The sequence below is a fragment of the Halomonas sp. 328 genome, assembly GCF_015645095.1.
Lineage (GTDB): Bacteria > Pseudomonadota > Gammaproteobacteria > Pseudomonadales > Halomonadaceae > Bisbaumannia.
This window is the reverse complement of the sequence record NZ_JADOTW010000030.1, coordinates 1-46185: the sequence shown is the minus strand read 5'-3', so window position 1 is coordinate 46185 and position 46185 is coordinate 1. Positions and strand designations below refer to the sequence as shown.

The 46185-nt window shown below is 61.5% G+C and carries 38 protein-coding genes; 28 read left to right on the top strand and 10 right to left on the bottom strand.

Features of this window, described 5'->3' with window-relative positions; genetic code table 11:
* Positions 1–23 precede the first annotated feature (23 nt).
* The 9 genes from IHD13_RS14840 to IHD13_RS14800 all read right to left on the bottom strand — a co-directional run bounded on the left by IHD13_RS14840 (position 24) and on the right by IHD13_RS14800 (position 9699).
* A complete protein-coding gene (locus IHD13_RS14840) occupies positions 24–1295 on the bottom strand; it encodes an O-antigen ligase family protein (RefSeq protein ID WP_195861805.1) in 1272 nt (423 codons plus the stop codon).
* A gap of 7 nt (positions 1296–1302) precedes the next feature.
* Entirely contained in the window at positions 1303–1851 is a 549-nt protein-coding gene (locus IHD13_RS18580) for an acyltransferase (protein WP_326838366.1), read from the bottom strand.
* A 111-nt stretch (positions 1852–1962) separates the two neighbouring features.
* A complete protein-coding gene (locus IHD13_RS14830) occupies positions 1963–2382 on the bottom strand; it encodes a hypothetical protein (RefSeq protein WP_195861804.1) in 420 nt (139 codons plus the stop codon).
* Positions 2383–2387: 5 nt separating this feature from the next.
* Positions 2388–3614 (bottom strand): O-antigen ligase family protein, encoded by a 1227-nt coding sequence (locus IHD13_RS14825; protein WP_230086346.1) that lies wholly within the window; start codon positions 3612–3614, stop codon positions 2388–2390.
* Between the two features lie 44 nt (positions 3615–3658).
* The gene (locus tag IHD13_RS14820; RefSeq protein ID WP_230086345.1) at positions 3659–5614 is read right to left on the bottom strand and encodes a polysaccharide biosynthesis protein; all 1956 of its coding nucleotides are present in this window, start codon (positions 5612–5614) and stop codon (positions 3659–3661) included.
* Between the two features lie 143 nt (positions 5615–5757).
* Positions 5758–7890, bottom strand: a complete 2133-nt coding sequence (locus IHD13_RS14815; protein WP_195861802.1) for a YjbH domain-containing protein — start codon at positions 7888–7890, stop codon at positions 5758–5760.
* Positions 7890–8618, bottom strand: a complete 729-nt coding sequence (locus IHD13_RS14810; protein WP_195861801.1) for a hypothetical protein — start codon at positions 8616–8618, stop codon at positions 7890–7892. Before IHD13_RS14810 ends, IHD13_RS14815 begins: the two co-directional genes overlap by 1 nt.
* Before the next feature lie 29 nt (positions 8619–8647).
* Entirely contained in the window at positions 8648–9214 is a 567-nt protein-coding gene (locus IHD13_RS14805; protein ID WP_195861800.1) for a YjbF family lipoprotein, read from the bottom strand.
* Between the two features lie 107 nt (positions 9215–9321).
* The gene (locus IHD13_RS14800) at positions 9322–9699 is read right to left on the bottom strand and encodes a hypothetical protein (RefSeq protein ID WP_195861799.1); all 378 of its coding nucleotides are present in this window, start codon (positions 9697–9699) and stop codon (positions 9322–9324) included.
* A gap of 592 nt (positions 9700–10291) precedes the next feature.
* Between IHD13_RS14800 and IHD13_RS14795 the strand changes: the two genes are divergently transcribed.
* From IHD13_RS14795 to IHD13_RS18245, 28 genes are all read left to right on the top strand, one after another.
* The gene (locus IHD13_RS14795; RefSeq protein WP_195861798.1) at positions 10292–10657 is read left to right on the top strand and encodes a DVU3141 family protein; all 366 of its coding nucleotides are present in this window, start codon (positions 10292–10294) and stop codon (positions 10655–10657) included.
* A gap of 19 nt (positions 10658–10676) precedes the next feature.
* Positions 10677–12392 carry a polysaccharide biosynthesis/export family protein gene (locus IHD13_RS14790; protein ID WP_195861797.1) on the top strand — a complete coding sequence of 572 codons (1716 nt, stop codon included), beginning with the start codon at positions 10677–10679 and terminating at the stop codon, positions 12390–12392.
* 72 nt (positions 12393–12464) lie between these two features.
* Positions 12465–13202 carry an ABC transporter permease gene (locus IHD13_RS14785; RefSeq protein WP_230086344.1) on the top strand — a complete coding sequence of 246 codons (738 nt, stop codon included), beginning with the start codon at positions 12465–12467 and terminating at the stop codon, positions 13200–13202.
* A 2-nt stretch (positions 13203–13204) separates the two neighbouring features.
* Complete coding sequence (locus tag IHD13_RS14780) at positions 13205–14092, top strand: ABC transporter ATP-binding protein (protein ID WP_195861795.1); 888 nt, start codon at positions 13205–13207, stop codon at positions 14090–14092.
* A 56-nt stretch (positions 14093–14148) separates the two neighbouring features.
* Positions 14149–15234, top strand: coding sequence for a chain-length determining protein (locus tag IHD13_RS14775; RefSeq protein ID WP_195861794.1), 1086 nt, complete (start codon positions 14149–14151; stop codon positions 15232–15234).
* Positions 15235–15237: 3 nt separating this feature from the next.
* Complete coding sequence (rfbB, locus tag IHD13_RS14770; protein ID WP_195861793.1) at positions 15238–16335, top strand: dTDP-glucose 4,6-dehydratase; 1098 nt, start codon at positions 15238–15240, stop codon at positions 16333–16335.
* Between the two features lie 59 nt (positions 16336–16394).
* Positions 16395–17291: a dTDP-4-dehydrorhamnose reductase gene (rfbD, locus tag IHD13_RS14765; RefSeq protein WP_195861792.1), complete on the top strand. Its 897-nt coding sequence runs from the start codon at positions 16395–16397 to the stop codon at positions 17289–17291.
* The gene (gene rfbA, locus IHD13_RS14760; RefSeq protein WP_230086343.1) at positions 17288–18211 is read left to right on the top strand and encodes a glucose-1-phosphate thymidylyltransferase RfbA; all 924 of its coding nucleotides are present in this window, start codon (positions 17288–17290) and stop codon (positions 18209–18211) included. Before rfbD ends, rfbA begins: the two co-directional genes overlap by 4 nt.
* Before the next feature lie 216 nt (positions 18212–18427).
* Positions 18428–18994 carry a dTDP-4-dehydrorhamnose 3,5-epimerase gene (rfbC, locus tag IHD13_RS14755; protein WP_195861791.1) on the top strand — a complete coding sequence of 189 codons (567 nt, stop codon included), beginning with the start codon at positions 18428–18430 and terminating at the stop codon, positions 18992–18994.
* A 17-nt stretch (positions 18995–19011) separates the two neighbouring features.
* Complete coding sequence (locus IHD13_RS14750) at positions 19012–20076, top strand: sugar-transfer associated ATP-grasp domain-containing protein (RefSeq protein ID WP_195861790.1); 1065 nt, start codon at positions 19012–19014, stop codon at positions 20074–20076.
* Entirely contained in the window at positions 20073–21257 is a 1185-nt protein-coding gene (locus tag IHD13_RS14745; RefSeq protein WP_195861789.1) for a hypothetical protein, read from the top strand. The genes IHD13_RS14750 and IHD13_RS14745 overlap by 4 nt, the downstream gene beginning before the upstream one ends.
* Before the next feature lie 11 nt (positions 21258–21268).
* Entirely contained in the window at positions 21269–22456 is a 1188-nt protein-coding gene (locus IHD13_RS14740) for a sugar-transfer associated ATP-grasp domain-containing protein (protein ID WP_195861788.1), read from the top strand.
* 49 nt (positions 22457–22505) lie between these two features.
* Positions 22506–24431 carry an ATP-grasp domain-containing protein gene (locus tag IHD13_RS14735; RefSeq protein ID WP_195861787.1) on the top strand — a complete coding sequence of 642 codons (1926 nt, stop codon included), beginning with the start codon at positions 22506–22508 and terminating at the stop codon, positions 24429–24431.
* Between the two features lie 20 nt (positions 24432–24451).
* Positions 24452–25606, top strand: a complete 1155-nt coding sequence (locus tag IHD13_RS14730; RefSeq protein ID WP_195861786.1) for a hypothetical protein — start codon at positions 24452–24454, stop codon at positions 25604–25606.
* Positions 25607–25679: 73 nt separating this feature from the next.
* Entirely contained in the window at positions 25680–27080 is a 1401-nt protein-coding gene (locus IHD13_RS14725) for a hypothetical protein (protein ID WP_195861785.1), read from the top strand.
* Positions 27081–27102: 22 nt separating this feature from the next.
* Entirely contained in the window at positions 27103–28128 is a 1026-nt protein-coding gene (locus IHD13_RS14720) for a hypothetical protein (protein WP_195861784.1), read from the top strand.
* A gap of 453 nt (positions 28129–28581) precedes the next feature.
* Positions 28582–29469 (top strand): ATP-grasp fold amidoligase family protein, encoded by an 888-nt coding sequence (locus IHD13_RS14715; RefSeq protein WP_195861783.1) that lies wholly within the window; start codon positions 28582–28584, stop codon positions 29467–29469.
* Between the two features lie 56 nt (positions 29470–29525).
* The gene (locus tag IHD13_RS14710; protein ID WP_195861782.1) at positions 29526–32294 is read left to right on the top strand and encodes an enolase C-terminal domain-like protein; all 2769 of its coding nucleotides are present in this window, start codon (positions 29526–29528) and stop codon (positions 32292–32294) included.
* A gap of 5 nt (positions 32295–32299) precedes the next feature.
* Positions 32300–32929 carry a tetratricopeptide repeat protein gene (locus tag IHD13_RS14705; protein ID WP_195861781.1) on the top strand — a complete coding sequence of 210 codons (630 nt, stop codon included), beginning with the start codon at positions 32300–32302 and terminating at the stop codon, positions 32927–32929.
* Entirely contained in the window at positions 32926–34317 is a 1392-nt protein-coding gene (locus IHD13_RS14700; RefSeq protein ID WP_195861780.1) for a glycosyltransferase family 2 protein, read from the top strand. Before IHD13_RS14705 ends, IHD13_RS14700 begins: the two co-directional genes overlap by 4 nt.
* Complete coding sequence (locus tag IHD13_RS14695) at positions 34314–35747, top strand: glycosyltransferase family 4 protein (RefSeq protein WP_195861779.1); 1434 nt, start codon at positions 34314–34316, stop codon at positions 35745–35747. Before IHD13_RS14700 ends, IHD13_RS14695 begins: the two co-directional genes overlap by 4 nt.
* Complete coding sequence (locus IHD13_RS14690) at positions 35744–37114, top strand: class I SAM-dependent methyltransferase (protein WP_195861778.1); 1371 nt, start codon at positions 35744–35746, stop codon at positions 37112–37114. Before IHD13_RS14695 ends, IHD13_RS14690 begins: the two co-directional genes overlap by 4 nt.
* A 53-nt stretch (positions 37115–37167) precedes the next feature.
* A complete protein-coding gene (locus IHD13_RS14685) occupies positions 37168–39210 on the top strand; it encodes a glycosyltransferase family 2 protein (protein WP_195861777.1) in 2043 nt (680 codons plus the stop codon).
* A 53-nt stretch (positions 39211–39263) separates the two neighbouring features.
* Positions 39264–40304, top strand: coding sequence for a glycosyltransferase family protein (locus IHD13_RS14680; RefSeq protein ID WP_195861776.1), 1041 nt, complete (start codon positions 39264–39266; stop codon positions 40302–40304).
* 103 nt (positions 40305–40407) lie between these two features.
* A complete protein-coding gene (locus IHD13_RS14675) occupies positions 40408–42378 on the top strand; it encodes a capsular polysaccharide biosynthesis protein (protein WP_326838365.1) in 1971 nt (656 codons plus the stop codon).
* 108 nt (positions 42379–42486) lie between these two features.
* Entirely contained in the window at positions 42487–43692 is a 1206-nt protein-coding gene (locus tag IHD13_RS14670; RefSeq protein WP_195861774.1) for a glycosyltransferase family 4 protein, read from the top strand.
* Between the two features lie 5 nt (positions 43693–43697).
* Positions 43698–44702, top strand: coding sequence for a UDP-glucose 4-epimerase GalE (galE, locus tag IHD13_RS14665; RefSeq protein ID WP_326838367.1), 1005 nt, complete (start codon positions 43698–43700; stop codon positions 44700–44702).
* Positions 44699–45979 carry a sugar transferase gene (locus tag IHD13_RS18245; RefSeq protein WP_230086341.1) on the top strand — a complete coding sequence of 427 codons (1281 nt, stop codon included), beginning with the start codon at positions 44699–44701 and terminating at the stop codon, positions 45977–45979. The genes galE and IHD13_RS18245 overlap by 4 nt, the downstream gene beginning before the upstream one ends.
* 19 nt (positions 45980–45998) lie before the next feature.
* Here the strand turns inward: IHD13_RS18245 and IHD13_RS14655 are convergent, their stop codons facing one another.
* Positions 45999–46100: a DUF1722 domain-containing protein gene (locus IHD13_RS14655; RefSeq protein ID WP_230086347.1), complete on the bottom strand. Its 102-nt coding sequence runs from the start codon at positions 46098–46100 to the stop codon at positions 45999–46001.
* Positions 46101–46185 lie beyond the last annotated feature (85 nt).

Genomic DNA, 46185 nt, shown 5'->3' with positions numbered 1-46185 from the left:
TCTACCTCCTGTCCATGTGGAGGTCATATCCTGGGCCAGTTCAGGGGGCAAATTCCACACCCAACGACGAAGAGCCTCTTTTCCTGGCTGAGGCCGAGCAGGGTCGCCTGCAGCAGGCCGTAGCTGGCGGCGATCATCTCCTGCTGAAGCAGCGATTCGGTGAGGCCGCAGAGGGCGACCGTGAGGGTGACGATCGCTCCGCTGGCCGCGTAGCGGTGGCCGGGATTTCTCAGCGTCTGCCTGAGGTAATAGAGGCCGGGGGCCACCAGCATGGCGATGAGGGCCAGGGCGCCGAGCAGGCCTCCGGTGGCCAGCAGCTCGAAATACTGGCTATGAGCATGGCCACGATTCACCCCGGCGACCCAATCGTTGACCTCGCCTCGTTCCGCCAGTTGTCGGTTGATGGCTTCCCGTTCGGGGTAGGTGCTGCCGATCAGGGGGCGCTGCTCGAGCGCCTCCCAGGCACCTTGCCAAAGCTGCAGTCGATAGCCCGCGGAGTTATCCAGGTCGCCGTCGAGCATGCGGCTGAACTGGTCGCCGATGGAGGCCATGCGCTGTTCGACGCCGTCGAAGGCTTGGCTGCCCAGGCTGACTGCGGCGGCCATCAGCGCCAGGCCCAGGGCGAGGGGGCGCCAGCCCAGTTGCTTGAGGCGGCAGGCGCCGAGCAGCAGCAGGACCGGCGGGATGGCCAGCATGGCGCCGCGGGTCCCCGAGAGCAGCACGGCCAGCAGGGCGCTGAGCGCGGCGAGGCCCAGCCAGTAGGGCCAGCGGGCCCCCTGCATCAGGGTCAGGGCCATGCCGAACAGCAGGACGCAGAGGTAACCGAAGTTGATGCTAAAGAGGAAGCCATCGGCACGGCCTTCCCCCAGCCACTGGGTCTGCCACAGGGCGACCAGGCCGGCGCCCAGGGCGGCGATGATCACGCCGGTCTCCAGGGCCACGCCGACCAGCCGATGGTCCGAATGCCGGAGCGTATGGCGAAGCATCAGGTAGATCGGAATGGCGGCCGCCATATGCAGGCCGGGGCTCAGGTAGCGGGACGAATAGTCGCTGAGGACGAATACCGGGAGCTGGCTGAGCAGATAGGCCGAGAGCATCAGCAGGACCCAGCGGTCCCCTCGGGTCAGCGTCAGGCTGGCCCGGTGGGTACACAGGTAACCGATGGCGTAGAGCATCAGTGGGGCGATCACCGCGGTATTGCGGACCGGGGAGGCCACCATCAGGATCAGGGCCAGCATCAGGGCGCCAGCAAACAGTCCGACCGCGCGGGTCGGGTGGAAGAGTCTCGATGTCATGGGCGGCTCAGCGGGTCCAGTGAATCTCTTGGCGAATGATGCGGGCCGGGTTACCGGCGGCGATCGTGGCCGGAGGCACATCCTGTGTCACGACGCTGCCCAGGCCCACTACGGCCCCATCGCCGAGACTGACTCCCTTGAGGATAGTCGCACCATCGGCGAACCAGACATGGTCGCCGACACGGATGGAGCCGGGTGGGTTGATCAGGCGCCCCTGGTGATGAATGTCATGGCCATCACCGGTCATGACCCTGACGTTTCGCGAGAGCATGCCGTCGCTGCCGATCTCGAGCCGCGTGCGGGTCCCGCGCGCGCTCAGGTAGCAGCCTTCGCCGATCACGGTATCGGCCCCGATGTGCAGCTCGTTCTCTTCCCCGCGTAGCTCCAGCAGGACGCCCCTGAGGTTGGCCGAATCCGCTATCTTGAGCCGATTGCCTCGACCGCGAACGACGATATGGCAATGGCGAAGCTTGGCCCCGGGCGCCACCTCGATCTGGTTGCCCGGGGAAATGCGCAGCCGATTACGCAGCCGCAACTTGATGGTTTGCAGTATCACGATCCCTGCCCCGTATAGGATGTTCTAATTTATGTTTGGGGTTGGGTAAATGCTATCACGACTTAGCGGAAGCCATGGGCAAAACTATGGCAGGAACGGGCGATTTCTTGCCTATTGGCGGCGGCGTTGCCAGTGTCCCAGCAGGCCGATCAGGGTGGCGACCAGCAGGACCAGGGCTAGCCCACCCACGACGGCGATCAGGTCATCGAAGGTGCCGGGAGGCGTGCGGGGGCTCGCCTGCATGCCGTGATGCGCCAGGCGCAGGGCGCCGTAGGTGGCCCAGGCCACCAGGCAGAGGGGGGCGGCACCACGGAGGGGAGAGAGGTGAGCCAGCAGGCGCGCAAAGCGGCCGGGCGCCTGGGGCTTGCCGCGCTTGGCGGCTTGCGACTTGCCGCGAGCGCTGGCTTGGCGAGACCGGCCGGCCCGAGCGGGTCGGCGTGGCCGAATCAGGCGGATCGTCTTGACCAGTAGCCAGGCGACGCTGAACAGCATGCTGAGGGCGATGGCGCCCATGACCAGGAAATAGAGCATAAGCGCTAGGTCGTGGTGTCCTTGGCGGTGGTGGCTGTTGTCTGGCGAAACATGGCCCAGAGCACGGCCAGCCAGAAGGCGTAGATCATGACCCCGCTGTTGTGTTCGAGGAAGGCCTGGGTGGCGCCGAAGCCGAGATAGGCGATGGGCAGCAGGCTCCCCGCTGCCGCCAGGGCCCGGCACGCGGGGCTGGGGGCATTGAGGCGGCGCGCGAAGGCCACCAGCGGCACCAGGTAGAGACAGAGCAGGGCGGTAATGCCGATGATTCCACGCTTGGCGGCCGCATCGATCCACTCGTTGTGGGCATGGTGGAACTCGGCCACGCGAGGGGCGATCTCGCCCCGCACGGCCATCTCCGCCATGGCTTCACGGTAGCCATGCTCTCCCCAGCCGAACAGCGGGCGCTGCTGGAAGAGCTCGCCGGCGGCGCCCCACATCTGGAAGCGCAGGCCGACCGAGGTATCGCGATTCTCGCCGCTCAGGTAGTTGGCGACGTTATCGGTGGCCGTATGCACGCGTTGCTGCACGCCCAGCTCCGGAAGGGTGTAGCTGATCGCCCCGGCAATCAGCACCGCCATCACCAGGCCCAGCTGCATACGGCGAGGCAGGCGGCGCCCCTCGGCCCAGTAGAGCACCAGCAGCATCAGCGGGGCCACCAGCCAGCCGCCTCGGCTGCCCGAGAGCAGGGAGGCCAGCAGGCCGCCCGCGGCGCCCAAGCCCAGCCACACCAGCCAGGCCCGGCGGCGGGGTTGTGCCCAGGCCCAGCCCAGGCCGGCCAGGCAGAGCATGCCCAGCAGCAGGCTGATGTTGCCGTACTGGATGATCTGGGTGAAGCCGCCGGCTCGGCTGGTGCCTTCGATCAGCTTCTGCCAGATGGCCAGGCCGCCGGTTGCCATGCCGCCGATCGCCAGGCCGTGCCATAGCCAGCTCAGGCGCGGTGGGTAGGCGATCAGCAGCAGCAGGGCGGGGATGGCCAGCAGGAAGCGCGAGGGCTTGTCGAGCCCCCGCGAGCCCTGGCCATCGAGCCAGGCGGAGAGCGCGGTTACCGCGAAGTAGAGGCCCAGGACCAGCAGGATGGCCTGGTCCTCGCGGGTCAGCTCGAGGGGGCGGGGGCGAATCAGCAGGATGGGACTGGCCAGCACCAGCATCAGGGCCCCCAGCGAATAGCCGCTGGGCAGGCTCAGGGCGAGGGCGCCGAGCAGGAAGATGGCGAGACTGGTGTAATGGGTCATGATGCCGCCCCGTGCTTGGGGCGGCGCCGCAGGTGTCGTCATGCTCAATGGGGCCTGAGTCGGTGAATCTTGGGCTCGTCGGTGGTGGCGACGGCGGGCAGCAGCAGGTCGCAGATGGCGCTGCTGTGCTTGAAGCCGCGAATGCCGCTGCGCAGGGTCTCGCAGGCGCGGTGGCTGTCCATCTCGTTTTCCGCCTGCTCCAGCTCGTCGAGCAGGGCATGCAGCCGCTCGCGGGGCAGCACTTCCTCCTCGGCGCGCATGATCTTGGGATGGGCGGTGCCGATGACCGCGTCGCCGATCAACAGCTCCTCATAGAGCTTTTCGCCGGGGCGCAGGCCGCTGAAGGCGATGGCGATATCGCCGTCGGGGTTGGCTTCGTCCTGCACTTCCAGGCCGCTGAGCTGGATCATGCGCCGGGCCAGGTCGACGATCTTCACCGGGTCGCCCATGTCGAGGACGAAGACATCGCCCCCCTGGGCCATGGAGCCGGCCTGGATCACCAGCAGGGCCGCTTCGGGAATGGTCATGAAGAAGCGGGTGATCTCCGGGTGGGTCACGGTGATCGGGCCGCCCTCGGCGATTTGCTGGCGGAACAGCGGCACTACCGAGCCGGACGAGCCCAGCACATTGCCGAAGCGCACCATGGAGAAGACCGTTGCGCTGGCGTCCTGGGCCAGGTCCTGGAGAATCAGCTCGGCCATGCGCTTGCTGGCGCCCATGACGTTGGTGGGCCGCACCGCCTTGTCGGTGGAGACCAGGATGCAGCGCTCCACGCCCAGGCGGGCGGCGCTTTCGGCCACCACTCGAGTGCCCTGAACGTTGTTGCGAATGCCCTCCAGCACATTGTTCTCGACGATCGGTACATGCTTGTAGGCGGCGGCATGGTAGAGGGTCTGGACGCCGTAGCGGGAAATGACCGCCGACACCCGGCGCGGATCGCAGGCGTTGCCGAGCAGGGGGTAGATGGGAAAGGATTCGCCAAGCTCCCGCTTGAGGGCTTCCAGTTCCTGATCCAGGGCGTAGAGGCTGTATTCATTGATCTCGTAGAGCACCAGGGCGCGGGGGCTGCCGCGCATGATCTGCCGGCACAGCTCGCTGCCGATGGAGCCCCCGGCGCCTGTCACCATCACCACCTTGTCGTTCAGGCTGGCGTTGATCAGCTCCTCGCTGGGCGGCACCGGGTCCCGACCCAGCAGGTCCTCGAGCTCCACCTCGCGCAGTTGATCCACCGAGGCCTCGCCGGAGACGATCTCCGGCATGGAGGGGACGGTCAGCACATGCACGGGGGCATCGGCCAGCTTGTCCAGGGCCCGCTTGCGTTGCTGCTTGGTGGCCGAGGGGAGGGCGAGGAGTACTCGCTTGATGCCCAGTTGACCGGCGACCTCGTGGAAGGTCTCCGGCGCGTACACCTTGACCCCCTTGATGGTGCTGCCCCAGAGGGCGGCGTCATCATCGAGAAAGGCGGCCACATAGAATTCGCGGCTGTTGGAGAGCGCCAGGGCCAGCTGGGCGCCGGCGCCGCCGGCGCCGTAGATGGCCACCGCTTCTTTCTCGGTGTAGTGCTTGATCAGCCACTGGTAATAGCTGCGCACCAGGAAGCGGGTACCGCCCACGTAGACGATGGCCACCAGGGCGAAGTTGATGGGAATCGAGCGGGGGAAGCCCTGGAGGCGCGCGAAGTAGGCCAGGGCCCACATCAGTACGGCGAGCAGGAGCACGCCCTTGACCACGGCCCATAGTGCCTGGGGCCCGATAAAGCGCACCACGGCGCGGTAGAGCCCCAGCCGGGCGAAGATATAGACCCCCACGGGCGGTATTACCAGGAACAGCCACCAGAAGGGCTCCAGGTAGCGCTCCGGCCACCAGTCGGCGAAGCGCAGTGCGTAGGCAGACCAGAGGGCCACGGGAAGGGCGATCAGGTCGGAAATCACCATGATCAGCCGCTTCTTCGCCCGGCTCATCTCGGCCACGCGTTGATGCAGCCGGGAGGAGTCTTTCATTGGGTTCCCATCCTTTAGCGTATCGATCCGGCAAAGGCCTATAGTCTACTGTGACAGGCGGCGGCTCACTACTCGAAGCCGTGGGAAATATTCGGAAAAACCAAGGGGCCGGCCCTGGCGAGTCGGCCCCTTTTTCGTGTCCGCTATTCCCAATCCCTGCGTCGGTCGATCTCGGGACGCTCCGGTTGGCGCTCCTGGGTCAGGTCGTAGAGCGGGTAGCGGCGATGGAGGCGGGCGCCACCGTCGCGGGTCAGCGGCTGCCAGGCAATCCGGGCGCGGTCGCGGCTCGAGCGCACGAAGAAGGCGTCCAGCGGCATCGACAGGTAGAGCCCCTTGTCGAAGCTGCCCTCGCCGAAGTCGCTGCCGGCGTCGGTGAGGGTGGCCCAGCCGCCGATGCGCACGCCTGAGGCGAACTCCCGTGACAGGTCGAGGGTGGCGCCGATATCGCCCGCCAGGTAGCGGCCGACGCTGACCTTGGCCAGGACATCCTCGATGCCGGTCTCCCAGTAGGCGTTCAGGTGACCGGTGGCGATACTGTAGTCGCGCAGCCCGAAGCGCTGGTCGAAGGCGCGTTGGCGCACCCAGTTGAGGTCGGCCCCGAGCGCCCAGCGGCTGCCGAAGGGGCGATAGAGCACTTCACCGCCCACGCCGGCATACATGGTCTCGAGCAGGCCGCCGTAGCCCATGGCATACCAGTCGTCGCCCAGGGTGGTGGTGCGGGTGTACTGGAGGTTGCTCAGCCCCAGGCTGGTCTCGGCCAGGTAATCGCCGATAAAGGTGCGCACCCTCGGCAGGTCCGACTCGGCGATGTACTCGTACTTGTCGAGGTTGTCGGCCAGGGTCCAGCTCAGGCTGGCCGAGAGCCAGCCGTTCGGGTCGGTGCGGTACTCGGCGTTGGCGGCGAGCATCAACTGATAGAGATAGCCATCCGGTCCGCCGAAGTTCTGGTTGAGGGCGGGGCCGATGCCGTAGGAGAAGCGGCGGCGCGGAGCCTCGTGCTGGACATGCAGCGGCTCGGCGTATTCGTCGGCGAGGCTGGGTTGATGGCGGCCATAGGTCTCGAGCCGAGCGTAGAAGTCACCCTCGGCGTCCCGCGCCGCGGCGGCTTCCAGAAAGGCCTGGCGAGGCACGCGATCCACGCGCATGGGCATGCCGCGCTCGCTCCAGCGGTATTCGAAGGTGTCGATGTCGCTGGCGGTATGATTATGCAGGATGCGGCTGGCGCGGACGCCGCTCTGGCCGAGGGAGCGGTAGCGTGTCGGTTCGCCTTCGACGATCAGGGTCGACTCCTGGGTCTGGATGCGCTCGACGCGCAGGCCGGCGTTGCTCTCCAGTTCGTGGCTGACCTCGCCCCAGTCCATGGTATGCCACGCGGTGGCCTCCTCCAGGGGCACCGGGGGCGGGTCGCGCTTGATCTGGCTGAGCCCCGCCAGGTTGGTGCTCAGCGAGACGCCAAGCATGGCGGTATTGCCGCGTTGCCAGCCGGCCCGCAGCTCGACGTTATCGGTCAGGCGGAGCCGGGCGCCCAGGTTGACGCGGGAGTCCTGCTCCAGGTCGGACTCGGCGCGATCGGCGGAGTAGTCGTTGCCTTCCACTTCCACCTGCAGTAGCAGGCGATCCCAGGGGGTCTGGTATTCGACACCACCGAACCACGCCACCGGCCCGCGGAACATCTGCGACAGCGATAGCTCGCCGCCATCGGAGCTACCGGCGAAGCGGGGGCGGTCGTAGAAGCGATCATCGAGCCGGCCCAGCGGGTTGGACATGTCGCCGGCGCGACCCAGATAGCCCCAGCCCAGGCCCAGGTGAAAGTCCAGGTCGTACCAGCGCTTGCTGGCGACCAGGTACTCGGCGCCGAACAGGGTCGTGCCGCCGGCATCGAGCAGGCCCACGGCCAGCTCGGGCAGGTAGCGGCTCTCTTGCCAGAGGCGCAGCTTGATATCGAAGCCCTTGTCCAGGTAGGCCCGGTCGCCGGCGATCTCCTCGCCGAACAGGCGATCTTCGATCTCCACGTAGCGAAAGCCCCCTTCCAGCCACTCGGTGGGCTGGAAGAAGATGCCATAGCGGCGGTAGGGCGCGGTGCGGCTCCAGCTGGCGCTGAAATGCCCGAGGGGCGCCATGCGGGCGGTGGGGGTCTGCATCAGGCCAATGCCGCCGAAGTCGCTGTGGCCCTGGCCAAGGCTGCCGGCATGGACCGGCACGGCGATGCCAACCAGGCCGGCCATGAGCAGGCCGCGACGGAGCGTATGGCGAGCGGGGGAGGAGAGCGCTTGCATCAATAGAATCCCTTCAACTCACAGGCGTCGCCGGGCAGGCGAGTGGCAAGGTAGTCGGCCAGCTCGGCAAGGAGGGCCTCGGTCGCCTGTCGGTCCTCGACATGGCGCGGGTTCAATAGCACCAGCCGAGCTCCTGGAGCCAGCGGCAGGCGCTGGTGGTTCCAGGCGGCGATGCCCAGGCGAGTCACCTGGCCGGTCGGCGCAGTGACATGCATCACGTCCACCCCTCGGCGGGTGTCACGAGGCAGCTGCGCCAGCAGGCCGTCGCTGGTCAGGCCTGGCTGCCAGTCCAGGCGCGACACCCCCTGCTGAGACCACACTTCGATCCAGTCGGGAGGCGGGCAAGTGCCCATATGTACCAGCGAGGTCAGTCGTGGGTTGCGGCGCAAGTCAGCCGCCAGGTGGGGGAGATCAAGCCGCTCGGGACTGCGGGCCAGCCCGCTTCCCGCAAGGCGGCGCAGGCTATCGTGCCAGGCCGATGCGCCGGGGAAGGCGCCGCGCAGGGCATCCAGGCGTGCCAGCAGCGCGGCCTCCTGCCGCTGGTAGGCGCTGGCATCGGACTGGCGAAGCGCGAAGCTGTAGCCCCAGTCCAGGGGGGATGTGCGCTGCTCCTGCCAATCGACCCAGGCCTCGGCCAGGGTATCGCCCGGGGTCGGCGCCACGGCAGCCACCGCCGTGGTGGCGCCAAGCAAAAGGCCGGCGAAGGCCAGGGAAATGACGTGCTTCATAGGGGGCTCTTGTCGGTTACCACGGCCGGTTACCACCAGGGGCGGGCGACTCGCCAGGCGATCCGCGGGGCATCGGGCCAGGGCTGGCCATCGACCTCCCAGAGGGCATGATCCACGGGGTCACGCCACAGGCGAGTGCGAGAGGTGCGGCCATCCGCCCAGGTCAGGGTTTCGTGGCAGCGTTGCAATTGGCGCTCGCCGAGCGGCAGGTGACGTGTCTCCAGGCGGCCACAATGCAATCGGGCCTGGGCTTCACCGCGCTGCATCTGCCCTTGGGCATCGATCCAGTGGCGTATCACCCGGTAGTCACGCGCATCCTGGCCATGCCAAGGCAGTGACGCCGCCGCCAGGCCGGTGTAGTGGGTGGCCAACAGGGTCTGCTCCAGGCCATCGACGGCGAAGAGGCCATCGCCGCTCAGCTCCAGGGTCAGGCCGTCGGCCGAGGGCCAGTAGCTCTGCTGGCCCACCCGAAAGCCCATCACCATCAGGCCGCGAATGTCTCCGGCCTGAACCAGCAAGGAGGCATGGGGCAGTGCTTCGGCGCGCTCGGCATCTGCGCCGTCGCTGCCCCATAGGGCTTGAAGCGAGGCCGACATGGGGGTGGTGCCATCGCTGGCGCAACCAGCCACTAACAGGGGGGATGCACACAACAGGGCCGCCCGAAGGCGGCCCCGAAGCGTTGCGGTGATTATGCGCCGCATGCTTAGTTGGTGCCGGTGGTGCCGGTGGTGCCAGTTGCTCCGCCGCCGCTGCCACCCGCAGCGGCAACGCCGACGCCCACGGCGGCAGCCGCGGCGACACCGACGCCGGCCACGGCAGCGGTGGAGAGGCCGGTAGCCGCGGCAACACCGGCCAGCGGGCTAGCGGCGGCCGCGCCTGCACCTGCAGCAGCGCCCGCACCAGCGCCAGCGCCCGCACCAGCGGCGCCTGCACCGGCTCCAGCACTAGCACCCGCACCGGCGGCACCGGCACCCACGCCGGGGGCCTGGCTGGAGGCAGCGGCAGGAATGGCCTGAGCCATGGCCAGCGGGGTGGTCATCATGCCGGCCACGGCCAGCAGGGCAATGCCTTTCTTGATCATCGAGAGTCTCCCTTATGCTCGTTTCACTTGCGTCCTACACACCGTTGTTGCAAGCGGCGCAGTGTGCAATTCCAGCCAATGCTAACCGCCCACCCCTCGAGATGGTAGTGCTTCTTGACAAGGTATGGCTACATCAGTGGGCATGAAATTTACATGTCTCCCATCTTGTCGCTCAGCGGTGACAGGTCAGGGCGGGACGGATTAAAGAAACCGGGAGATGCGAAAAAAGTGATCTAAATCAATGAAATATTTTTGGTTTCTATCATGGGGCCTGGCAGGTGTGATGGCTGCTTCTGGAAAATAAGGTGTCGTCGATGGGTGTCATTTGCTGATAACAAGACGCATCTAGGATAGGGCCAATCTTTGAGGTAGGATGCGTGACTGTTTTTACGAAGCCTGGAATGCGTTGACAAGGATGTCATGCCTCCAGGCCGGACAATGGGCTTTCAGCGAGTGATAACGCCCTACAGCTTCATCTTTTCAAAGGCCTCAGGGATGTGCCGGAAATGTCACCCTGGGGCGGTAGCGTGCCCGGGCGGGTTTGGTGAGCTTCCCCTCCGCCCCTGCACCATAACTCCTCAAGGACCCTCCCGTGAGACAGCGACTCCCTTTCCAGCCACGCGGCGCCCTCTTGTTGGTGTTGGTCATGGCGTTGGCCGGTTGTGCTACGTCCTCTCCCAGCAACTCCCAGTCCTACACCGGCTGGCAGGCGCAGCAACAACGCCTGCTCGATGAGCGCATTTCCAGTTACCTCGAGGGTGCCAGCGCGGGCATGGTCTATCACCCCGAGGCGAGCCCCTGGGGCAGTGGCGTCTTGCTGACTGTCGATGGCCGTTATCAGGCCGCCAGCGGTCGCCCTTGTCGCAAGCTGCATATCGAATCGTCCCAGGGACAGCAAAGCGTCCTGACGTGTCGGGCCAGCGATACCCGCTGGGCCGAAGTGCGCTCTCTTCGCTAACCAATCAGGTAACGACACCATGAAGAAAGTTTTGCAGTGGGTGGCGCCCTGTTCCCTGGTGCTGGCGTTGGTGGCTGGTGCCGAGGCACAAACCCTTGGTGGCGCTGGCTACCTCTCGCCCGAGCAGGCCGAGCCCAGTCGCGAGCAGGCGCGTGGTCAGGGAGAGGCAGATGAGGCGGCACGGAATCGTTCCGTGGTGCGCCAGCCTGGCGTCTATGGTCCGCTGGAGTTGTCGGGTGACGCGCAAGAGGCGATACCTCCTTTTGGCGCCGATCTCTTTACCGGTGGTTTTCGCGGTCTGAGGGGCGATGGCCTGAACCCCAACTATCGGGTCATGCCGGGCGATCAGGTGGTGCTGCGCCTGTGGGGGGCTATCGAGCTGGATCGGGTGATCCCCGTGGATGCCCAGGGCAACCTTTTTATTCCGTCCATCGGCCCGGTGGCCGTGGAAGGTGTCAGCCATGGTGAGCTGGACAACCGAGTCAAGCGCGCCGTGCATTCGGTCTACCCCGATAACGTTGAGGTCTATACCAACCTCCAGGGCGTTCAGCCGATCGGTGTCTTCGTGACCGGTTTCGTCCAGAGTCCCGGGCGTTATGCCGGCGTGCCCAGTGATGCCTTGCTTTACTTCCTGGATCAGGCCGATGGCATCGATGATCAACTCGGCAGCTATCGCAGCGTTCGTGTGCTGCGCGGTGACCAGGAGATCCTGCGAGCCGACCTTTACGATTTCCTTCTGACCGGTGAGTTGCCAAGGATTCAGTTCCAGGATGGCGACACCATCGTGGTGGATCGTCGCGGCGATACCATCACCGTGGGGGGGGATGTGCGCCGTGCTTACCACTTCGAGCTGAAGGGGGAGACGCTGGCCGGCCAGACGGTGCTGGACCTGGCACCGCTGCAAGCGGGAGTCTCTCATGCCCTGATTCGCGGGAGCCGTGACCTGGGGCCCACCGCCGATTATGTGGAACTGAATGATTTTTCCACGACGCCGTTGCGGGATGGCGATGAGGTGCTGTTCAGCGCCGATGAGCGCAGCACCAATATCGTCGTGCAGCTCGAAGGCTCACACCTGGGGCCGTCGCGTTTCGTGCTACCCAAGGACGTGACCCTGCATGAGCTGCTCGACAATATTCCGGTGGAAGACTATCTGGCCGATACCCAGAGTGTCTCCCTTCGTCGCGAAAGCGTGGCACAGCGGCAGCAGGAGTCGCTGGAGGAGAGCCTGCGCCGGCTCGAGACCACTTATTTGAGCGCTTCTTCATCGACTCCGGAAGAGGCCGAAATACGTGTCCGCGAGGCTGAGCTGGTCAGTCAGTTCGTAGAGCGGGCCCGTGAAATCGAACCGAATGGACGCCTGGTCGTCTCGCGTGACGATGAGATCGCCAATATTCGCCTGCAGGATGGTGATGTGATCACCATCCCCGAGCGCTCCGATGCGGTACTGATCAGCGGCGAGGTGCTGGTGCCCCAATCGGTGGTGTTCTCCCCGGGGGAGCGAGTGCGTGACTATATCGAGCGTGCCGGTGGCTTCACTACCTATGCCGACGAGCGGATGATCCTTGTCGCTCGCGCTAACGGCGAGGTGCGCCATGCCAGTGATGTGGAGCTGCGGCCTGGCGATGAAGTGCTGGTACTGCCCAAGGCGCCTACCAAGAATCTGCAGCTGGCCTCCACCATCAGCCAGATCCTCTTCCATATCGCTGTGACGACCCGAGTCGCACTGGATATCTAACCGATGCAGGTTACAAGCCGCTCCCAGGGAGGGCGCACCTCCTGGCAGGTTACCCGAAGTGTCTGGTTCGCCATGTTCATGCGAGAGCTGGTTGCGCGCACCATGGCCGATCGGTTCGCCTGGTTCTGGATGATCTTCGAGCCGATTGCCTTCGTGGCGGTTTTCATCGCCGTGCGTAGCCTGATCCGTGGTGATCGGCTGGTGATCGGCGCGGACTTTATCCCCTGGCTGATCGTGGGGCTGATGGGGTTCTTCCTGTTTCGTGAAGGGATGACCCGTCCTGTCGGGGCCATCGACGCCAACCGTGGCCTGTTCGCCTATCGCCAGGTGTTGCCCATCGACCCGGTGCTGGTGCGTATCGCCCTCGAGGGCCTGTTACGTAGCGTGGTTTTTCTGATCTTCATCGTCGGGGCGTTGCTGCTCGGCTTCGATCTCTATGCCGACCTGCCGCTGACGGCGATGGGTGCCTGGATGTCGCTATGGGCCCTGGGGGCCGGAGTCGGGCTAACCCTATCCGCGGCAACGGCACTGGTCTCCGAGATTGGCCGGCTGGTGAGGATGATGACCATCCCCCTGATGCTGCTGTCGGGAGTCATTGCCCCGATCACCCTGAAGCCTCATCACCTTCAGCAGATCATGCTCTATAACCCCATCGTGCATGGCATTGAGCAGTTACGGCTTGGTTTCTTCGAGAATTACAAGACGGTGCAGGGCATCGATCCCCTTTACATCTGGTTGTGCGCCCTGTCGCTGATTTCCTTTGGGCTGATACTGCATATGCGCTTCGTCGAAAAGTTGAAGGCGAGATAGGCATGATTGAGATCCAGGGCCTATACAAGCGCTACCACAGCCATTTTCATAATGACTGGGTGCTCAAGGACATCAACCTGACCATTCCCAGTGGTGTCAGTGTGGGGTTGGTGGGGGCCAACGGCGCGGGCAAGTCGACCTTGCTGCGGCTGATCGGTGGCATGGACAACCCAGAGCGAGGCCGTGTGCTGCGCCACTGCCGGGTCTCCTGGCCCATCGGCCTGGGGAGCGGCTTTCAGGGCAACATGACGGGGCGCCAGAACGTCCAGTTCGTGGCCAGGATCCACGGCAACAGTCGCGAGGTCGCTCGCATTATCGACTTTGTCGAGGCGTTTGCGGAAATCGGTAGTGCCTTCGATCGTCCCGTCAACACTTACTCATCGGGGATGCGTTCGCGGCTCTCTTTCGGGTTGTCGCTGGCTTTCGATTTCGATGTCTACCTCTCCGATGAGGCCACCTCGGTGGGGGATCGTGCTTTCAAGGCCAAGGCGAAACAGGCCTTCAAGGAACGCGTCGGCAAGGCCAGCCTTATCATGGTGTCCCATGGCGAGGGCATCCTGCGCGAGATGTGCGAGGCCGGGATCTTTCTCCATGAGGGGCAGGCCCGCTGGTTCGATGACGTGAACGACGCCATTGAGGCTTATCACGATGCTTCTGGTATGCCGACACCTCAGCCAATCAAAGAAGCCAGGCTAGAGACTCGGAAGGCGCGCAAGCAAGTGATTGCGGCAAAGGAAGCTTATGCGATAGCAAAGTCAGAGGGGGCATCCAGTGAGCATCTGGCGGCTCTGAAGGAAGAGATCAAGAGGCGTAGGCAGGTACTGCGTCGAGCGAGGGCGGTGTTGACGGCCCTGAAGAATGAAAGTGGCACGGACAATGATGATGACTGATGTATTCCTGCGGTTTCTGGGGGTATGTCGTTCTCATAGCAAAGGCCTGACAGTTGATGAAAGATTTTCTTAAGCGCAACCCATATTGGGGGCTCTGTATCCTGATGATAGTCGTGGTGGCGGGTTATTGGTCGTGGTGGTCTACGGACCGCTATGTTTCCCGCGCGACTGTCGTATTGGAAAGCCCACAGATTGCTGCCCCGGAGATGTCATTCGCCTCGATCTTTGGTGGGGCGGGGGGAGCGTCCAGCGATCTACTGCTGCTTCGCGAGCACCTGCTGTCGGTGGACATGCTGCGTCGTGTTCAAGATCACCTGGATCTGCGAACTCACTATTCGAGCCAAGGTGACTTCTTCTCTCGGCTGCGCGACGCCAGTGCGCCTATCGAAGATTTGCACCGCTATTACCAGCGGCGTGTCAAGATCGATATGGACGAGTATGCCCAGGTGCTGAAAATTGAGGTACAGGCTTATGACCCCGAGTTCGCCCATCGCTTGGCAACCCTGCTGCTGCAAGAGGGCGAGTCGCATATGAACCAGATGGGGCAGCGTCTGGCGGAAGAGCAGGTGCGTTTTCTCGAGCGTCAACTGGAGCGCCTGAGCGAGCGTCTTGATTCGGCACGCCTGGAGCTGCTGGATTACCAGAATGAACATGGCCTGGTCTCACCCACACATACCGTGGAAAGCCTCAACCAGGTAGTGGCCACCCTGGAGGGCGATCTGGCGCGCCTGCAGGCACGGCGCAGTGCCCTGGCCAGCTTCCAGAGTGCCCAGTCTTCGGAAATGGTAAGGGTGGAGAGCGAGATCCGTGCCTTGCGGGAGCAGATTGCCAATGAGCGGGACCGTCTCGCCCAGGCCGCCGGAGACTCCCTGAACCGCATTTCCGCGGAGTACCAGACCTTGGAACTGCGCGCCCAGTTCGCCCAGGAGACCTATTCCAGTGCCCTGGCGGCCCTGGAAAACACGCGCATCGAGGCGGCTCGAACCCTGAAACAGGTTTCTGTTCTACAGAGCCCGGTCTTTCCCGAGTATGCCGTCGAGCCACGTCGCCTCTATAACATCACGGTTTTCGCCATCATTGCGCTCTTTGTCACCTTTATTATCAATATGCTGGTGCTGATCGTGCGAGATCACCGGGACTGATTGATGATGCCCAAGACCTTTCTGATCACAGGAGGAGCCGGTTTTATCGGCTCGGCGCTGGTTCACGAGCTGCTGGTCCATACCGAGCATCGTGTGGTCAATGTCGATAAGCTGACCTATGCGGGCAACCTGGCATCGTTGGAAAGTGTTGCCCACCACCCGCGTTATGCCTTCGAGCAGGCGGATATCTGCGATGCCCCGGCCATGCAGCGCCTCTTCGCCGAGCACCGCCCCGATGTGGTGATGCACCTGGCCGCCGAGAGCCATGTGGATCGCTCCATCGAGGGGCCGGCGGCCTTTATCCAGACCAATATCGTTGGCACCTCAGTACTGCTGGAAGCCGCCCGCGGCTACTGGACCCCCCTGCAGGAAAGCGCTCCCGAGAAGGCCGCGGGCTTTCGTTTTCACCATGTCTCGACGGATGAAGTCTACGGCGACCTGGCTGAGGCAGAGGTGTCTTCCAGCGCCCTGTTTACAGAGGACACTCCCTACGCCCCCAGCTCGCCGTACTCGGCCAGCAAGGCCGGCTCGGATCATCTGGTGCGCGCCTGGCAGCGCACCTATGGGTTGCCGACGCTGATCAGCAACTGCTCCAACAACTATGGCCCGCGCCAGTTTCCGGAGAAGCTGATCCCGCTGATGATCCTCAATACCCTGGCCGGCAAGCCGCTGCCGGTCTATGGCGATGGCGGCCAGGTACGCGACTGGCTCCATGTGGAGGACCACGCTCGTGCCCTGGTTCGGGTGGCCACCAAGGGCAGGGTCGGCGAAACCTACAATATCGGCGGCCATAATGAGAAGACCAACCTCGACGTCGTCGAGGCCATCTGTGATCTGCTTCAGGAACTGGCACCTTCATCGCCGATAACCCACTACCGTGAGTTGATCTCCTTCGTGAAAGACCGCCCCGGGCATGATCGCCGCTATGCCATCGATGCCGGTAAGGTCGAGCGTGAGCTGGGCTGGGTGCCGCAGGAAACCTTCGAAACCGGGTTGCGCAAGACCGTGCTCTGGTACCTGGAGAATCGTGATTGGTGGCAACGCGTCCAGGATGGGCGCTATCAGGGGGAGCGCCTGGGCCTCGCCGGCATCTCTCTGTAGGAGCTTGCTTCAGCGAGTGATTCGCCGCCTAGCGGCGGCTTGGAAAGGAAGCCAATGATATGAAGATCCTCATCACCGGCGGCAGCGGTCAAGTCGGGTTTGAGCTTCAGCGCAGCTTGTTGCTGTTCGGCGATATCCTGGCACCAGGTCGGACGATACTCGACCTGTACGATGCCCAGGCCGTGACCGATTACCTGGAACACAACACCCCGGACCTGATCGTCAACGCGGCGGCCTATACCGACGTGGACAAGGCCGAAGAGCAGCGTGACTCGGCATGGCGGCTCAATGCCGACATGCCGGCGCAACTGGCAGACCATGCCGCCCGGCATGATATTCCGTTGGTGCACTACTCCAGCGATTATGTCTACAGCGGGGAGGGGCATCGCGCCTGGCAAGAAGACGATGCGCCCGCACCGCTCAATGTCTATGGCCGGACCAAGCTCGCCGGCGATCAGGCCATTCAGGGGAGCGGCTGCCGCCACCTGATTTTCCGAACCAGTTGGGTCTATGGCCTCCACGGGCGCAACTTCGTCAAGACCATGCTGCGCCTGGGGAAGGAGCGCGATGTCCTCAAGGTGGTGGATGACCAGGTCGGCGCGCCAACGTCGGCCCGACTGATCGCACAGGTCACTGCCCTGGCCTTGCACCGGTGGCTCCTTGCCCCTCACACCTCACCAGTGCGTAGCGGCTTGTATCACCTGGCTCCCCAGGGGGAAACCACCTGGCACGGTATTGCCTGCGAGATCTTTCGTCAGGCTGCCGCCATGGATGACGTACTGCGGATTAGCCCCGAGCGGGTTGCGGCGATTCCGACGGCAGAGTACCCCACGCCAGCCAGGCGACCACTCAATTCCCGCTTGTGCTGTCAGGCACTGGAGCAAGCGCTGGGCATTACCCTGCCCACCTGGCAGAGGCAACTCGTGCTGACAATGCAGGAGATCGCCCAGCCATGACCGATGCGGCACCCACCAACACTGACGCTTCACGCCTGACACCTCGGGTAATGCGCAAGGGCATCATCCTGGCCGGGGGCAGTGGCAGTCGCCTCTACCCGATTACGCATGGGGTCTCCAAGCAACTGCTGCCGATCTACGACAAGCCGATGATCTATTACCCGATCTCGGTGCTGATGCTGGCGGGGATCCGCGATATCCTGATCATCTCCACCCCGCAGGACTTGCCGCTGTTTCGTCGCCTGCTGGGCAGTGGCGAGGCCTTCGGGGTGCGCTTCGAATATGCCGAGCAGCCACGCCCCGAGGGACTCGCCCAGGCTTTCATTATCGGCGCCGACTTTATCGGCAAGGATCCTGTCTGTCTGGTGCTGGGCGACAATATTTTCCATGGCCAGCACTTTACCGGGCAGTTGCATGCCGCAGCCGCACGCAGTGAAGGTGCCACCGTCTTCGGCTATTACGTCAAGGACCCCCAGCGCTTCGGGGTCGTGGAATTCGACGGGGAAGGGCGGGCCATCTCCATCGAGGAGAAGCCTCTGAGCCCCAGGTCCCAGTATGCGGTCACCGGCCTCTACTTCTATGACAATCGGGTGGTGGAGCTGGCGCGGGAGGTACGCCCCTCGACGCGGGGCGAACTGGAAATCACCGCCCTGAACAATGCCTACCTGGAGAGGGGTGACTTGCGGGTCGAGCTGCTGGGCCGAGGCTTCGCCTGGCTGGATACCGGCACCCACGATAGCCTGCTGGAAGCCGCCCAGTATGTGCAGACCATCGAACACCGCCAGGGCCTGAAGATCGCCTGCCTCGAGGAGATCGCCTGGCGTAATGGTTGGATCGACGAGGCCGGCCTGATCGAGCGTGGTCAGTCGCTGGCCAAGAACGGCTATGGAGAATACTTGCTGTCGCTGATCCCGCGATAGCGCGGGTGGCGTAGTGACGACTCGGCGTTGCCGCCAGGCGCCTTGAGCCGACTCATGCCAGTCTTCGGCATCTGCCGTCACCGAGTGCCGCTTCTCCACGGCCATCTTCACTTTCATGACTCTCCAGTCATGGTTTCACGTCTCTCCGGGAGTTTCACTTCATAACATGAGAGTACTGGGAATCTTGTTAGATCAATCAGGTGAAAAGCGCCGCATATGAGTGCAATTTCTTCGCTTAAGGTGACGCCGCTGGCTGGCCTGCCCGAGGCCCTGTTGCTGGAGCCCCGCGTTCATGGCGATACGCGAGGCTTCTTCATGGAGAGCTTCAACCAGCGCGACTTTCAGGCCGCCACAGGGCTGGAGGTCTGCTTCGTGCAGGACAATCATTCCCGTTCGCGCCAGGGCGTGTTGCGCGGCCTGCATTATCAGGCCGAGCAGCCCCAGGGCAAGCTGGTGCGGGTGCTGGCGGGTGAGATCCTCGATGTGGTGGTGGATATTCGTCCGGAGTCGGTGACCTATGGGCACTGGGGGAGCGCCCGGCTCTCCGCGTCCAATCTCCATCAGCTCTGGGTGCCGCCAGGCTTCGCCCACGGCTTCGTGGTACTGAGCGACAGTGCCGACGTCTTCTACAAGACCACCGATTACTACGCCCCGCAGCACGAGCGTGCCATCCGCTGGGACGACCCTGTGCTCGCCATCGACTGGCAACGCGACGACTGGTGCTGGGGACGTGAACCCATTCTGTCCGACAAGGATCGGCAAGCCGCCGCATTCAATTCCTGAGCAGTCAAGGAGTGACTATGTTCAGTGACACTCGAGTACCCGAACTACTCGATCCAGACGCACTTCAAGCCTGGCAGGCCTTTAGCCTTGCTTTCTGGGATGAGCCCTGTTTCGGGCTTGATCAGGAGCGACAACGACAGCTCTTCCAGGCAGGGTTCTTCCGCAGTCGATGGTTCCTGTATGGCATGGTAGATGAGCCCGAGCCAGGCTATTTGAGCGATTTCCAGGCCATGCGGCTGCAGGCCGCCAATGCCAAGTACCAGACCGTCATGGCCGATCGCGTGCTCTGCTCTCATGTCATGAGCAATTACTGCAAGGTGCCGGAAATCCACTGCGTGGTAACCAGCGAGGAGGTGCAATGGATCACCTCTCCATGGTGGCGGCAGGGAGACGCCGGCTCGGGAGAGCTGATAATCCACCCCACGCAGTTCGGGATGGGCTCGGGTTATCAGCGGGTCCTGCTGGAGGACGGAAGCTTCCGTGGCCCCATGGGGGAAGGTCGCAGTGACGAGCTGGTGCAGACTCTTCAAGCCCGGGCACGCCAGGAAAGCTGTTCCTATGTACTGACTGAGCATGTTGCGCAGGGCGGTTTTGCCGAGAGCCTGGCGCCCGGGCACCTGAACCTACTGAATGTGCTGCTGGTCCGTGAGCAGAACCAGTGGCAGCCAGAACTCGCGGCTACCACTCTGCTGATCGGCCGTGAGCGTGAAGACGGCAGCCATGCCATGCGGGTCGAGGATGGGGCTCTGAGCGCCTCCGTAGATCTCGAAACGGGGCTTATCACTTCCTGCAAAGGGTTGGACGAGTCGTCCCAGGCGTTGGCCTCCTTCCCCATTCACCCGCAGTTGGGCAGCAGCATCGTCGGCAGGCAACTCCCCGACTGGCAGAAGACTCGCCAGATGCTGATAGCCTTCTTCGATGAATCATCTTACTTGCGTGCTTGCAATCTCACCTTCCTGCTCACCGACGATGGGCCCTGTTTCTTCGCCGTCTGCGAGGGCCAACTGGCCACTCACCAGATCCATCGCCCCCTGCTCAGTGACCCCTTTATCAGCAGTCATATTGACCGACTGGGTGCATGATGCCGATTCTGACTCCCACCTCGACCAAGCACCTGCTCCGGCGTGCCTTGGGCCGTCGCCAGCCATCGCTGCGTGAGGAAATATCGCGCAGTGGCTACTTCAGTGCCGAATGGTACCTCGGTAACTATCCCGAGCTGCAGCGTGACTCCCATGCGGTGCAGGATCCCCTCGGCCACTTTATTAGCCATGGTGTCTGGCAGGGACTGAACCCGGGCCCCGGCTTTCACACGACCTGGTATCTCAAGGAGAACGAGGATGTGCGTAATGCCGGCATCAATCCCCTGATTCACTACCTGCGCTATGGCCGCAATGAGGAGAGGCGCCCGACACCCCACCTGGCGGGTATCCATGCCCGCCTGCCTTATCTGAAAGGGGGGCGCCACACTCGGGTCATCTATGACACCAGGCGCAGTGCCGACCTGAGTCACGAGGGGAGGGTAAAACGCCTGGATAAGGCCGAGGGCGTAGAGGCCTGGCGAGACTTTAGCCAAGAGTTTCAGCGCGAGTCGTGCCGGCTAAGCCAAGAAGATGCGGAGTACCTCCATAACCGCGGCTTCCTGCCCGACAAGAAAGCGCTCTATGGGCTGCCCAATACCCAGGCCAATGCCTATATCAGCGACCTCCAGGCACGCCTCCTACCCTTGGCCAACGGCCAGGCGCGTCAGATGCTGGAGACGCCCGCACTGCAGTACCAGCTCTATGCTCGGCGCCTGCCCATGCTGGCCTCCGATAGACCGCCCGCCCCGGGGCCGTGCCTGAAGGCAGTGATGATGCTCGATCCTGCGAGCGCGGAACTGGTCCTGCTGGCTGCCGTGGTAGAGCGTACCGAGTGTCCCAGGGGACATCACACTGGCAAAAGCTATCGTCTCTCGCTGAATAGTGGCCGAGTGAAAAGCGTGGTGCGCTACCGGGCCAATGCTCTCCTAGGCGCACCTCGTCGGCCTCGCCCTTGGGAACGGAGGCGTTATCAAGAGGCATGGCGCTTCGCCCAGCAGAGAATTCTGGCCGAGATTGCCAAGAAGCCCCTCTTTACCTTCGCGCAGCTCGATATCGATATAAGTGGCGACACCCCACGGCTGATAGGGCTGCGTAGCCAGCTCAGTGTCGTCCCTTTCCAGGTTCATGGCCCCCTGATGCAGTCTGAAGTGGCCATCGAATTTATCCGTGAGTTTGGAATCTAGGGGTTGCCACCATGTTGTCGCTCTCTCCGACCAAGCCAGTATTACCCCCTCAGGCAATGCCGCCAACCATGCCAGTGGTAGAGGGCCTGCCTAAGGACCATCACCGCCTCTTCATGGCCAACCTGAGTGGTACCGAGGCGCTGGCTCTGCATAAGCGCTTCACACTGGACTTTCATGCCGACCCTGACCTGGAAAAGATCACCGCGGAGCAGGCGGAGTTCCTCTATGAGCGTGGATTCCTCCCGGAGAAGATACGCCTCTATGGCCTCGGTCCAGATAACGTGGACCTATATCTCAGCGATGTGCAGCGTTGGCTGACGCGCCTGGTCAATGGTTCATATAGCGTTGTTTTTAATAACAAAATACTATTTGATCAGGTTTTTGGAAAACACTGTCAAGTGCCAAGAACCATCGCCACCTTCCGCAATGGACGCGTCGTGACGCATGGGAAGACCTGGGAGCGTGTGGCAAGCGGCCAGTCCGAGCCCATGATACTGGTGGCAAAGCCCCTGGGCGGAGGGGGGGGAGGCGGAATTTATTTTATCCGTATTGATAAACAGCATGCAGTTGTTGAAACCAACGATGAAAAGGCGCCTCGCTTTACGGTGAAGTGCGAGCAGCTTGGCGAGATGTTTGGCCAGCAGCGCGTTCCGTTTATTGTTAATGAATATGTGCAGCAGGGAGACTTCTCGCGACGGCTTTATCCCTTGACGGTTAATACCGTAAGGGTGCTTGTGGTTCGTGATGCCACCACCGGAAAGCCTTATGTCGTGCGGGCGGTGCTGCGCGTAGGAAATAGTGAATCCTACCCCATTGATAATTTTTCTTTGGGGGGGTTAAGCATCGAGATAGACAGGGAGACGGGACGGCTAGGAAGCGCCGTTGCCGCAGCCGGGAAATATAGCGGTAAGCGCTGGGAAGAGCATCCGGATACTGGTGAGTGGATAAAAGGAGGCTTTGTTCCCGACTGGAAGGCACACATGCAGGCGCTGTGTGATCTATTTAATAAGCTTCCATATCTGAGTTATTGTGGCTTCGACTTAATACTATGCGACGATGGTTTTGTCGTGTTGGAAGGAAATAGCTACAGTCAGGTTAGGCTCTTCCAAATGCATAAGCCTCTTCTTACCGATAAGGGATATGTAGATTTTCTTGAGAAAAATGGGCTTTTGTATTGCAAGGGTGCCTTAGAAACCTGAGTGCCCTATATTATTTGGTAGGTAGTTGGTTGAAGGGAGGGAGATACTTATGGATGGAGTCATGTCGATTGATGCTTGTTTGGCTAAAGGCGAGCTGGCGGAGTTTGGCGTAAAAATAGAATCATGTGAACTGTTTCTGTTCAAAAAGCAGCTGGAAGAGGTAGGCGAGAAACGGCCAACATATACCATCACGCTTAATGCCAATGTCGGGGGGGTTAGGCTGTGCATCGTCAGGAATGGCTATATCAAGAGCAAGATTGGCCGTATTCCAATGTTGAGCAGGAGCATGATGGAATGTGCTTTGGAGAAAGCATCAGGCGTGTCTCTTCTCGAAGACTACAGGTGTAAAGATATACGCAAGATAGTTTACCAGTACAGGGATGAGGTATGTTCATACTCTGCTGATAAGAACTATGATGAGCTGATGCATGTTGCTCAGTTGGACGAGGATGACAAGGAAGAAAGCACTTCGCTGCTAGAAGACAAAGTGAAGGCTAGACTGAGACCCTTCCGCCTGGCCATCAATGATCTGATCAGGGTGCTCAAGGGTAGGGAAGAGTTCTCCAAGGCCGAGTGCTATGTAGATGGCGTGAAAGCGGACAGGGTTGCTTTCTTGTCTAGAAGTTTTTATAGAATCGAAGACTATGCGGTCTTTCCTCTGCCGGCTAAGCCTTTTATCTATGGGAAAGAGATAAACGAGTATTCGGACTTTGAAGAGCTCAAGCTGCTGAAGAAGAACGGAACCAAAGGGTATCTTTTCTATTATTATGCCCTTGGTTTCGGTCTGTCAGCGACAAGATTGAGTAAGTTTAGCCTGATCGCAGAGGATGAAAACAGAAATAATATGCTGTTTAGCTGGAGCACATCTCAGCTTTCAAGCATCGTGTCACATGCCTTCTGTGTCGATAAGGAAGCGACACGGCAAGTGTTAAGCGAGAAAGGCCTGCCTGTGCCAGCCGGGAGGGCATTTGAACCTAAAGATGTGCAGTCAGCTCTTGATTATGCCGATTTGATTGGTTATCCACTCGTCTGCAAACCCCTGAATGGATCTAAAGGCGAGGGGGTTGTCGTAAATATACGGACCCAGGACGAGCTGCTAAATGCAATCAATACGTTAGGGCGTAGCGTATACAAGGATAGTGACTTCATAGTTGAAAAATTCATTAAAGGAAAGGACTACAGGGTTGTGGTGGTCGGTGATGAGGTCAAAGGGGCGCTATGCCGTGAGCTTGCCTCTGTGACCGGTGATGGTGTGCACAGCATGGCCGATCTGATGCTGGCCAAGCATGCATGGCGTATGAGGAATCCGCACTTTATTGATCGTTCGGCATTTATTGAGGAAGACAATGCCTTTGGGAATATCAACGATCACTCTATTGATCTTCTGAGAGTTCCATCACTAGGGGAGCATGTTGTATTCGGGACGAGTTGCAACCTTTCACAAGGGGCTGACTCTGTGGATGTCCTGGATGAGCTCCACCCATCTATAAAAGAAGCTGCCGTAAGGGCTACGAAAGCTGTTCCAGGCCTGCGTTACTGTGGTGTTGATATCCTTATCGAAGATCATACCAAGGAGATCTCCTCTCAGTCTGCCGCTATTATCGAGCTGAATGCCAAGGCGGCAATAGGCAACTGTGAATATCCAATGTTTGGCAAGCCTCGTGAAGTGGTGAAGTCGATATTTACCAACGTTGCACATGACTTCGATATCAAAGTCTCAGAACAGTTTAACGATGGTCGATGCAAGGTTCTTTGCGAGGTTAAGGGGGCGCTGGACAAAGAGGATTATCTGCGCTGGGCTCGCAGGTCAGCCAGGCAGTTGGGGGTGTCCTATTCTGCACAAGATGCTGGTCCATCTCGAGTAAGTATTGAGATAGACGGGAGTGTTAAGTCGGTTTCCATGATGGCAACTCGACTCATTGTAGGCCCCACTTCATCCCGCCCCTCATCAGTAAAAGCTCGGCTGCTTGCATAGCAAGGGTTCAGGAAAAAAGAATGAATAGTATTGCCAGTTCAGTGAAGAACGAAAACTTTGACGGATTCAATGTCTTGCTCCAGGCAGTCCTGTATGGTGCAAAGACAAAGGTCATGCCTGGCCAGCTAATTTACGTAGAGAGTGATTCTGAAAAGGTTCAGGATAATAACACTGCTTTTGTTCACAGTGTGGCGCTAAGTACGCGGCTCTCTACAGTGACATTTGTTCTTCAGAAACGGTTCCGGCGTGCCATACACCAGCGCAAAGGCGTTCGTGTTCCAAAAGGGGCAACCTTCTCATATTTTGCCGAGAAAGATCCCGTAAAGTATGCCAATAGGATCGGCTACCCTGTTGTTGTCAAGGAGGTCTTTGGAGAGAATCCGACCTTCGCAGTATATGATGTAAAAGATAGGAAGCAGCTTGCTAAAGCAATAAAGAAAGTAAAGGCACATTTGCCGACGACCAGTGATGCTGAACCGGCCTCTTATGCTCAAACGATAAATCTGTCATCCGCTGAAGTTGATGAGGATGGTAGCAGAAGTAAATCTGAGAAGGCCAGATTTCTTATTGAAAAGCAGATTTCTGGAGATCAGTATCGTGTTTATGTGGTGGCCGGAAAGGCCGTCGCTTCATTGCAGAGGAACGGTGGCTCAAGCACCGAGGTTGAAGCTCCTGGTATGATCAAAGAGCTTGCCGAGCGAGCAGTGATTACGATATCTGGTCTCAGGAATGGGACGGTGGATATTGTCCATAATCGAGATGACGGTCCGTACGTTGTCGAGCTTTGTGAAAGGGTTGTTATTCCAGAGGACTATAAGTCCAATCTGGATTTCTGCGATAAAGTTTTCTCTGAAGTTTTTGTTAGAGAGGCTCAAAGTGCTGGCGTGATATTAAGAAGTAGGAAGTTGAGCTCAACTTATGATCTGTATTTTCATGGGGTGACGAATTCAAGGCTGTTTGTAGACTCTTTAGGAGCCATGGCGGCATCGGTTGGTGGTTCATTGTCAGTTAAGTCATCAGATGAAGTTAGTGGAGTGGTTGGGGTTTCAATGAGAGGTAAGGCTATGGCTGCGGCTTTGTTTATTGATAAGGTCTTCTTCGAGCACCATGTGTCAAATCTCACTATAGTAAGGAAGCCCTCGTTGAAGAAAAAGATTCTATTGCTAAGAAGCTGAGGGTGATGGCCTGGTTTGGGTGTTGGGGTTTCTAATTTCTTTGATAAATCTAGTTTAATGAGGAGGGGGGGGGATGGCATACCGCTCTTGGCCAGAACATTTTTCATCAAAAGTTGTTCGGGATGCGTTTGGTAGCAAACTGTGTAGTTATACTATCTCTTTGGAGGCATGGAGGCGTGGCCTCGAAGTAACAGTGCTGGATGCGGAATTCAATAGATATAGGATCGAGTCAAAAGGTCGGTCTATGGTTTTCAATAGGTCGAAATGTTCATTGACCACAAATGAAGCGATTACGGCGATAAAAAATAAGCAGAAAGCTAGGGAGTTAATGCTTGAGAGTGGAGTCGCTGTTCCTCTGGGAAAGTCATTTTCATCAGCCCTAGGTGTTGAGCCTTTGCTCAAGTATGTGGGTGAAATAGGATTTCCGGTGGTGATTAAGCCTCTCGATGGGACATTGGGGCGAGGGGTTTTTACCAATCTTAAAAGCAAGGGGGAGATTGTTGATGCTTACAATTATGTGGTTGATCAGTTGAATGTGAAAGAGGTGGTTGTTGAGCAGCATGTGCTAGGGGAGGACTATAGAGTCTTTGTGGTCGGTGGAGAAGTGGCAGGTGCGGTCAAGAGAGTGCCTGCCAATGTTGTTGGCGATGGGGAGCATACTGTTGATGAGCTGATTGGCATAAAGAATAATGATAGGAAAAAAAACCCTTTCTTGTCTAAAGGTCTAATAAGAAAAGATAGGGAGGTTTTTATGAAGATAAAGGAGGCGGGGTATGAGCTAACTAGCGTGCTTGGAAAGGGGGAGCGTTTGTTCTTGCGGGGGAAAGCGAATGCTTCTGCTGGTGGCGATGTGATTGATGCAACTGAGAGCCTGCCTGGAACTGTCAAGCAATCTGCTATTAAAGCTATTTCATCGATTCCCGGTTTGGAATACTGTGGGGTTGATGTTCTGTATGATATGAAGACAGGAGGTCATGCAGTTATAGAGATGAACTCAAGAGCTCAGATTGGCGTTAATATGTATCCATCTGATGGTCAAGGCAGGGATATACCAAGAGCTATAATTGATTATTATTATCCTGATGCGCCGCTAACACATGATCAGATTGATAAGAAGCTAATCTTCGATATTTCCTCAGTGCTGGCTCCAATTGCAAGCGGTGTTGCAAGATCTGTAACTCTGGCTTCTTCTAAGAAGAAGAATAATGGCGATTTGATTAGAAGGTGCTATGTGCTTCATGCATCTAAGGGTTTTTCTCTTAAGCGTAATAGAATGCTTAAGCTTGCAAGAGAGTTGAAAGTGGATGGCTTTCTAAAAAAAGGGAAGATGGATGAATTTACCCTTGTTGTTTCGGGGAGTAGGAAGAGTGTTGATGGGTTTTTTGATGAGTTTTGTGAGATTTTAGGTTTTTGTCATGTAAAATCTAGTGGTTGGAGTGGTGTGATCCCGCAAGGGTTCAGGTTTTTTATATAAAATAGCCTTTTTGGGGTGTGTTTTGATTAAAGATAAAGGGGTGTATGAGTGGGCTGCTCACAAAGAGGTTCATGAGCTGCTAAAGGCCAAGAGGTACAATATGGCCATGATTGTTAACTCTGCCATTAATAGTGGCTTGGGGGTGAGGAGGATCTCAAATAGATTTTTTGAGATATCAAGCGAAGTACGTCGGGAGTTGTTTTCTGGAGTTATGTGTTGCCGGATGCCCGCTCATGCTCAGAAAATAACGGCCTACAAACACCTTACTTCTCAGTATTTGAGGGAAGCTGGTGTGCCAACTCCTAAAGGGAAAGCATTTTCAGGTAAATCTAAAAATAAAGCGCTGAAATATTATGAGGCTGACTCGCTTCCAAAGGTTATCAAGCCTGTGGTGGGTATTCATGGGAAAGATGTTCACTTGAATCTTAAAGGGAGAGAGTCGTTTTTCGAGGCATGGGGGCTGGTCGAGAAAACAGGTAAGGATATACTTGTTGAGGAGTACTTGGAAGGAAGAGACTGTAGGTATTTCGTGGTTGGTGATGAAGTAGTGGCTGTTTCGGAGAGAAGGGTGCCTTCAGTTGTTGGGGATGGCGTTAAACCTATTATCCAGCTTGTGAATGAAGAGAATGAGAGGCGTTCTTTTCTGGGTGTTCCGTCTCTGAAAAAAATCAGGCTTGATGACTCGGTTTCTTTTGTTTTGAGAGAGCAGGGGTATGATATTGAGTCAGTTGTTCCTGAAGGGGTGAAGGTGTTTGTTAGGAGGAATTCAAATATTTCAACGGGGGCGGAAAATGTTGATATTACAGGTGATGTGCATCCAGATCTTAAGAAACTTGCTGTTAGGGCATGTAAGGCTATCCCCGGATTAGAGTATGCTGGGGTTGATATTTTGTCTAATGATCACTTTTCAAGTGGTTCTAAATCGGTGGTTATAGAGGTTAATTGGGATCCTGGTCTGACAGCACACGCCTTTCCTTCTGCTGGAGAGGCACGTGATGTTGCGAAAAATATAATAGACCATGTTTTTGGGGTTGATATGGATTGTTGATTGTTTTGGCGGTCATGTTGGGGCGCCTTATACATGCGTCTGTTGCCCTTTCTGGTTAAGGCAGCGCTTCTGTTGTTTTTCATGGTGAACTTTTATTCATGGTGGTTGTTTTTGGTGGCAGTGGGGGGGTTGTTTTTCGTTCTCTGGCTTGTTGTAAGTTGATTGTGGCGTAGGCGTTATCGATAATCTGTTCGAAATTGATTTCTATAGTCGGTATTTGGGTAGGTGTTGTCGAGTCTCACTCATTTCTTAACTCATAGTTACCCGCTAATTCTGATCGGTTGCTCTTATGCCTCAGCTAAACCGTGTTCTTCAGATATTTCTATTTCACTTGGCGCGGCGTATTGTCAGGCACCTGCTCATGCCGCTGGTGGTGGTCTTTGTGCTGGTCGTCATAGGGCTGCTGCTGCTTCCTCAGTCGCGTAGCTGGCTTGCCTCTCTTGGGCTGTTCTAATGTCGCTGTCAAATATTCCTTCTTATCATGCCTTTGCAGCGGGGGTTGAGGTGCTGGAGTGGATGCAGGCTTCCCATCCGGCGCGTAAGGGTACGCCGCCGGCGCCACCCTCGTTTCGGGCCGCGATGGATGCCCTGGTACGGCGTTATCAGCGTGAGGCGCGCCAGTCCGGTGTCACTTCCTTCGAGCAACTTGCGGTAGATCGCGCCTGGGTGTCCCGGCAGATGGCGGCTCAAGGCGTGGCTACGGCGCGTATTCTTCGGGAAGACTTTGCGCTACAGAACCTGCGAGAGGTGCTCGAAGGTATCGATGACTGCGTGATCAAGCCCAAGCAGGCGCATAGTTCCCGTGGCGTGCTGTCGCTTCAGAGGCTCGACGAGATCACCTTCAATTGCCTGCAACAGCGTCGTGCCATGCGGCTGGTGGAGATCCTCGAATACCTGTATGCCGAGATGCGGGAGCACCAGTTTCCCAACCATTGGCAGTTGGAGGAGTTGCTGTTGCCACCCTCCGGGCTGTTGCGCCCGGTGGATGATTTCAAGTTCTACGCTTTTCGTGGACGAACTGCCCTGGTGCTGCAGGTGGCGCGTAGTCGGCAGGGACAGCGCTACCGGTGGTATGATCGCGACTGGTGCCCGGTGGATACTGGCAAGTACGATGGCGCACTCGACCCTACGTTGCTGTCGCCGCGCAACCCTCAAGTGTTGCTGGCCACCGCCGAGAGGGTGTCGGCCAGCCTGCCCGTGCCGTTCTGTCGCATCGACCTCTACGAGACCCACCAGGGTGTGGTACTGGGCGAGCTGACGGCGGTACCGGGCACTTACCATGCCTTCGGAGATCAGGCCGATGCCTATCTCGGAGCGATGTTTGAGTTGGCTGGGTCATGATGGTGCTGGGCATTCTGTGAAAGGATGCTCTGGTTCGCTCTACAAGGTTCCGTTTGATGAAAATAGAGAGTGCGCAGGCATTCATGTACACCATGCCGCTGCGTAACCCGTTCAGCACGTCGCGCCATACCACCACGCGTTCCACCAATTACGTGGTTCGGCTCTCCAGTGCGCAGCATGCTGGTATCGGAGAGGCTGCAGCGCGCGGCAGCAAGCTAACCGGTGATAACCGTAAGCTGAATGGTGCCGTGATAGAGGCCATGCTTGCCGTTTTGCAAGGGAGTGCGCTGGCATGTGAAAGCCGCGAGCAAGCCTTGCAGAGCATTGCGGCGGTCTATCGCCAATTGGAAAGTGTCGCGCAGGGGTTCGCTACTCGCCAGAATCGTCACAAGCCCTTTCGTGGGCTCCTTTCTGGCTTCGAGATCGCACTGCTGGATCTGGCGGCTCGCCACCTGGGGCTGACGGTCAGTCAACTGCTGGGCCAGCGGCGCGAGCAGGTGGCGGCCACCGCCACCACCTCGGGCTCCTCGCAGCCCCTGGAGAAACTGGCCGAGCGCTTTCAGCAGCAGGCAAGCGTCTACCGGGCCTACCGCTGTAAGGGGGAGGACGATACGGCCCTCAACCTGCAACGGCTTGGGGCCATGCGCGAGGCCAATCGCCTCGCAGACAGGCACCTCGCTTACTGGCTGGACTTGAATGAGGCACTGACTCCGGAAGGCGCAGAGAGGCTGGTGGAGGAGTTGATGGCGTGGATGCAGGAGCAGCCACACCCAGAGCAGCGCTTGATCCTCGAGCAGCCAGTCGCTGCAGAGCACTTTCGGTCACTGTGCGAGCTGCAGGCTTTGGCGGATCGCCGTTTGCCGCCGAAGGCAGGGCGCCTGGTAATCATGGCCGATGAATCGCTATGGGACCTGGAGGACCTGAAACGCCTATTGGCCGCCGGGGGAGTGGGGGCAATCAACATCAAGGTGCCCAAGGCGGGGGGGCTGCTGCCTGCGCTCGCCATGGGCGAATATGCGAGTAAGGTTTTCCCCGAGGCACAGATCTATATCGGCGGCATGATCGGTACCAGCGATGTTACTGGTCGGGCCATCTATCAGTTGGCGCGTGCCTTGCCGAGGCTCGACCACTGCACCACCACGCCGGCGAGAAACGTCGAAGCCAATATGGCCCGTCAGCCGCTCGCCTTTGCCAAGACGACGTCTCGTCGCATGGTGTTGGGCGAGGCGCCAGGGCTGGGTACCGATCTTGATGAAACCGTACTGGAACGCTATCTGGTGGAGCGCTATCCCGCGGCTGTGGTGAGTCCGGCACCAGCTAGCGACTCCTCGAGCGAGTCGAATGATCAGGCGCGATACCATCACCCCGAACTGCTGCTGCTTGGCCAGAAGCCCTTGGATAGCGCGCTGATGGAGCGTGCTGCCTTGCTGGCCGGTCTGACCTGCGAGCGACGCTCTTCGACTCGTTTGAGAGTGAAGAGTACCCAAGGCCGAGTGCTGGCCAGAATTGCCTGGAGCATGAGCCTGGCCCTGGACAAGGAAGCGCGCCATATCTGTCGCCACAAGAACGAGGCCAAGCGCTGCATGGCCGAGTCGGGAGTGCCGGTGGCGGAGGGGCAGGATTTCGCGGTGGAAGAGGTAGAGCTGGCCTGCTCCTATGCTCGCGAGCTGGGTTGGCCGGTGGTGGTCAAGCCGGTGGTCGGCACCGGCGGTGCCGGAGTCACGGCCGGTATACAAGATGTAGAAGAGTTGCGCTGGGCGCTGGCTCGGGTCGCCGAGAATGAGCGCGTGGTGGCCCGTAATAACGGGCGGGTCTTGGTCGAGCGACATATCGAGGGTCAGGAGCTCAGGGTCTTCGTGGCCAATGGCAAGGCCGTGGCGGCGATCTACCGGGTGGCGCCCCACGTGGTGGGCGATGGCCTGAACAGTGTGCAGGCGCTGATTCAGCGCAAGAACGAGTGGCGGCACAATAATCCGCGGCTCAAGAACAGCCCCCTCAAGGTCAGTGAGACGACGAAAAAACAGTTGGCGCGCCAGGGGCTTGACCTTGAATCGGTTCCCGAGGATGGACAGTTCGTTCGACTGAGCAGCGTCAACTCGATCAGCCAGGGGGCCGACACGGCCAACGTGATGGATCAGGTGCATCCATCGGTGCTCGAGGCCGCGGTAAAGGCGGTGGCGGCGGTGCCAGGGCTCAAGCGGGCCGGTGTCGATATCATCGTGGCAGATTACACGCAGCCGTTGGACCCGGAGCGTAGTTGTGTCTGCGAGCTGAATACCAGCCCATCCCTGGCCGCGGCCACTTTCCCGGTGGAGGGGCCGTCGATCAGTGTGGCGGATGCCTTCCTGCGCTGCATGCTCAAGAGGCGCAAGGAGGAACTGCGCCCGCCGGCCGTGGGCGAGCGGAGTAGCTTGCGCGTGCAGATTGCATCGTCGCTGAGCAAAGTGGAGCGCACTCGGCTACTCGGCTACTGCCATCAGCATGGCCTGAAAGGCGAAGGGGTCACCGCCCCGGACAGTACGACACTCTATCTGGCAGGGGGCAGCGATGCCTTGCTGGCACTGCCTGCCAACGTTATGGGAATGATGAGTCGTCGGCAGAATCCGCCGAGCCTGGTGAGTCGCTTGCTCGATGACGACCATTGCGTCGAGCGTATCGAGGCATTACGTAGCGATGAGGCAAGGGAGATGCTTTTTACGCTAGGTGAGGCGCCAGTTCCCCAGGCGAGCGAAATCGACGCTCCAATTGGCCGTGAGGCGCTGGAGGCTGGGGAGCCGCGCCGCGGCTTGTTGAGTAGTTTGAAAAGCTGGCTCAAGGGAGTTTGACCGGCATGCGAACCGCCTGGTTGGCACGTGCATTGAAACGCAATGTTCTGGGCTATTGGCCGCTGCCTTTGCCACGGGAGCGCGAGGCTCTCGAGACGCTACGCGGGAGCGGGGCCTGGGAGACTCACACCTATCGGCGTCAGTTGGGCCGATGGGAACGCTGGCTGGTGCTGCGCCCGGTACTTCATTTCCTTCGGGTTGGCTGGCGCAAGCGATTGATACCGGGTGACGCTTTCCACACGACCTGGTATCTCGAACGTTACCCCGACGTGGCGCAGGCCAAGTCCAACCCATTGCTACATTTCTTGCGTTTCGGGGTACACGAGGGGCGCTTGCCATCACCAAAGGGAGTGATCAGCGACTTCGCTGGCCTGCACGGCTCGCCGGTTTGGCACCATCACCAGGCCTGGCATGGCCATGCGGGCACTGGCGTTTTGGCCCTGGAGCGACTGGCCGGTGAGGGCAGCGCCGATGCGCTGTGGTATCTGGCTAGTTGGCACTATGGTCAGGGCCAACATGCCCGGGCGCTGGAATATCTGCAGCGGTTGCAGCCGCTTGGCGATGGGCGTTTCGCCGCTCGTGTTCCCCAGGCGCTGGCCAAGTGCTGCTCCACTTGGAGGATGAGGAGGCCGTGAAGGCACTCTGCGAGGCAGGGCATTTTTCGTCCGGCTCGCCTGATGCCGCTTTGCTGGAGCTCAGCCAGCTCTCGTTGCCGGTGGAGGCGCGCCTGGCTGGACTCAACGACTGGCTCAAGCGCTACAAGTTGGCGCCCCTGCATTTGCGGAAGGGCGCCCTCCAGTTAAGCCTGGGGGGGCTGTGTACCCGACGGGTACGGGCCCGGGCTCGAAGTCGCCAGTTGCCCCGAGTCTCGGTAGTGATGCCCGTCTACAATGCATCGGCCACGGTTCTCCTGGCCCTGGAGTCGCTGCTGGCGCAGAGCTGGCCGCGCTTGGAGATCCTGGTGGTAGACGATGCCAGTGAGGACGATACCGCCGAGAAGGTCGCCGAGCTGGCCCGGTTCGAGCCGCGAGTGCGGCTGATTCGTCACGAGAGCAACCGGGGTGCCTATGCGGCGCGCAATACCGGAATGCAAGCCGCCCGCGGTGACTATCTGACGGTACATGATAGCGATGACTGGTCACATCCTGAGAAGATCACGCGTCAGGTCAAGGCTCTGTTGCGCCATCGCGGGGCCAAGGCTTCCCTCTCCAGCTGGATCCGGGTCGACGCCCAACTGCGAGCGTTGGGCCCCTGGCACCTTTGCCCCGATTGGTTGGAGCCTAATCCTTCCTCCTTACTGGTGTCCCGTGAGGTCGTTGAGACCCTGGGGCTCTGGGATGAGGTGCGTGTGGCCGCAGACAACGAGTTCATCGAGCGTATTCGCAATCACTATGGTGAGCGAGCGATTCTCAAGGTGTTGCCGAAGGCTCCTCTGGCGTTTTCCCTGGTACAGCCCTCGTCGCTGACGCGGCAGTCGGCGACCCATGTGCGTACCATCCATAACGGCTTGCGGTATCTCTACCATCAGGCTGCCGCCTGGTGGCATCGGCGACAGGTGGTGCCGGTGATGGAGACGGATGGTTGGCGTCGGCCTTTTCCCGTGCCGCTTGGGAGCAGCAAGTTGGCCAGCCAAGACTATGATGTTGCCGTGCTTGCGGAGCTTTCGCCGCGCAATCCGAGGCTGCGGCCTCTGCTCAAGGCCTTGCTCTCACAGTGCCAGGCCGGGCGTTCCGTCGTCCTCTGCCCCTGGAGCCGCCCCGATGACTTCGCCAGCCGCCAGGTGGCGGACGACATCTGGGAGTTGTGTCACGAGGAGGGGATCGCCTTGGCCCATCCCGGCTTGGAGTTTCAGTGCGAGCGTCTAGTGGCGCAGTTGCCGTCGCCCGACCCGTTGGAGTGGCCGGATCGTGTGCCTGTCCTGAACTCGTCGCGGCCCCCCGAGTCGCTCGATGGCCAGCTCCTGGCGGCGGAAGTCGGCGAGGCGCTGCGAGTTTATCTGCGCGCCGGTGGGCGGGCGCCATGAGCTGGGTGCGTCGCCTGCGGCGTGGCCTGGCCAGGCGCCTGAGGGCGTCACTGGCCAGGGCGGTACTGGACGATACCTGGTACCTGGCCCATTACGCCGATGTGGCCGAAGCCGGCATGGCGGCCAGGCGTCACTTCCTCGAGCATGGGGCTAATGAGGGGCGCTCCCCTAATGCCTGGTTGAGTCTCGAGGCCTATGCCTGGCGTCACGGGCCCGTGGCCGGGTCGCCCTGGCGGGCCTTGCGGCATTACCGCTGGCTGGGGCGGCGCTGCATCTTGCCGGTGGAGATCGAGGGCGCCAGGGCCGGGGCCAAGCCCCGTCCTTGCCTGATGCTGTGTGGGCACAGCCTGACGTCCACGCCCATGGGGGCCGAGCGGAGCCTGCAGGATGTGGCTCGGGGGCTCGACCAACTGGGCTACGACCTGGTGGTGACCCTGCCCACCCTGGCCAACCCCGCCTATGTGAGGGATCTGCTCGGCCGGGTGCGCTGCGTGGTGGTGTTGCCCTATGGTTGGTGGCACCCTCAGCGAACGGCACCGGCCGCGACCGTGGCGGCCTTCGAGGCCGTGCTGCGCCGTCACCGGGTGCGTGCGGTCTACCTCAATACCCTGACCCTGGAGAGCCCGGCCCTGGCCGCCCGTACCCTGGGCCTGCCGGTGATCACCCATGTGCGCGAGCTGCCCGAGCATGATCCCCAGCTCTGTTTCGCGCTGGGGGCTCCGGCGGGGGCGATCGTCGCCGCGACGGCATCGCGCAGTGACCTGCTGATTGCCAACTCTCGTCATACCGGCCGGGCCTTCGCCGATACCGGCAGGCCCGTGGCCGTCGTCCCCAATAGCCTGCCGATGTCGGACCTGGTCGAGCTGCCGCCTCCCAGGCGGGACCCCGGGGCTCCCCTGCGGGTAGGTCTGCTCGGTAGCCTGATCGCCAAGAAGGGGCTCGACGACATGTTGCTCCTGGCGGCGGAGCTGCTGGCCCAGGGGGTTCATGCCGAGTGCCTGCTGTATGGCCCGGGCAGCGCGTCCCTGGACGAGTTACTGGCTCAGCAGGCCGAGGGGCGGCTCCCCGCCAACCTGCACTACTGTGGCTATGTACGGCATCCCCGAGAGGCATTGGCAGCGCTCGATGTGGTGGTTAACCTTTCGCACTTTCAGGAATCCTTCGGGCGTACGGTGCTGGAGGCGATGGCCGCCGCACGGCCGGTGGTGGCCTATGCCTGGGGGGCCTTGCCGGAGCTGGTGGAGGAGGGCGTGACGGGGTATCTGGTGCCGCGGGGCGATATCGAAGGCCTGGCTCGCCGCTTGGGCCGCCTGGCGACCACTCCGGAGCACTTGATCCGCCTGGGAGAGGCGGGGCGACGGCGCGCCCTGCAACATTATGGCCAGGAGGCGTTCCTGGCATCTTTGCAAGCTGTGAGGCAAGTCATTTGAATCTTGGAGAGCTCGGGCGGCGAGCCTTATCGCTGCTGGATAGTGGCCGTGACGCCGCGGTCGATGATCTGAACTGGCACGGTGCCGTGGATGCCATTGCCGGCGGGCGAGTGACGGGGTGGGCCTTCGTCGAGGCGGGGGAGCAGCCTGTTGCGGTCTGTGTCCGCCACGATGCCCGGGTCCTGGCCGAGACACTCGCCGACGAGATGCGCCCGGATGTGGCCGATCACTTCGGCACCTCGGGCCATCATGGATTTACCCTGACGCTGCCGCCCCTGGCCGCCGAGGTGCTGGAGGCGCTCGAGGTGGTACTGGTCACCGAGCACAGTGAGCGGGTGTTGCCCCAGTCCAGCGGGGCGCTGTTTCGTGGCGAGTGGATTCGGGCCGATGACGATGAGGACCCCCGGGCGGGGCTGCTGCGTCGGGCTCAACTGGCTCGACTGGGCGACCCCGAGGCCGAGCACCCCCTGCTGGGGCGCTCTCTGCTCGACCTCGAGGCGGACGACCCGAGTGCCTGCCAGGCCGCCGTGGCCATGGGCGCCGAGCAGGTGGTGGGCGTGGTCTCGGACGAGGCGTCCCGCGAGCGGGCCCAAGAGGCCTGTCCCGAGGCCAGCTTCGTCGTCGGCGATCCCTGGTTCACGCCCTCCGGGCGGTTCGATATCGTGCTGATGCTGCGTGGTTTTCATCGTCAGTCGGGGCAGCGTGCCTTGCTCGCGAGGCTGCGTCAGCATCTCGCCCCGAGAGGGCACCTGGTATTGGGCTGTGGTGTGGCCCGCGAACCGGGAGTTCGCGCCTGGCATGCCTTGATGGGAAGTCAGGGGGTGAGCAAGTATCCGACACGGGATCTGCTCTACTACGATTTGTTGGCCGGCTACTCGGTGCGTCCTACGGGGCCGGGCCTGAAGCTGCCCGGCGAGCCGGTACGCCATGTGATCTATCACTGTGCGGTCAAGCAGGCGACCGCCATCGTGGTGACGGGGGCTTCTCAGGCGGGCAAGTCGAACCTGGGCTTCGAGTTCAGCCGTCGCGACATTCCCGTCTTTACCACCGATACCATGCTGAGCCGCATGGTCAGAGGCAAGCGTTACGAGTGGTCGCCCCTGGGGCAAGCCATTGCCGACAAGTTTGGTGCTGCCAAGGGCAAGGCCGACCTCGGCAGGGTAGCGCGCTATATCGTATCCCGTTCGCTGAGCGAGGCCCTGGTTGATCTGATCATCGCCGAACTGCCTCTCGAGTCGGACCTCTTCTGTATCCAGGGCGAGGCGTTGCGTCATGCGTCGATCCAGGAGCCCCTGGTTGCGCGTCTGAGCATGCTCAACGTGCGCAGTTGGCTGATGCAACCTGCGAGTGCGGGGCAGGTGGTGTGATTCCCCGTTTCGATCTTTCTGAGGCGTTACCCGGGCCATGTCGCGGGTGGCTGATGCTCGAGGGCAGCGTGGAACGGGATGGCTGGGACCTCAGCGCCCGCTTGCTGGCCTATCCCGTCGGGGAGAAGACGCCACTTGTCATACCGTTACCCATTACGCTCAAGGGCGCCATCCTCGAACTGGTTTACCTGCCTGAGGTGATCGAGCGACTGGTGCTCGAGCCATTGGGGGCCCCGGGCGAGGCAAGACTCCTCTCGGCCCGTATAACCCGCGTCAGCGCCTGGCGGCGTCACTACCGTATGCTGCGGCGAGTGGTGGCCACCGTGAAGCGTGAACCTTGGCGGCGCCTGCGCCAGGGTGGCTTGACTCCCAGGCGGATGCTGACCGACCTGGCGGGGGCCTATGGCCTGGCCGGGCGCTTTCGGGCGATCGCCCCTTATCGCGACTACGGCGGCTGGGTGCGCGAGTTCGATACCCTGACCGAGCGCGACCGCCGGCGGATTCGTCGGCGTGGCCGGCGCATGGCGATCCGGGGCGAAGTGGTTATTCCGGTTACCGCTGCTAGTGAGCCGGAGGCCCTGGCGGCTAGCCTGGTCTCACTGACGGATCAACTGATGCCTCCCCAAGGGGTGCGATTGCTGGTCGCCCCGGGCGACCAGCAGGCCGGGCGACTCGCCGAGCAGGCGCTGCGTCGGACCGAATTGACGGGAACGATCGCCAGCGACCCGGCCTCGGGGGCAGTCGATTGGTGCCTATGGCTGCCCGCGGGCACGGTGCTGGCCGAGCATGCCCTCTACTGGTGGCTGCATGAGGCCAGTCGTCACCCGGAGGCGAGCCTGATCTATAGCGACCATGATCACCTCTCGCCCCAGGGCGAGCGGCATGCGCCGGTGTTCAAGCCGCAGGCTAGCCCGGAACTGCTGCGCGCTACCGCTTATCTGGGCGAGGCCTGGCTGGTGCGTGGCGAGGCGCTGGCGGCACTCGGCGTGGGCGAGCTGTTGACGGCCTCGTCCCATCGGTTGCAGCTACGCCTGGTAGAAGGGCTGGAGGCCGATCAATGGCGGCACCTGCCGGCGGTGCTCTGGCATAAACCCGTACCCGTCCGTGACGATTCGCCCTGGCCGCGTGTCTCCGCCGGTGACGCCCTGGCGGTGGCCGGACATCTCGCGCGCCAGGGGGTTAAGGGAGAGGTCGTCGACTCGCCCCGGGGCCATTGCCGGGTACGCTATGCGCTGCCCGAGTCGGCGCCGGCGGTCTCGATCATCGTGCCGACCCGGGATGGCCTGCACCTGCTGGCGCCCTGCATCGAGAGCGTGCTGAACAAGAGCCGCTACGATGACTTCGAAGTGCTGATCATGGACAACCAGAGCGCCGAGCCCGAGACCCTGGCCTGGTTCGACGCCATTGCCGAGGATCCCCGGGTGCGGGTGATCCGCCATGATGCGCCCTTCAACTTCTCGGCGATCAACAACGCCGCGGCCCGCGAGGCCAGGGGTCAGGTGCTCTGCCTGCTCAACAACGACACCGAAGTGATCGGCGAAGCGTGGCTCGAGGAACTGGTCGGCCGGTTGATGCAGCCGGGAGTCGGGGTGGTGGGGGCCAAGCTCTACTATGGGGATGGTCGGGTGCAGCATGCCGGTGATGCGGTGGGGCCGGGCGGACTGGCCGATCACTTTCATTCGCGGCTGCCCGGCGAGGCCCCGGGCTATGGCGACCGGGCGATCCTGGCCCAGGAGCTGTCGGCGGTGACCGCGGCTTGCCTGGTGACCCGGCGCGAGCTGTTCGAGGCGCTGGGTGGCCTCGACGAAGCCAATCTGGCGGTGGCCTTCAACGACGTGGACTATTGCCTGCGGGTGCGCGAGGCGGGCTGGCAGGTGCAGTGGACCCCCTATGCTGAGCTCTATCACCTGGAGTCGGTCTCCCGGGGCAAGGATGATAGCCCCGAGAAGCAGGCCCGGGCCGCCGCCGAGGCGGCCTATATGCGTCGCCGCTGGGCGAAGGTGCTGGAGCACGATCCCTTCTATAACCCTAACCTCAACTACCGCCGCCCTGACTTTACCCTGGGCCATGCCCCACGGGTGGATAGGCCCTGGTGAGGCATTGGGAGTGAGAAGCGAGGGGGAGCGTTGTGCACAGCAATGGTGAGAGCGTGGCGCTAAATGCATCGGTACCGCGCTGGCTGGTATTAAGCGATGGGGCGCGGCCCACCGAGGATATCTATTTTCTCGAGTCGGCCGCGCCGCTGTTGCGTGCCCGTGGCGTGCATTGTGGGCGCCTCGAGGCGCGGGGCTGGCGCGGCCTGCTGGGGAGGGGTATCGCCGGGCGTTTGGTGGGGGTGAATATTCTGGTATGTCGGACCCTGCCGGAGGCTTGGCTCAGCTGGCTGGAGCGCCGTCGCGATCAACTCGGACGGATCGTTTACCTGATCGACGACGACTTGGTCGCCGCCGCCGAGGATGCGACGCTGCCCGAGGCCTATCGACAACGGATGGCGCGAGCGGCGTCGGCGCAGCCACGGATGCTGGCGGTGGCCGATGAGGTGGTGGCCTCGAGTCCGGCGCTGGCCGCACGCTTCGAGGCCCGGCATCCCCGGGTGCGGGTGCTCACGCCGCCCTTGATCGCCGAGCTGCCCCCGCTGGGCCACTTCGCGGCCCCGCCTTCCGCCGAGTCTCCGTGGCGGATTGGCTTTCACGGTACCCGTGCGCACCTGGCGGACCTGATGCAGATCGCCCCGGCCCTGGTGGCCCTGCAACGCGAGCGTGACGATACCACCCTGGAGCTGATGCTGGGTCGGCATACACCGGCGGTGCTTGCCGAACTGCCCCGGACCGCCACGCCGGAGCCGCTCGCCTGGCCGGCATTTCGCGACTATCAGACCAGCCGGTGGCTGCATATTGGCCTGGTACCGCTATGGGAGACTCCCTTCAACCGGGGCAAGTCCTATATCAAATTTTTGGATATCGCCGCCATGGGGGGGGTGGGCCTCTTCTCGAGGCGTGCCCCTTATACCGAACTCGTCGAGCACGGAGTCAATGGCCTGCTGGTTGGCGATGAGCCGTCACATTGGCGCCATAGCCTGGATTGGCTGCTTGCGCATCCCGGTGAGGCACGACAGATGGCAGAAGCGGCGGCCCAGACGGCGCGCTGCCTGGGTGATCCCGAGACCGTGGCCAATTTCTGGGCGCGTTAGGTGGCCATCGCTCAGCGGTGCTGAGTCCCCGCAGGACCTTTTTCAAGGAGCAGTGGTGATAGGGAAAGCGCAAGACAAGGTGTTTCTGACGGCGACCCAAGGCGTGGCGAAGACCGCTAACCTGAGTGCCTTGCTGGGGGCACCGGTGAGGGTGGCGCCGCGGCTTGGTAAGCCCTCCCCCCGGCTGCTGGCCCGGAGTCAGGCGGTCTTGGCCTGGGGGAGGAAGCCCTCGGCCAGGTACGCCGAAGCCCTGGCGACCCGCCATGGCTTGCCGCTGTGGCGGGTCGAGGATGGGTTCCTGCGTTCGCTGGGGCTGGGTGGCGATGAGCCGCCCCTGTCGCTGGTTGTGGATCGGCTGGGCATCTATTACGACGCCTCGGCACCTTCGGAGCTGGAACGCCTGATCGCCAGACCGCTCAGCGAGGTGCAGCGGCGGCGGGCCGAAGCGCTGGTGTCGCGCTGGCGCGAGGCTCGGATCTCCAAGTACAACCATAACCGCGATCCCGAGAGATCGCTGCCCGAACGCTTCGTGCTGGTGGTGGATCAGACCCGTGGCGATGCGGCCATTCGCCTGGGCGGGGCCGATGCCGACAGCTTCGCACATATGCTGGATTCGGCCCGTGAGGCCTATCCCGAGCATCGGCTGCTGCTCAAGGTACATCCCGAGGTGGCGGTGGGGCGCAAGCCGGGGCACTTCGACCTGGCGGCCCTGGCCGAGGATCCGCGCGTTGAGATACTGGGCGAGGATGTGCATCCCGCCCGGTTGCTCGCCACGGCCGAGGCGGTGTTTACCGTGACATCGCAGATGGGCTTCGAGGCCCTGTTGTGGGGCAAACCGGTGCATACCTTCGGCATGCCCTTCTACGCCGGTTGGGGGCTGACCGTGGATGCTCTGCCAGCGTCCAGCCGGCGTCGGCCGCTGTCACTGGCGCAGCTGGTGCATGGGGCCCTGATCGACTATCCCCGTTATCTGGATCCGGAGACCGGAGCGCCTTGCCAGGTGGAGCGCCTGGTCGACTGGCTGGGGTTGCAGCGGCGCATGCGCGAGCGCTTTCCGCGGCAGATGGTGGCACTGGGCTTCGCGCCCTGGCGTCATGCGGGGGTGCGACGCTTCGTGGCCGGCAGCTGCCTCACCTTCACGCGGTGGCCCGAGCGGCTAGGTCCTGGTCAGACGGCCCTGGTATGGGGCTACAAGCCCTTGGCCGAGCGTCTGCCCGAGGGGGTGCCGGTGGTGCGTATCGAGGATGGCTTTATCCGCTCGGTGGGCTTGGGTGCCAATCTGGCCCAGCCGCTCTCCTGGGCCATCGATCGCCAGGGGCTCTACTATGATGCTACCCGTCCCTCGGACCTGGAGTGCCTGCTGGAAGCCGGTATCGAGGCCCCTGAGCTGTTGGCTCGGGCGGCGAGGTTGCGTGAGCGTATCGTCCAGTCAGGGATTACCAAGTACAACGTGGGGCAGTCGGGTTGGCGTCGTCCCGCCGGTGTGTCCCGGGTGATCCTGGTGCCGGGACAGGTGGAGAGCGACGCCTCCCTGGCCTATGGCGCGCCGGGGCTCAAGCGCAATATGCAGCTGTTGCAGGCGGTGCGCGAGGCCAACCCCGGGGCTTATGTGATCTACAAGCCGCATCCGGATGTGGTGGCGGGCGCACGCCGGGTCGGTGAAGCCGAAGAGCGGGCCGAGCAGTGGTGCGATGCCGTAGTGACCGAGGCGGGCATGCATCAATTGCTCGAGGAGGTAGACGAGGTGCATCTGTTGACCTCATTAACCGGCTTCGAGGCCCTGCTGCGAGGCAAACGGGTTGTGTGCTATGGTGCGCCCTTTTATGCCGGCTGGGGGCTCACCGAGGATCGGGTGGCCCTGCCAAGGCGTCGTCGTCGGCTCTCCCTGGATGCGCTGGTGGCGGGGGTGCTGATCTGCTACCCCACCTATGTCAGTCGGGTCACCGGGCGCTTCACCACCCCCGAGCGGGTGCTCGACGAGTTGAACGAGTGGCGAAGCGCGCCGCCCTCGGCAGTGGACCGCTGGCGAGAGCGGGCCAGTCGTCTTTTGCGGCTGGCCTTCGGGACCAAATAATAACGATGTCGCCGCGAGAGACGGCGGCCGGTTTGCGGTGTTATCGCCGTATCGCATGGAGCGAAGAAGGATCAGGTTTTCCTGAGTAAAGGGATTTGAACACCAGTCATGACCATTCGTACGCTTGCCATTATCACCAGCCAGGCTTTCTCCCTGGTCAACTTTCGTGGCCCCCTGATTCGCGAGCTGGTAGCGCGAGGGACTCGTGTCTATGCCTTGGCGCCGGATTATTGCGATGAGGTGCGCGAACAGGTAGTGGCGCTCGGCGCCGAGCCGGTGGCCTACCGAGTCCAGAAGGTTGGGCTGAATCCCTTGCGCGATGCCTGGGATACCCTGAGGCTGGCGCATCTGCTCAAACGCCTCGAGGTCGATGCCACCTTCGGCTACTTCATAAAGCCTGTCATCTACGGTGCCTTCGCCGCGCGATTGGCTGGAGTCCCTCGTCACTACTCGATGGTGGAGGGGCGCGGCTTCGTCTTCGAGGGACGTTGGCACGAGCTGAGCCTGCCGCGGCGCTGGATGCGCCGTGGCGTGGCCTGGCTCTACCGCCAGGCCCTGGCTCGCAGTGAGCGGACCATCTTCCTCAATCGCGACGATACCCTCTATTTCTTGCTCAACGGCATGGTGGAGCGTGAGCGGGTGGTGCGCATTCATGGCATTGGCCTGGACCTCGAGCATTTTTCTTCCGTCCCCAGCCATACGGCGCCGATCCGCTTCGTGATGGTGTCGCGGATGCTCAAGGCCAAGGGCGTCTACGAGTTCGTCGAGGCGGCGCGGCGGGTCAAGACGCGCTTCCCCGAGGCTGAGTTTCGTTTGGTGGGGCCTACCGATAATCACCCTCGCTCGGTGCCCGCCGCTGAGCTGCGTGCCTGGCATGCCCAGGGGCTGGTGGAGTGGGTGGGGCGGGCCAAGGACGTACGGCGCTGGTTCCATGACGCCAGCGTCTATGTGCTGCCCTCCTGGTATGGCGAGGGGGTGCCCCGGGGCAATCAGGAAGCCATGGCCATGGCGCGCCCGGTGATCACCACCGACTGGATTGGTTGTCGCGATACCGTGGCCCATGGGGTCAATGGCTTCCTGGTGCCGACCCGCGATAGCGAGGCCCTGGCCGAGGCGATGATGCGTTACCTGGAAGCCCCCGAATTGATCGGCCGGCACGGTCGTCAGGGGAGACGCATGGCCGAGCGCTTTTACGACGTGCGCGAGACCAATGATCGTCTCTGTGCGGCGCTGGGCGTGATGGGGGCTGCCCCCGCCGAGGTGCCCCAGATGAGGCACGAGGGGACCGCTTGGCAAGGCGAGGGTAGCGCTTGATTCTGGTGACCGGTGGGGCGGGCTACCTGGGATCACATACGGTGTTGGCACTATTGGAGGCGGGGCACCGTGTGGTAGTCCTGGACAGCCTGATCAATGGCCATCGCGAGGCCCTGGCACGGGTCACCAGGCTGACGGGGCGGGATATCGACCTGGTGGCGGGCGATATCCGCGATACCACGACCCTGGCTCGCCTTTTCTCCGACTATCCCGTCTCCGGGGTGATCCATTTCGCCGGGCTCAAGTCGGTGGCTGGCTCCGTGGCGGCCCCCGCCGAGTTTTTCGATGTCAATGTTCGCGGCAGTCAGGTGCTGTTTCACGCCATGCGGGACGCGGGAGTGCGGACCCTGCTGTTCAGCTCGTCAGCCACTGTCTATGGGTTGCACGGTGGCACTGTCTTGCATGAGGGGATGCCTCATGGCCGTCCCGCCAGCCCCTATGCTGCCACCAAGCAGGACGTGGAGACTTGGCTGACACAACAGGGTATCCAGGCACCGTCCTGGTCCATTGGCCTGCTGCGCTACTTCAATCCGGTGGGGGCGCATGAGAGTGGCCTGATCGGCGAGGATCCCCTGGGGAAGCCGACTAACCTGATGCCATGTATCGCTCAGGTGGCAGTGGGGCGCCGGCCGCTTCTGGCGATCTATGGCGATGACTATCCGACCCCCGATGGCACCTGTGTACGCGACTACCTGCATGTAATGGATCTGGCCGAGGGGCATGTATCAGCGCTGGAGTGGCTGACGCATCACCGGGGCGTGAGGGCCTGGAACCTGGGGGCGGGCCGGGGGTATAGCGTGCGTCAGATGGTCAGTGCCTTCGAGAGCACCTCGGGGCAACCCGTTCCATGGGTGATTGAGCCACGGCGACCGGGGGATATCGCTGCCTACTGGGCCGACCCGTCCCGGGCCCGTAGCGAGTTGGGCTGGCGGGTACGGCGTAACTTGAATGCCATGATGCGAGACGCCTGGCGGTGGCAGTCACGCAATCCTTGCGGGTATCGATCATGACCACTCAGACCTTGATCCCGCGGCGGCGTCATTCGCGACTCTTCGAGCGCCTTCTACTGCGTTCCTGTTTTCCCTGGTTGCTGATCATGCTGGCGAGCGCCTGGTTGCCGGCACTCTGGAGTTGGGGGTGGGGCTTCTGGCGGGAGCCGATGAGCGACCGGGTGAGCCTGTTGGTTGCCCTGGCCGGCACCAGCCTGCTGGCTCAGGGGGTGATTTGCCAGTTGAATCGCTATCCCGGTGTGCGGCCGGGGCGTCTCTTGTTGCCGGTGTATGGGGGGCTGTTCGGTACTGGCGCCCTTGTCCACCATGGGGTCCAGCCCGAGGCGGCGCTATTGCCATGGGGGCTCGCCGTGCTGGTGGCTGTCAGCACGGCGACCCTGGGCTATCGCTTGGCGCGGCGCTATCGGAGACGCAAGCTAGCCGTGGTGCCTCTGGGTAGGGCCCCGGCATTGTGCCGGGGCCATCGCATCGACTGGCGTGTGCTCAGCCATCCCGGCCTGCAAGGCAGGCGTGTCGATGGGGTCGTCGCCGACCTGCACGTGGAGCTGCCTGAACCCTGGGAGCGCTTTCTGGCCGAGTGCAGCATGCATGGTATCCCCGTCTATCACGTTGGTAGCCTCTATGAGCAGCTCAGTGGGCGGGTGCCGGTGGATCATCTTCAGGAGAATCGTCACGGTCAGCTGCAGCCGGCGGAGGGGTACGAGGCCCTGAAGCGTTGCCTGGATATAACCGGCGTCTTGCTGTTGCTGTCGCTGGTGTTGCCCGTGATGGTGGTCGTGGCAGTGGCAATTCGCCTCGAGACACCGGGGCCGATCATCTTCACCCAGCAGCGCATGGGGTACCTGGGCCGACCCTTTACCCTCTACAAGTTTCGTAGCATGACGGTCGACGGCGATCCCGACGCCCCGGGAAGCGACGCGCGGGGGCGGCGAATTACTCGGGTGGGGCGGGTGATCCGTAAATTCCGTATCGACGAAGTGCCCCAGCTATACAACGTGCTGCGGGGGGAAATGAGCCTGATCGGGCCACGCCCGGAAACCCTGGCACTGGCGCGTCGATTCGAGGAGAAGGTACCGTTCTTTGCCTATCGGCATGTGGTGCGGCCGGGTGTCTCGGGGTGGGCCCAGGTGGAACAGGGCTATGTCACCGACCATGCCGATATGATTCGCAAGCTGGAGCATGACTTCTATTACATCAAGCATGTCTCCTTCTGGCTCGACCTGCTGATTGGCCTGCGTACCCTGCGCACCGTACTGACCGGCAAGGGAGCCAGATAGTCTGGCGTTTTGGGGCGGGTCAGATGGCATTGCGCAGCCCCAGCTCGTAGGGATGCGGGTCCAGGTAGGTCTGGGCGCGGATATAGTCGGAGCCGTGGCGCTTGACGTAGTGGGTGAGCAGGCGCAGCGCAGGGAAAACGCATGAAAAACCGCGCTACGACGGGCGTCGTAGCGCTTTACCAGTAGGATCTAATGTGGTCATCTAA

Bases quoted from the DNA above. Each gene is read 5' to 3' on its own strand.
- IHD13_RS14840 (WP_195861805.1), bottom strand. From the start codon at position 1,295: ATGACATCGAGACTCTTCCACCCGACCCGCGCGGTCGGACTGTTTGCT.
- IHD13_RS14830 (WP_195861804.1), bottom strand. From the start codon at position 2,382: ATGCTCTATTTCCTGGTCATGGGCGCCATCGCCCTCAGCATGCTGTTC.
- IHD13_RS14825 (WP_230086346.1), bottom strand. From the start codon at position 3,614: ATGACCCATTACACCAGTCTCGCCATCTTCCTGCTCGGCGCCCTCGCC.
- IHD13_RS14820 (WP_230086345.1), bottom strand. From the start codon at position 5,614: ATGAAAGACTCCTCCCGGCTGCATCAACGCGTGGCCGAGATGAGCCGG.
- IHD13_RS14815 (WP_195861802.1), bottom strand. From the start codon at position 7,890: ATGCAAGCGCTCTCCTCCCCCGCTCGCCATACGCTCCGTCGCGGCCTG.
- IHD13_RS14810 (WP_195861801.1), bottom strand. From the start codon at position 8,618: ATGAAGCACGTCATTTCCCTGGCCTTCGCCGGCCTTTTGCTTGGCGCC.
- IHD13_RS14805 (WP_195861800.1), bottom strand. From the start codon at position 9,214: ATGTCGGCCTCGCTTCAAGCCCTATGGGGCAGCGACGGCGCAGATGCC.
- IHD13_RS14800 (WP_195861799.1), bottom strand. From the start codon at position 9,699: ATGATCAAGAAAGGCATTGCCCTGCTGGCCGTGGCCGGCATGATGACC.
- IHD13_RS14790 (WP_195861797.1), top strand. From the start codon at position 10,677: ATGAAGAAAGTTTTGCAGTGGGTGGCGCCCTGTTCCCTGGTGCTGGCG.
- IHD13_RS14785 (WP_230086344.1), top strand. From the start codon at position 12,465: ATGTTCATGCGAGAGCTGGTTGCGCGCACCATGGCCGATCGGTTCGCC.
- IHD13_RS14780 (WP_195861795.1), top strand. From the start codon at position 13,205: ATGATTGAGATCCAGGGCCTATACAAGCGCTACCACAGCCATTTTCAT.
- IHD13_RS14775 (WP_195861794.1), top strand. From the start codon at position 14,149: ATGAAAGATTTTCTTAAGCGCAACCCATATTGGGGGCTCTGTATCCTG.
- rfbB (WP_195861793.1), top strand. From the start codon at position 15,238: ATGATGCCCAAGACCTTTCTGATCACAGGAGGAGCCGGTTTTATCGGC.
- rfbD (WP_195861792.1), top strand. From the start codon at position 16,395: ATGAAGATCCTCATCACCGGCGGCAGCGGTCAAGTCGGGTTTGAGCTT.
- rfbA (WP_230086343.1), top strand. From the start codon at position 17,288: ATGACCGATGCGGCACCCACCAACACTGACGCTTCACGCCTGACACCT.
- rfbC (WP_195861791.1), top strand. From the start codon at position 18,428: ATGAGTGCAATTTCTTCGCTTAAGGTGACGCCGCTGGCTGGCCTGCCC.
- IHD13_RS14750 (WP_195861790.1), top strand. From the start codon at position 19,012: ATGTTCAGTGACACTCGAGTACCCGAACTACTCGATCCAGACGCACTT.
- IHD13_RS14745 (WP_195861789.1), top strand. From the start codon at position 20,073: ATGATGCCGATTCTGACTCCCACCTCGACCAAGCACCTGCTCCGGCGT.
- IHD13_RS14740 (WP_195861788.1), top strand. From the start codon at position 21,269: ATGTTGTCGCTCTCTCCGACCAAGCCAGTATTACCCCCTCAGGCAATG.
- IHD13_RS14735 (WP_195861787.1), top strand. From the start codon at position 22,506: ATGGATGGAGTCATGTCGATTGATGCTTGTTTGGCTAAAGGCGAGCTG.
- IHD13_RS14730 (WP_195861786.1), top strand. From the start codon at position 24,452: ATGAATAGTATTGCCAGTTCAGTGAAGAACGAAAACTTTGACGGATTC.
- IHD13_RS14725 (WP_195861785.1), top strand. From the start codon at position 25,680: ATGGCATACCGCTCTTGGCCAGAACATTTTTCATCAAAAGTTGTTCGG.
- IHD13_RS14715 (WP_195861783.1), top strand. From the start codon at position 28,582: ATGTCGCTGTCAAATATTCCTTCTTATCATGCCTTTGCAGCGGGGGTT.
- IHD13_RS14710 (WP_195861782.1), top strand. From the start codon at position 29,526: ATGAAAATAGAGAGTGCGCAGGCATTCATGTACACCATGCCGCTGCGT.
- IHD13_RS14705 (WP_195861781.1), top strand. From the start codon at position 32,300: ATGCGAACCGCCTGGTTGGCACGTGCATTGAAACGCAATGTTCTGGGC.
- IHD13_RS14695 (WP_195861779.1), top strand. From the start codon at position 34,314: ATGAGCTGGGTGCGTCGCCTGCGGCGTGGCCTGGCCAGGCGCCTGAGG.
- IHD13_RS14685 (WP_195861777.1), top strand. From the start codon at position 37,168: ATGCTCGAGGGCAGCGTGGAACGGGATGGCTGGGACCTCAGCGCCCGC.
- IHD13_RS14670 (WP_195861774.1), top strand. From the start codon at position 42,487: ATGACCATTCGTACGCTTGCCATTATCACCAGCCAGGCTTTCTCCCTG.
- IHD13_RS18245 (WP_230086341.1), top strand. From the start codon at position 44,699: ATGACCACTCAGACCTTGATCCCGCGGCGGCGTCATTCGCGACTCTTC.